Consider the following 56,083-nt stretch of genomic DNA (forward strand, 5'->3'; position numbering starts at 1 on the left):
TCTACCTCGATGCTCGAAAATGATCCTATCGAGTGTCCAAGTTGATTAGACCACCGCAACCCGTCCATGGGGGCTCGATGGCGCCATCCATGGCGCCAACGGTCCTGCAAAGGCCCACCCGTCCCGCCAGCCTGGTTTCCTGCGGGCGCGGACGGGTAGGGCGGAATCAAGGGCAAGGGCAAAAGCAAAAAAAAGGCAGCCATTGGCTGCCTTTTTCGTGGCTCTGACCCCATCGTGGAAAGCATCCACGCATGGCGTGGATCTACTGCCTTTGCTCACCCCTCCGCCGCGCGGAATGTTGGGTGGTCCGGGTGGGTGAGGCTGACCGGGACTGTCAGCGGCATGGATGCCGCTGCCAAGCCCCCATGGATGGGTTTACGGCGTGTCCCGGGCAGCCTCACCCACCCGGGCCCTTCAATACACCGACACGTCCGCCGGCAACGCCTTGAACCTTACAGCGCCTCGAAAATGCCCGCCGCGCCCATGCCGGTGCCGATGCACATCGTCACCATGCCGTACTTCTGCTGGCGACGACGCAGGCCGTGCAGCAGGGTCGCGGTACGGATCGCACCGGTCGCACCCAGCGGGTGGCCCAGGGCGATCGCGCCGCCCAGCGGGTTGACCTTGCTCGGGTCCAGGCCGCAATCGCGGATCACCGCCAGCGACTGTGCAGCGAAGGCTTCGTTGAGCTCGATCCAGTCCAGCTGGTCCTGGGTCAGGCCGGCCTGCTTCAGCGCCTTCGGAATCGCGGCGATCGGGCCGATGCCCATCACTTCCGGGCGCACGCCGGCCACCGAGAAGCTGACGAAACGGGCCAGCGGGGTCAGGCCGTAATCCTTGATCGCCTGTTCCGACGCCAGCAGCACCGCGCCGGCGCCATCGCTCATCTGCGAGGAGTTGCCGGCAGTGACGGTGCCGCCGAACTGGCCGTTGCGGAACACCGGGCGCAGCTTGGCCAGGCCTTCAGCGGAGGAATCCGGACGCGGGCCTTCGTCGGTGTCGGCAACCTTGTTGCGGGTGATGATGCGCTTGCCGTCGGCCAGGTCGGGCTGGTGCGAGATGATCTCGTACGGGGTGATCTCGTCCTTGAAGTCGCCGTTCTGGATGGCGGCCATGGCCTTCTGGTGCGAGGCGAGGGCGAACGCATCCTGGTCTTCGCGCGAGACCTTCCATTCTTCAGCGACCTTCTCGGCGGTGATGCCCATGCCGTAGGCGATGGCGACGTGGTCGTTGTCGAACACGCTCGGCGCCATCGCGATCTTGTTGCCCATCATCGGCACCATCGACATCGATTCGGTGCCGCCGGCCAGCATCAGGTCAGCATTGCCAAGGCGGATCGCGTCGGCCGCCTGCGCCACGGCCTGCAGGCCGGAGGAGCAGAAGCGGTTCACGGTCTGCGCGGCGATGGTGTTCGGCAGGCCGGCCAGCAGCACGCCGATGCGGGCGACGTTCATGCCCTGCTCGGCTTCCGGCATCGCACAGCCGATGATCGCGTCATCGATGCGGTTGACGTCCACGCCCGGCGCCTGTGCGACGACGCTGCGCAGCACGTGGGCGAGCATGTCGTCGGGGCGGGTGTTGCGGAACATGCCCTTGGGCGCCTTGCCAACCGGGGTACGGGTGGCGGCGACGATGTAGGCGTCCTGGATTTGCTTGGTCATTGCAGTGATCTCTCGAAGTTTTTTGCCGGTGTGCCCACCAAGGTGGGCACCTACCAGAGGCAGAGGGATGCCGACCCGAAGCCGGCACCCACCATCAATCAATTACGCAGCGGCTTGCCGGTCTTCAGCATGTGCGCGATGCGGGCCTGGGTCTTTTCCTGCTGGGCCAGTTCGACGAAGTGCTTGCGCTCCAGGGTAAGCAGCCACTCTTCGTCGACCAGGGTGCCGCGGTCGACCTTGCCGCCGCACAGTACGGTGGCGATGCGCTCGGCGATCTCGTAGTCGTACGGGCTGATGAAGCGGCCTTCCAGCATGTTGACCAGCATCATCTTGAAGGTCGCGATGCCGACGTCACCGGCCACCTGGATGCGGCGTGCCGGCAGCGGCGGACGGTAGCCTGCTTCGGCCAGCGCACGTGCTTCGGCCTTGGCGATGTACAGCGCTTCGTAGCTGTTGAACACCACCTTGTCGGTGCTGCGCAGCAGGCCCAGTTCCTGGGCGTTGACCGCCGAGTTGGACACCTTGGCCATCGCCACGGTCTCGAAGGTCTTCTTCAGTTCGGCGAACACGTCACCGCCCGGGCCTGCGGCCTGCGAGGCGCGCACGGCCAGTTCCTTCAGGCCGCCACCGGCCGGCAGCAGGCCGACGCCGGCCTCGACCAGGCCGATGTAGCTTTCCAGGAAGGCCACGGTCTTGGCGCTGTGCATCTGGAATTCGCAGCCGCCACCCAGGGCCAGGCCACGCACCGCAGCCACCACCGGCACCAGCGAGTACTTGATGCGCTGGCTGGTGCGCTGGAAGTTGTGCACCATTTCCTCGAACTGGTCGACCTTGCCGGCCTGCAGCAGGCCGAGCGCGCCGGCCAGGTCGGCACCGGCGGAGAAGGGCTCCTTCTGCTGCCAGATCACCAGGCCCTGGAAGTCCTTCTCGGCGCGCGTGACGCACTCCTGCAGGCCGTCCAGCACGTGGTCGGACACGGTGTTCATCTTGGTCTTGAAGCTGACCACGGCGATGCCATCACCGTCGTGCCACATGCGCAGGCCGTCGTTCTCGAACACGGTCTCGCCCGGTGCGAACTTCTCGCCCAGCAGCGGATCGGGGAAGCGCTGGCGCTGGTACACCGGCAGCGACGAGCGCGGCAGCTTGGCGTTGCGCGACGGGCTGTAGCTGCCCTCGGCGGCGTGCACACCGTCGCGGCCATCGAACACCCAGTCCGGCAGCGGGGCGTTGCTCATGCTCTTGCCGGCCACGATGTCATCGGCGATCCACTGTGCGACCTGCTTCCAGCCGGCGGCCTGCCAGGTTTCGAACGGGCCCAGCGACCAGCCGTAGCCCCAGCGGATGGCCAGGTCGACGTCGCGCGCGGTCTCGGCGATGTCGGCCAGATGGTAGGCGCTGTAGTGGAACAGGTCGCGGAAGGTCGCCCACAGGAACTGCGCCTGCGGATGCTGGCTCTCGCGCAGCTTGGCGAACTTCTCGGCCGGGTTCTTGATCTTCAGGATCTCGACCACTTCCGGTGCGGCGGCGCGGTCAGCCGGACGGTAGTCCTGCTTTTCCAGGTCCAGCACCACGATGTCCTTGCCGACCTTGCGGAAGATGCCGGCGCCGGTCTTCTGGCCCAGTGCACCCTTGGCAATCAGCGCATCCAGCCACTTCGGCGACTTGAAGAATTCATGCCACGGGTCATTCGGCAGGGTATCGCCCATGGTCTTGATGACGTGGGCCATGGTGTCCAGGCCGACCACGTCGGAGGTGCGGTAGGTGGCCGACTTCGGGCGGCCGACCAGCGGGCCGGTCAGGCCGTCCACTTCATCAAAGCCCAGGCCGAACTGCTGGGTGTGGTGGATGGTGGACAGGATCGAGAACACGCCGATGCGGTTGCCGATGAAGTTCGGGGTGTCCTTGGCGTACACCACGCCCTTGCCCAGGGTGGTGACCAGGAAGGCTTCCAGGCCTTCCAGCACGCTGGCGTCGGTGGTAGTGGCCGGAATCAGCTCGGCCAGGTGCATGTAGCGCGGCGGATTGAAGAAATGCACGCCGCAGAAGCGGTGGCGCAGCTGTTCCGGCAGCACGTCGGCCAGCTTGTTGATGCCCAGGCCCGAGGTGTTGGAGGCCAGCACCGCGTGGTCGGCCACGAACGGGGCGATCTTCTTGTACAGGTCCTGCTTCCAGTCCATGCGCTCGGCGATGGCCTCGATGATCAGGTCGCAGTCCTTCAGCTGTTCCAGCCCGGTCTCGTAGTTGGCCGGGGTGATGGCTTCGGCCAGCGACTTGCTGGCCAGCGGTGCCGGGCTCAGCTTGCCGAGGTTGGCGATCGACTTCAGCACGATGCCATCGGCCGGACCTTCCTTTGCGGGCAGGTCGAACAGCACGGTGTCGACGCCGGCATTGGTGAGGTGGGCGGCGATCTGGGCACCCATGACGCCGGCACCCAGCACGGCGGCGCGGCGGACTAGCAGGGAATTGGACATGGTGTAGGGCCTTTGTTGGTCAGCAGTTACTGGGTGGAATCAATGGAGGCGGGCAGGGCGCTGCCGCTGCGGGCGGCGGCGCGGAATCCGGCCTCGGCGAAATGGATCAGTTCATGCGCGGCATGGGCACGATGCGCCGTTTCGGTGACACCGGCGGGTCGCTTGATCAGCCCGAAATCGGCCATGGCATAGGTCAGCGAGCCGGCCAGAAAATCCAGGCGCCAATAGAGCTCCTCCTTGCTCAGGCCAGGCACGCAGGTGGCGATCGCCTTGCCGAACTCACGCAGCACGTGGCCGTAGTGGTCGGACAGGAACTTGCGCAGGTTGTCGTTCTTTTCAGCGTAGGCACGGGCGATCACGCGGACGAAGGCGCCGCCGTTCTGGCGGTCCTGGGCCAGCGCCAGGGCCGGCTCGACGAAGGCGGCCAGCACCGGCCGCAGTTGCCCAGGGTGTTCGTTGCGGGCGCGCTCGAGCTGGGCCAGGCGGGCACCGGTCATCTCGTCCATGCGGCGGCGGAACACCTCGTTGACCAGGTTTTCCTTGGAGCCGAAGTGGTAGTTCACCGCAGCGATGTTGACGTCGGCCTGGCTGGTGACCTGGCGCAGCGAGGTGCCGGCAAAGCCGTGCTGGGCGAACAGCTCCTCGGCGGCGCCGAGGATCCGGTCCTTGGTCGAGAAGTGGGCGGGCTTGGCCATCGGGCGGGCGGACCTTAATCAAACGATTGTTTGATACTAGAACCAGACGGTACCGTATGGCATTTTGCAGTGCAGCAAAAATGCTTGGCCCGGTCAGATTTCACTCAGGTGGGTGAATGGGCGGACCTGAACCTGTAGAGCCGAGCCCATGCTCGGCTGCTCTTCGGCCCAAAGGCCAGCCGAGCATGGGCTCGGCTCTACTGGAGGGCCGCACGGCCCTCTACCACGCGCGGGCTTTATCTTTTACAATCCGCACACGTTTATCAGGCTAAGCCCGCGTTTCGACGCGGCTTTTTTTTTGTTACCCTTCGGGCCATCAGCGGCCCGATTCCATTGGAGACATCCCATGGCGCTGGAGCGCACCCTTTCGATCATCAAGCCGGACGCCGTTGCCAAGAACGTCATCGGCGAAATCTACGCCCGCTTTGAAAAGGCTGGCCTGAAGGTCGTGGCCGCCAAGTACAAGCAGCTGTCGCGCCGTGAAGCCGAAGGCTTCTACGCCGTGCACCGCGAGCGTCCGTTCTTCAACGCACTGGTCGAGTTCATGATCTCCGGTCCGGTGATGATCCAGGCCCTGGAAGGCGAGAACGCCGTCCTGGCCCACCGCGACCTGCTGGGCGCCACCAACCCGAAGGAAGCCGCTGCGGGCACCATCCGCGCCGACTTCGCCGAATCCATCGATGCCAATGCCGCCCACGGCTCGGACTCGGTCGAGAATGCAGCGATTGAAATCGCCTACTTCTTCGCCGCCACCGAAGTCGTCTCGCGCTGAGAGTAATGCCGTGAACGAGGTCGTACAGAAAATCGCCATCCAGCCGCTGCCGAAGTCGGCACCCACGGCTGGCAAGCAGAACCTGCTCGACCTCGATCGCGCGGGCCTGGAGAAGTTTTTCGTCGAGGTTCTCGGCGAGAAGAAATTCCGCGCCCATCAGGTGATGAAGTGGATCCACCATCGCTACGTCACCGAGTTCGATGAGATGACCGACCTCGGCAAGGTCCTGCGCGCCAAGCTGCAGGAGCATGCCGAGGTCCTCGTCCCGAACATCATCTTCGACAAGCCTTCCGCCGACGGCACCCACAAGTGGCTGCTGGCGATGGGCGTGGATGGCAAGAACGCCATCGAGACCGTGTACATCCCCGACAAGACCCGCGGCACGCTGTGCGTGTCCTCGCAGGTCGGTTGCGGCCTGAACTGCACGTTCTGCTCCACCGCTACCCAGGGCTTCAACCGCAACCTGACCACCGCCGAGATCATCGGCCAGGTGTGGATTGCCGCGCGCCACCTGGGCAACGTGCCGCACCAGATGCGCCGCCTCACCAACGTGGTGATGATGGGCATGGGCGAGCCGCTGATGAATTTCGACAACGTCGTGCGCGCCATGAGCGTGATGCGCGACGATCTGGGCTACGGCCTGGCCAACAAGCGCGTGACCCTGTCGACCTCCGGCCTGGTGCCGCAGATCGACCGCCTGTCCACCGAAAGCGACGTGTCGCTGGCGGTGTCGCTGCATGCGCCGAACGACGAGCTGCGCGAGACCCTCGTGCCGCTCAACAAGAAGTACCCGATCGCCGAGCTGATGGCCTCCTGCGCACGCTACCTGCGCGCCAACAAGCGCCGTGAATCGGTCACCTTCGAATACACCCTGATGAAGGGCATCAACGACCAGCCCGAGCATGCCCGCCAGCTGGCGCGGCTGATGCACCAGTTCGACAACGCGGTGCAGGCCAGGGACTCGGGCAAGGTCAACCTGATCCCGTTCAACCCGTTCCCGGGCACCCGCTACGAGCGTTCCGAAGAAGCGCATATCCGCGCCTTCCAGAAGATTCTGCTCGACAGCAACGTGCTGACGATGGTGCGCCGTACCCGTGGCGACGATATCGACGCCGCCTGCGGCCAGCTCAAGGGCCAGGTCATGGACCGCACCCGCCGCCAGGCAGAGTTCAACAAGACACTGCAGGCAGGGAAGGGGAGCGATGCGGCGGCCTGATCGCCTGCCGGTGGCCCTGTTCGCAGGCGCGCTGGCACTGGCAGCGGGCGGTTGCACGACCACGAGTGAGATTCCGATCGGCCCGGGCGGGGTCGCGCCGATCCACAGCGTCCGCGATGCGCCGGGCGTACGCCAGAAGTTCCACTACGAGGATCTGCTGGCGCTGGCCGCCCGCGACATGCAGGTGGGCAATCTGGACGAGGCCGAGCGCAAGGTGCGCCGTGCGCTGAAGCTCCAGCCCAGCGAGGTGGATGCGGTGATGCTGCTGGCCGGAGTCGAAGACCGCAGGGGGCGCGAGCAGCAGGCGGGGGATGGTTTCCGTCGCGCTGCGGAGCTGGCGCCGAAACGCGGTGACGTGCTCAACAATTACGCGGCATGGTTGTGCCAGCACGGCCACTCGGCCGAATCGCTGGTCTGGTTCGATCGTGCCCTGGCTGCCCCGGACTACGCCACGCCCGCTGCTGCCCTGGCCAATGCCGGTGGTTGTGCGTTGGACGCTGGCCAGCTTGAACGCGCCGAGCGCGACCTGCGGGCCGCTCTGGCGCAGGTGCCGGACAACCCGGTCGCCCTGGAGGCGATGGCCCAGCTGAGCTACCGACACGGCCAGTTCATGGAGGCCCGGGCCTTCGCCGAACGTAGGATTGCGGCTGCACCGGCCACGCGTTCCGTGTTACAACTTGCGTCTGAAATCGAGGCGCGACTGGGTGATCAGGCGGCATCTGATCGCTATCTTCAGCGGATTCGACAGGAATTTCCGCAGGACGCGGGCTCCTAACTCCAGGGTTGATGCATTGTGATTGATGACCAGACTGTGAGCGATCTCGAGACTGTGGCCGGCTGCGGCACCCGCCTGCGCCAGGCCCGCGAGGCCGCCGGACTGACCCTCGAAGACGTCGGCCAGCGCCTGCGCATGCCGGTTCAAGTGGTGAAGTCGCTCGAGCACGAGCAGTGGCAGAAGCTGGGTGCGCCGGTGTTCGTGCGCGGCCAGCTGCGCAGCTATGCCCGCCTGCTCGGTGTCGATGTCAGCGAGCTGCTGGAACAGGCCCAGGTTGGCCCGGTGGTTCCGCCGACCCTGGTCAGCCACACCCACACCCCGCGTGCGCGCCGGATCGCCGAGAATCTCGGCCGCCGTGCGCTGTATGTCGGTATTACCGCCGTGCTGGCGGTCCCGGTCTGGTTCGCCACCCGTGGCCACTTCGATGGCACCGCGCCTTCGCCGAACACCGCCTCGCTGGACGTGATCCCGGCCGCCGTACCGGTTACCCCGGCCGGTCCCGGGTCCGCCGCTGCAGCGCCCGCCGAAGTGGCGGCCGCGCCCGTCATCAAGCCGACCGCTACCCCCTACGTCGCCTCGCTGGCCCCGGTGCCGCGGGCTGCGCCGGCGCCGGCCGCCAACCTGGACATGCAGTTCAGCGGCGACAGCTGGGTCGATATCGGTGGCCCCGATGGCGCCACCGTGGAGAAGGCGCTCATCAAGTCCGGTGAGAGCCGTAGCTTCACACCGGGCCAGGTTGCCCGCGTCACCTTGGGCAATGCTTCGGCGGTCCAGGTTCAGCAGAACGGCGCTATCGTCGATCTGACGCCCTATCAGCGAGCCAACGTGGCACGCTTTCAGGTATCCTCTGAAGGCTCCGTTGTCCCGGTTTCACACTGAGGCGCGGTTTCACCACCTTCGATAATCCCAATGGTCCCTCCCGACGGGCGGGGCGAGAGTACGCATGGCGATCGACGACCTGCTCGACGAGCACGAACAAAGTGAACGCGTCCGCAGCTGGCTGCGGAAGAATGGTGCCAGCATCCTCGGTGGCGTAGTCATCGCCATCGGTGCCATTGCCGGCTGGCAGTGGTACCAGAAGGACCAGGGCGGCAAGCTGGCCTCGGCCAATGTCGAGTACCAGAAGGCCCTGGTGGGCCTGCAGCAGAACAAGCTCGACGACGCGGCCAAGGCGGTCAAGGCGCTGGAGGCTGGCCCGTCCAGCATCTACGGCGACCTGGCGGCGCTGCAGCTGGCCAAGGCCCAGGTCGATGCGGGCAAGAATGAAGAAGCGCTGGCTACGCTGCGCGCGGTGAAGGTCGAAGGCGACCTGCAGCGCGTGGTCGACCAGCGCGTGGCGCGCCTGCTGGTGGCTACCGGCAAGGGCGATGAAGCGATCAAGCTGCTGGGCAGCGCCACCGACAGCAGCAGCCTGGAAATCCATGGCGATGCGCTGATGGCGCAGGGCAAGCGTGACGCGGCCCGCGAACAGTATGAGAAGGCGCTGAAGACGCTGGACGTGGCAGCGCCGCAGCGGCGACTGCTGGAAACCAAGGTTATGGACGCCGGCGGCACCGTCGCCGCCCCTGCGGAGTCGGTTTGATGAGTCAGAAGGTCATGATCACGCGCGTCGCCACCGTACTCCTGCTCGGTATGGCGCTGTCCGGTTGCAGCACCATGAAGGGCTGGTTCGCCGGCAAGGACGCAGCAGCGAAGAAGGCACAGGAGCCGGCGGAACTGGTGAAGTTCGAGCCGACCCTGAAGGTCAACAAGGCCTGGTCGGTCAACCTCGGCAAGGGCGAGCGCCGCATTGGCGTGCGCCAGGGCCCGGCAGTGGCCAACGGTCACGTGTTCGCCGCGGCGATCACCGGTGGCGTGCACGCCATCGACCTGCAGACCGGCAAGAAGGTCTGGACCTGGGAGCCGAAGAAGGAAAAGAAGAAGGCCAAGCTGCGGCTGTCCGGTGGTCCGGGCGTCGGCGAGAACCTGGTGGTCATCGGTACCCTCGATGGCCAGGTGATCGCGCTGGACATCAACGATGGCAGCGAGAAGTGGCGCGCACGCGTGCCGAACGAAGTCATCGCCGCGCCGGCCATTGCCCAGGGCATGGTCTTCGTGCGCAGCAATGATGGCCGCGTCACCGCGTTCGATGCCGGCAACGGCACCCAGAAGTGGTTCAACCCGAGCGAGCTGCCGGCGCTGACCGTGCGTGGCAACGCGGCGGTGGTGGCCGGTCCGGGCGTGCTGTTCATCGGCAAGGACGAGGGCAGCGTTGCTGCGCTGGCCATGCAGGACGGCCGCACGCTGTGGGACCAGAACGTCGGCACCGGCGAAGGCCGTACCGAGCTGGACCGCATGGCCGACGTTGATGGCGCCCCGGTGCTCGACGGCAATACGCTGTTCGTGAGCAGCTTCAAGAACCAGACCATGGCCATCGAAGGCCCGACCGGTCGCCCCCTCTGGGCGCGTGACCACGGCGGTGCCGGTGGTGTGGCGGTGTCTTCGGGCAATGTTTTCGTTACCGACAACAAGGGCGGCGTGTTCGGCCTGGACAAGGCCAGCGGCGCGGCGATGTGGTCGCAGACCGCACTGGCCCGGCGCTCGCTGACCGGTCCGGCGCTGCACGGCGACTACGTGGTGGTCGGTGACTACAAGGGATACCTGCATTGGCTGCAGGCCTCCGATGGCGCGATGGCGGCGCGGGCGAAAAGCGGCGGTGATGCGCTTCTGGCCCAGCCAATCGTCGTCGATGGGGTGCTGCTGGTGCAGAACGTTGATGGCAAGCTGACCGCATTCCGGTTGGCAAATTAATACGGAGTAATCGCGATGCTGCCTTTGGTCGCCCTGGTTGGACGGCCGAATGTCGGCAAGTCGACCATATTCAATGCACTGACCCGTACACGTGACGCCCTGGTCCATGACCAGCCCGGCGTCACCCGGGACCGCAACTATGGCGTCTGCCGGCTTGACGAGGACAACCATTTCCTCGTCGTCGATACCGGCGGCATCGCAGAGGAAGAAGAAGGCCTGGCTGGCGCTACCACGCGCCAGGCCCGCGCTGCCGCTGGCGAAGCTGACCTGATCCTGTTTGTCGTTGATGCCCGCGAGGGCACCTCGGCGATGGACGATGAGATCCTGGCCTGGCTGCGCAAGCTGTCACGCCCGACGCTGCTGCTGATCAACAAGATCGACGGCACCGACGAGGACACCGTGCGTTCGGAGTTTGCCCGCTACGGCTTCAGCGAGATGCTGACCGTGTCGGCGGCCCACCGCCAGGGCCTGGACGACCTGCTGGACGAAGTCATCCAGCGCCTGCCGGAAGAGGGCAGCGGCGAAGAACTGGACAACGATCCGAACCGCGTGCGCATCGCCTTCGTCGGCCGCCCGAACGTGGGCAAGTCGACCCTGGTCAATCGCATCCTCGGCGAAGAGCGGATGATCGCCTCGGACGTGCCGGGCACCACCCGCGATTCGATCTCGGTGGACCTGGAGCGTGACGGTCGTGAGTATCGCCTGATCGACACCGCCGGCCTGCGTCGCCGTTCGCGCGTGGACGAGGTCGTCGAGAAGTTCTCGGTGGTCAAGACCATGCAGTCGATCGAGCAGTGCCAGGTGGCCGTGCTGATGCTCGACGCCACCGAAGGCGTGACCGACCAGGACGCCACCGTGCTCGGCGCCGTGCTGGATGCCGGCCGCGCGCTGGTGATCGCGATCAACAAGTGGGACGGCCTGACCGACTATCAGCGTGAGCAGGCGGAAACGATGCTGTCGTTGCGCCTGGGCTTCGTGCCGTGGGCCGAATCGGTGCGCATCTCGGCCAAGCATGGTTCGGGCCTGCGCGAGCTGTTCCGTGCGGTGCACCGCGCGCACGAATCGGCGAACAAGACCTTCACCACCAGCGAAGTGAACAAGGCGCTGGAAGTGGCCTACGAGACCAACCCGCCGCCGACCATCCGCGGCCATGTCTCCAAGCTGCGTTATGTGCATCCGGCCGGCGCCAACCCGCCGACCTTCATCGTGCACGGCACCCGCCTGAAGGAACTACAGGAATCGTACAAGCGCTACCTGGAGAACTTCTTCCGCAAGCGCTTCAAGCTGATCGGTACGCCGGTGCAGTTCATCTTCCGCGAGGGTGCCAACCCGTACGAAGGCAAGAAGAACGTGCTGACCGAACGGCAGGTCAAGGCCAAGCGGCGCTTGATGAAGCACGTCAAGGGCAAGTGATCCACGAGAAGGCGGCCGCAGGGCCGCCTTTTTCGTTGTGGCGCGTTACGGCGCGCTTTCTCAGGCGCTGCCCCACGGCAGCAGCACCCCGCGGAACCTCATCCTGCCCGATGCCAGGCGGTCATAGGCCTCGGTCGCGTGGTCCAGGTCAAAGGTCTCGACCATCGGCTTTACCTTGCCGGTGGCGGCAAGCGCCAGCACTTCGCCAAGATAGTGCTGGCCACCATGGGTGGCGCCGATCACGCGCTGGCGCATCATGTGGAACGGTACGCCGTCGGACGAGATCGAGAAGGGCTGGCTGAAGTCCAGCCCGCACAGCACCACGCGTCCATCGACACGCAGGCCGGTCATGGCTTCTTCGGCCGAGCTGAATTCGTTGGTGGTCACCAGCAGCACGTCGGCGCCGCCGATCGCCTTCAGTTCCTTGCCACTGGCAACGACCTGGTCGGCGCCCAACTGCAGGGCAAGTGCATGCTTGTCCGCGGAATGCGTGATTGCGATGGTCTCGAAGCCACAGGCTCTGGACAGCTGCAGGGCGACGTGGCCAAGCCCGCCGATGCCAAGTACCGCGATCTTTTCCCGTGGCTGGGGTGCCGCATCGCGCAACCCGCTCCAGGTCGTGTAGCCGGCACACATCATCGGCGCCGCATCCACGTAGGAGAGTCCGTCAGGCAGCAGTACCGTGCCTTCGGCGGAGATCGCGATGTACTGGGCATGGCCACCCTGCGCGGCGAAGCCGGTGGTGCGAGGTGCATCGCAGTTCATTGCCGTCTGTCCGGACAAGGGACGGTTCTCGCGGCAGTAAGGGCAACGCCCGCAGGACGACTGGACCCACGTGCTGCCCACGCGATCGCCCACCCGGCGCGAGTGCACGCCGGCGCCCACCTCCACCACTTCTCCGACTACTTCGTGCCCCGGCGTCTGGGGATAGATGTCGCCACCGTAACCCTGGGTTGCCCATACATCGGTGTAGCACATGCCGGACGCGTGAACCTTGACCAGTATCTGGCCCGGTTCGATCGCGGGTACCGGGACGTCCTGTACCTGCCACGGCTTGTTCGGCCCGGTCATCACAACCGCCTTCATCATCTTCATCGTCTTGATCCTGTCTCGGTGGATGAGCGCCGAGGGCCTGCGCCCGCGACAGCGCTGAGCGTAGAATCCGCTGACTATCAAGACAATCGCTTCAATATCTGACGACATGGTGAATCTCATTCAGCAATCGGGTGGGGGTGATCTGGCCGCCTTCACCGCGTTCCTCGCAGTGGCAGCGCATCGCAGCTTCCGCAGTGCGGCCGCGGAGTTGAACATCACGCCGTCGGCGATCAGCCATGCCATCAAGACGCTGGAGCAGCGGCTGGGCGCACGCCTGTTCAATCGCACCACGCGCAGCGTCTCGCTGACCGACGCCGGCGAGCGCTTGGCGGAAAAGCTGCGGCCGGCAATGGCGTCCATCGAGGAGGCGCTGCAGTCGGTGGATACCGAAGCGGGCGCGCCGCGTGGCACCGTCCGCATCAATGCCAGCGAAGGGGCCATACGGCTCGTGCTGAAACCGGTGCTTGCACGGTTCCTCCGCCAGTACCCGCAGGTGCATCTGGACATCGTCAGTGACGGCAGATTGGGCGATATCGTTTCGGACGGTTTTGATGCGGGTATCCGCCTTGCCGAAGCCGTGCCGCGGGACATGGTGGCGGTAGCGGTGACGCCGCCCATGCGGTTCGCGGCGGTTGCCTCACCGGCGTACTTGGACGCGCGTGGACGGCCACTGCGGCCACTGGATCTGCATCAGCACGACTGCATCCGCTTCCGGTTCGAGAGCGGGGCGATCTATCGCTGGGAGTTCGAGCGCCAGGGCGTCACCGAGCGGGTCAACGTCTCCGGGCCGATCACGCTGACGGATCAGCCGTTGATGGTCGACGCCGCCGTTGACGGCATCGGTATTGCGTTCGTTCCCGAGCATCTGGTGCTGGAGCCGTTGGCCGATGGTCGCCTGCTTCGGTTGCTTGAGGACTGGTGTCCCGAGTTCCCCGGTCTTTCGCTGTACTACCCGGGCCATCGGCATGTTCCTCCCGGGCTGAAAGCGCTCATCGGTGTTCTTCAGCAGCAGGTTGGAAGCAGTCAGCCGGCATAGCGCCTGGCTACGCTTGTGGTGCACCTGTAGAGCCGAGCCCATGCTCGGCTGCTTTTCGCGCATTGCCGCGCGCCAGCCGAGCATAGGCTCGGCTCTACAGATCCTGGTCAAGGCGGGTCGATGCCACCTGCGCGATAATGCGGCCATGAGCATTCCAGAGCTTTCCCCCGAACAGGCGCGAGTGCGCGTGGCCCATGGCGCGGTGCTGATCGACGTGCGCGAGGCGCATGAGCGGGCCGGCGGCATGGCCGAAGGTGCGCGCGGCGTGGCCAAGGGTGAATTGCTGGCTGACGCGGTCGCGCACCTGCCGCTGCCGGACCAGGAAATCCTGCTGATCTGCCAGAGCGGCAAGCGCTCGGCCGATGCGGCGCAGGCGCTGCTGGATGCGGGCTACACCAACGTCGGCTCCGTCGCTGGCGGCACCGTGGCCTGGCGTGAGTTGTCGCTGCCGTTGGTGCAGCCGCTGACCAGTGCCGCCGACCGCGATTTCTACGACCGCTACTCGCGCCATCTGCTGCTGCCGCAGGTGGGCGAGGGCGGCCAGCGCCGGCTGCAGCAGTCGCGGGTGCTGGTGCTGGGCGCCGGTGGGCTGGGCGCACCGGCCGGCTTCTATCTGGCGGCCGCCGGGGTAGGGCACCTGCGTTTCGCCGACCACGACCGCGTGGAGCGTAGCAACCTGCATCGGCAGATCGTGCATACCGAGGCCAGCGTCGGCCAGCTGAAGGTCGATTCGGCGCGCGAGCGGCTGCTGGCATTGAACCCGTCCATCGAGGTCGAGGCGGTGCCCGAGCGGGTGACTTCGGAGAACGTGGACCGCCTGCTGCAGGATGTCGATGTGGTGCTGGACGGCTCGGACAACTTCCCGCTGCGCTACCTGCTCAACGACGCCTGCATCAAGCACGCCAAGCCGATGGTCTACGCCGCCATCGAGCGCTTCGACGGCCAGGTGAGCGTGTTCGACGCCGGCCGCCAGCGTGGCGTGGCGCCGTGCTACCGCTGCCTGTTCCCGGAGCCGCCGCCGCCGGAGTTCGCGCCCAACTGCTCCGAGGCAGGCGTGCTGGGCGTGCTGCCGGGCCTGGCCGGGGTGCTGCAGGCCACCGAAGTGCTGAAGCTGCTGCTGGGCATCGGCGAGCCGTTGGTGGGGCGCCTGCTGCGTTTCGATGCGCTGGGCATGCGCTTCCGCGAGACCGGCATCGGGCCGGACCCGCAGTGCCCGGTGTGTGCGCCGGGTGTGCCGTTCCCCGGGTATATCGATTACGCCGCGTTCTGTCGGGGCGGGTGAACCGGTCGGGGCGTCATCCACGCATGGCGTGGATCTACTAATGCGCCGGTAGATCCACGCCATGCGTGGATGGATGCGTCCGGTTTCGGGATGATGTTGGGGGTCATTCCGGGCATCGTTCCATCTCCAAGACAATAAAACGCAACACACGTGCTATTGCCGTCATCGGTGTTGCTCTATCGTTGAGGCCGATTTCGATTTCCGGGGAACCCACCGCATGGCGGTAGAAGCAGCGACCAGCGAGCTGGTCAAGGTCGTCGCCCTGTTGGGCGCAGCGGTGGTGATGGTGCCGCTGTTCCGTCGGCTCGGCCTGGGCTCGGTGCTGGGCTACTTCGCCGCCGGCCTGGCGATCGGCCCGTTCGGGCTGGGCTGGTTCTCCGACCCGCAGGCGATCCTGCATACCGCCGAACTCGGCGTGGTCATGTTCCTGTTTGTCATCGGCCTGGAAATGCGGCCCTCGCACCTGTGGAGCCTGCGCAAGGAAATCTTCGGCCTGGGCACGCTGCAGATCGTCACCTGCGCGCTGGTGCTGACCAGCATCGCCAAGCTGTTCGGGCTGCCGTGGCAGATCGCCTTCATCGGCGCAACCGGCTTCGTGCTGACCTCCACCGCAGTGGTGATGCAGCTGCTGGCCGAGCGCGGCGACATCGCGCTGCCGTCGGGGCAGAAGATCGTCTCGATCCTGTTGTTCGAAGACCTGCTGATCGTGCCGTTGCTGGCGCTTGTTGCGTGGATGGCACCAGCCGCCGGCAGCGCCGATGGCGAGGGCTCGCGCTGGATGTCGGTGGCGATCGGCGTGGGCGCCATCGTCGGCCTGGTGCTGGTCGGCCGCTTCCTGCTCAATCCGCTGTTCCGCGTACTGGCCGAATCGAAGGCGCGCGAAGTGATGACCGCCGCCGCACTGCTGGTGGTGCTGGGTGCGGCGCTGCTGATGCAGCTGTCCGGGTTGTCGATGGCGATGGGCGCGTTCCTGGCCGGCGTGCTGCTGAGCGAATCGACCTTCCGCCACCAGATCGAAGCGGACATCGAACCGTTCCGCGGCATCCTGCTGGGCCTGTTCTTCCTCAGCGTGGGCATGGCGCTGGACCTGGGCGTGGTGGCCGGCAACTGGCCGATGATCCTCGGCCTGGTGGTGGCGCTGATGGCGGCCAAGGCGCTGTGCATCTACGTGGTGGCGCGACTGATGGGCAGCGACCATGCGCAGGCGCTGGACCGTGGCGTGCTGATGGCGCAGGGCGGCGAGTTCGCCTTCGTGCTGTTCTCGGCGGCTGCCAGCGCCGGCGTGATCAGCTTGGACATCAATGCCAACTTCACCGCCGTGGTGGTGCTGTCGATGGCACTGACGCCGCTGGTGGTGCTGGTCTACAAGCGCGTGGCGCCAAAGCCGACCGTCAGCCTGGAAGGCGTGGATACCGCCGATGGCCTGTCCGGCAGCGTGCTGCTGATCGGCTTTGGCCGCTTCGGCCAGGTGGCCAGCCAGTCGCTGCTGGCCCGCGACGTGGACGTGACCATCATCGACAACGACGTGGAGATGATCCACAACGCCGAGCGCTTCGGTTTCAAGATCTATTACGGCGACGGTACCCGCTTGGACGTGCTGCATGCCTCCGGTGCGGGCAGTGCGCGGGCGGTGGCGGTGTGCGTGAACAATGCCGAGGATGCCGACCGCATCGTCGAACTGGTGGCCCATCAGTTCCCGCAGGCCAAGCTGCTGGTGCGCTCGTTCGACCGTGAGCATTCGCTGCGGCTGATCCATGCCGGCGTGGACTTCCAGATCCGCGAAACCTTCGAGTCGGCGCTGCTGTTCGGGCAGGCCGCGCTAGTGGAGCTGGGCGCCGAGGAAGACGACGCCCGCGAGATCGCCGAGCAGATCCGCGAGCGCGACGCCGAACGCTTCGAACTTGAAATGGCCGGCGGCAATCTGCGGGCCGGCGCGCATATGGTGTTCGGCAGCGCGCTGCCGGGTGTGCCGACGCCGACGCCGTTCACCGCGCCCAAGCGCAAGGCACGCACGCTCAATGCGGATGAAGTGCCGGAAGAAGAAGAGGAATGACCGTCACGCGCCGCGCTTCGCGCTCGCCGGGCATGGCCCGGCGCTACCGGGGTTCGCGCGATTCGTGGGTAGCGCCGGGCCATGCCCGGCGAGCGCAGCGGGCGATCGCGGCGGTGGGCGAGGGGCCGTGAATCGGGGACAATAGCGTCCCCGCCGCCCCACGCCTGCCCCCGATGACCGACTCCGCCTCCCAGCTTCCTGCCCGCATCCTCGATGGCCGCCGTATCGCCGAGGACCTGCTCGACAGCCTGAAGGTGCGGGTCGACGCCCGTGTTGCGGCTGGTGGCAGCCGCCCGGGCCTGGCCGTGGTGCTGGTGGGTGGCGACCCGGCCTCCACCGTGTACGTGCGCAACAAGCGCCGCGCGGCAGAGAAGGTCGGTATCGAAGCCTATGACTACGACCTGCCGGCCGGCACCACCGAGGCCGAGCTGCTCGACCTGATCGACCAGCTCAACGCCGACCCGAAGATCAACGGCATCCTGATCCAGCTGCCGCTGCCGGGCATTCCCGATGCGCGCCGGCTGATCCAGCGCATCGACCCGCGCAAGGACGTGGACGGTTTCCATCCGGAAAACGTCGGCCATCTGGCCCTGCGGGAGTTCGGCCTGCGCCCGTGCACCCCGCGCGGCATCACCACGCTGCTGGGCCACACCGACCAGCCCGTGCGCGGCCGCAACGCCACCATCGTCGGCGTCAGCAACCACGTTGGCCGGCCGATGGGCCTGGAGCTGCTGATTGCCGGCTGCACCGTGACCAGCTGCCACAAGTTCACCCCCAAGGACGTGCTGGAACAGGCCGTGCGCAATGCCGACATCCTGGTGGTGGCGGTGGGCCGCCCGGGCATCGTGCCGGGCGAGTGGGTGAAGCCGGGCGCGGTGGTGATCGACGTCGGCATCAACCGGTTGGACGACGGCCGGTTGGTGGGCGATGTCGGGTTCGAGGCCGCAGCGCAGCGGGCGAGCTGGATCACCCCGGTGCCGGGCGGCGTGGGCCCGATGACCGTGGCCACGTTGATGCAGAACACGTTGGAAGCGGCGGAAGCCGGGGCCTGACCGGGCTGGGGTGCTTGCGGTGGGGCTTGGTAGCGCCGGGCCATGCCCGGCGAGCGCAGCGGCGCCGCAACAATCCGCCGGGCATGGCCCGGCGCTACCGGGGTCGCGTCGATGCCCCGTAATTCCCGCCGGTCCGCATGACCCGCTCTTGGTAGATGCCAACCTTGGTTGGCACGAACATTCAGGCGCCAGGACCCCAGGTGGGGCAAAGGCCTCCCGGTTGTTTGCCAACCAAGGTTGGCAGCTACCAAGGGCGGTGCGCCGGCGTCTGAACCAATTGCCGCCCGCGCGACACTGCGTCGCATCTACCCCCTGCCACAGGCTGCCAAAACAAGGTAAAATGTCGCGCTTCCCCACATCTCGGGTATGCCGATGCTGCGCATCCAGGCTGAAGCTCTCACCTACGACGACGTCTCGCTCGTCCCCGCTCATTCGACCATCCTGCCCAAGGACGTCAACCTCGAAACGCGGTTGACCCGTGACCTGAAGCTCAAGCTTCCGATCCTGTCCGCAGCCATGGACACCGTCACCGAAGCACGCCTGGCCATCGCCATGGCACAGCTGGGCGGCATGGGCATCATCCACAAGAACCTGAGCGTGGAGCAGCAGGCCGCCGAAGTGGCCAAGGTCAAGAAGTTCGAGGCCGGCGTCATCCGCGACCCGATCACCGTCGGCCCGGAAACCACCATCCGCGACGTGCTGGCCCTGACCCAGGCGCACAACATCTCCGGCGTGCCGGTGGTGGGCAGCGACGGCCTGCTGGCCGGCATCGTGACCCATCGCGACATGCGCTTCGAGACCGAGCTGGACGATCCGGTCCGCCACATCATGACCAAGAAGGATCGCCTGATCACGGTCAAGGAAGGCGCCGCGTCTGATGAAGTGCTGCAGCTGCTGCACCGCAACCGCATCGAAAAGGTGCTGGTGGTCAACGATGATTTCGCCCTGCGTGGCCTGATCACCGTCAAGGACATCCAGAAGAACACCGACTTCCCGAACGCTGCCAAGGACATCGCCACCCGCCTGCTGGTCGGCGCCGCCGTCGGCGTGGGCGGCGATACCGATCGCCGCGTTGAAGCGCTGGTCGCCGCCGGCGTGGACGTGATCGTGGTCGATACCGCGCACGGCCATTCGCAGGGCGTGCTGGACCGCGTCAGCTGGGTCAAGAAGAATTTCCCGAACGTGCAGGTCATCGGCGGCAACATCTGCACCGGTGAAGCCGCGCTGGCGCTGCTGGACAGCGGCGCGGACGCAGTGAAGGTGGGCATCGGCCCGGGCTCGATCTGCACCACCCGCGTCGTGGCCGGCGTGGGCGTGCCGCAGATCACCGCGATCGACCTGGTGGCCGAAGCGCTGCAGGACCGCATCCCGCTGATCGCCGACGGTGGCATCCGCTACTCCGGCGACATCGGCAAGGCGCTGGCCGCCGGTGCCTCCACCATCATGATTGGTGGCCTGCTGGCCGGTACCGAGGAATCGCCGGGCGAAACCGAGCTGTTCCAGGGCCGTTCGTACAAGAGCTACCGCGGCATGGGCTCGCTGGCCGCAATGGAGAAGGGGTCCAAGGACCGTTACTTCCAGGACGCCGCTACCGCCGACAAGCTGGTGCCCGAAGGCATTGAAGGTCGCGTGCCGTACCGCGGCCCGGTGGGCGGCATCATCCACCAGCTGATGGGCGGCCTGCGCGCCACCATGGGCTACGTGGGCTGCGCCACCGTCGAGGACATGCGCAGCAAGCCCAAGTTCGTGAAGATCAGCGGCGCCGGCCAGCGCGAGAGCCACGTCCACGACGTGACGATCACCAAAGAGCCGCCGAACTACCGCTCCTGATGCGGGACGAGCAAAGAGGAACGAGGAAGCTGATTCCCGTTCCTCTTTCTCCATCTGCCGCTGAAAAATTCTGACTTTTTCGTTTTCCCTACTGCATTGCCGGGGCGCCATGACCAACATCCATAACGACAAGATCCTCATCCTCGATTTCGGCGCGCAGTACACGCAGCTGATTGCCCGCCGCATCCGCGAGCTGGGCGTCTACTGCGAAATCTGGGCGTGGGACCACAACCCGGCCGAGATCGCCGGCTTCGGCGCGAAGGGCATCATCCTGTCCGGTGGCCCGGAATCGACCACGCTGCCGGGCGCGCCCGCCGCGCCGCAGGAAGTGTTCGACAGCGGCCTGCCGATCTTCGGCATCTGCTACGGCATGCAGACCCTGGCCGCACAGCTGGGCGGTGCCACCGAAGCGGCTGACCAGCGCGAGTTCGGCCACGCCGAAGTGAACGTGATCAACCCGGATGCGCTGTTCAAGGGCCTGAGCGACCACGGCGGCGAGCCGAAGTTGAATGTCTGGATGAGCCACGGCGACCACGTCTCCGTTGCACCGCCGGGCTTCACCATCACCGCCACCACCGACCGCATTCCGGTGGCCGCCATGGCCAACGAAGAAAAGCGCTGGTACGGCGTGCAGTTCCACCCGGAAGTGACCCACACCCTGCAGGGCCAGGCGCTGCTGCGCCGCTTCGTGGTGGACGTGTGCGGCTGCCAGACCCTGTGGACCGCCGCCAACATCATCGACGACCAGATCGCCCGCGTAAGAGATCAAGTGGGCGATGACGAAGTGATCCTGGGCCTGTCCGGCGGCGTCGATTCGTCCGTGGTGGCTGCGCTGCTGCACAAGGCCATCGGCGAGAAGCTGACCTGCGTGTTCGTGGATACCGGCCTGCTGCGCTGGCAGGAAGGCGACCAGGTGATGGCGATGTTTGCCGAGCACATGGGCGTAAAGGTGGTGCGCGTGAACGCCGCCGACCGTTACTTCGCTGCGCTTGAAGGCGTGAGCGACCCGGAAGCCAAGCGCAAGATCATCGGCAACCTGTTCGTTGAGATCTTCGACGAAGAGTCGAACAAGCTGAAGAACGCCAAGTGGCTGGCGCAGGGCACCATCTACCCGGACGTGATCGAGTCGGCCGGCAGCAAGACCGGCAAGGCGCATGTGATCAAGAGCCACCACAACGTGGGCGGCCTGCCGGAGCACATGAAGCTGGGCCTGGTGGAGCCGCTGCGCGAGCTGTTCAAGGACGAAGTGCGCCGCCTGGGCGTTGAACTGGGCCTGCCGCGCACCATGGTCTACCGCCATCCGTTCCCGGGCCCGGGCCTGGGCGTGCGCATTCTGGGCGAAGTGAAGCGCGAATACGCCGAGCTGCTGGCCAAGGCCGATGCCATCTTCATTGATGAGCTGCGCAAGGCGGATCTGTATGACAAGACCAGCCAGGCGTTTGCCGTGTTCCTGCCAGTGAAGTCGGTGGGCGTGGTGGGCGATGCGCGTGCTTATGAGTGGGTGATTGCACTGCGGGCCGTGGAGACGATTGACTTCATGACCGCGCACTGGGCGCATCTGCCGTATGAGTTCCTGGGGACGGTGAGCAACCGGATCATCAATGAGTTGCGGGGGGTGTCGAGGGTGGTTTATGACATCTCGGGGAAACCGCCGGCTACTATTGAGTGGGAGTGAGTTGAGAGAACGAGGGCGCCGAGAGGCGCCCTTGTTGTTTGTGGTGTCCGCTAGTGCTAGGCCCGGTTCTATGCCGGCTTGTTAGCCGGACCCAGTCGCCCTAATATCGAGCTGTATCAGGGGGGAATCCACCGTACGGTGCTTTGTGGATACTTCGTATAACCGGACCAATGGGTCCGACTATTAGGTAGTTGGGGCGCACACCAATGGTCACGCGGTCCATGGATGAAGTCCGTAGTGAGTACATCTCCTCGATGGGACAAGAGCTTGGGGCGAGCTTCTATGAGCTGCACCGAAAGCTCGTGGAACTCCAAGTTCTTTGGCAACAGTACCGCCAGCTTTTCGGCGATGACCCTGACACGGTCCACCTGCTTAACCGGACCTCTGGCCTGTTCTTCAAAATCGTTCAAGACGAGCTGTGGGACAGTGTTCTATTGGGCGTCACTCGGATGACGGACCCGGCAACCACGGGCAAGAAGAAGAATCTTACGATCCAGTCTCTGCCTCCGCTAATCTCCGATACAGAGCTGCAGGGCGAGGTGCAGAGTCTCTGTGACAAAGCACTAGTTGCAGCGGAGTTCGCCCGTGAGCATCGCAACAAGCGCATCGCTCATCAGGATCATGACTACCTCAGCAATCGTAGTTCCGATCCACTGACCGGAATTAGCAGGAAATTGATAGAGGAGATGCTCACTGCACTAAGAGCCGTCTTGAACCGCTTAGATCTGCATTTTCGAGGCGGCACGGTCATGTATGAAGATTTCGTGGGCGAGAGTGGAGCAAGGCTCCTGGTTCATAAACTGAGAGAACTAGAGCGACTTCAAGGTGCGGTCACAAGAGCGCCCTAACAATTTATTATGACCGACGCCCCTTCGCCATACGGCTTAATTCAGATGTTGATCAATGTCTGCTCCTGGCCGGAAGCAGACATTTGGACGGCCTGGCGGCTGGCCCGGTGGTAACGTCCCCCTTCGACCCATACCGGCCATTGGTGCTGCCGCCGGGCTTAGCGTTAGCGTTGGGTACGGTTATACGCTGGATTGTTAGCCGGACCCAGTCGCCTTAAGATCGAGATGTATCAAGGGGAAAGCCCGCAATACGGCGCTTTGTGGGTAAGTCGTATAGCCGGACCTCTGGGCCCGTCTTTTAGGTGGTTAGGTAGACAGGAGAGTACATATGGACGTTAAAGTTATTTCAGTGCACGGACAGGGCGACTTTGATTCAGAGTATGTATTGCTTCAAGTCACCGCTGACTGTGACGTTGGCAAGTATCAGTTGTGTGACACCACATATACCGATGATGACAAGGTTTCAAACAAGCTCAGACATACATACTGGTTTCCGGACAAGGCTGTAAAGAAAGGAGATCTCGTTTCTTTATGGACAAAGAGTGGAAAGAACACGACGGCCAAAAACAATTCCGGAACCACAATCCACCGTTTTTATTGGGGCCTTGGGAAGGCGGTCTGGAACAATGATGGTGATTGCGCCGTCTTGCAACAATTGACGACCTGGCAGCTCTTCAAGGCCAACGGCTGACTGCCTAACAATTCATTCAAGCCGATCTCGCTGTGCGAGTCGGCTTCATTCCGGAGTCGCGACCGTCCGCTCCTGGCCGGAAGCGGACATGAGTCTCCCTAGCAGCTCGGTTCTCTGATGAGGAACATGTCGATGATCAGCAACCGGTGCAACATTTGCGGTCGAAAGCTTGACGTCTCTGCCGATCTGCTCTCTGTCGACTGCGGCGGAGATTGCTGGGGCTGCGTGGGGGCCATGGAGCTTGGTTGGCCAGAATCCACCAAGCAGGTCGCGAAGGAAATCCGAGCCGGGCTTCGAGAGCCTGATGGGGCGGCTAAGCCACCGTCCTAGAGCTAGCAGGACAACGTCCGCTTCTGGCCGAGAGCGGACGCGCCGACGCCAGAGAACCTCACCAAGAATGCTAGCGTCCGCTCTCGACCCAAAGCAGACATTGATGCGGCCGCTGAGCTCTAGCGCTGGGTCCGGCTATACGTTGGCTTGTGAGCTGGACGCAGACGCCCTAAGATCGAGCTGTATCATGGGGAGAGCCCACAATGCCGTGTTTTGTGGGTAATTGATATAACCGGACCGATGGGGCCACCCATTCTGTAGTTGGGTGCGACAGGGAGATTCATGACAATCCAACGAGAGGCCGCGTATCACGAGCGAGCGACGTACTTGTTCGAAAATCGCTTGGCAAGTCGCGGTCAGATCGTCGCCATCATCGATGGCCCCTAACAGTTCATTAAAGCCGACGCCACTTCACGGGGTGGCTTAACTCAGCCCTTAGCGGCTCATACCTAATTCAATAGCAATTGAGGCAAAGAGAGAGAAGGCCATGATTGAAGTTTACGCGTTTACAGACGATCAGAAGAAGTTCCTTGCACGCATTGTTGATGATCTTGGCGGGCCAACCTCCACAGGAAATCTTCTCCACGTAATCGAGAATCTGCTTTATGCCCTCAAGCCTGACTGGCAGCTAGCGACGTTTGGGGAAGACACAGATGTCAGGGCGGACCTTGAGGTGTGCATGGCTGCCTTGGGCTATTTGAAAGTACAGAACGTGGCCACAGCCAAGTGAGTCCTAGCAGTCCATTCAAGCCGATCCGGCTTCGCGGGTCGGCCAAATTCCAGAGGCTGCACTTCTAGGAAAGGGACATGGAGCTTGTTGTAAATCTTCTTGTTGGAATTGCGTGGCCTGCGGCCATCATCTGGGTCGCAATGCTCTTTCGGGATGAACTTCGCTCGGTCTTAAGACGCGTGTCGCAGCTGAAGTATAAGGATCTAGAGGCAAGTTTTGACGAAGGCTTGAACAAAGCCGAAGCAAAGGTCGCTGCAGCTGGCCCGGTACCCCTGGCACTGCCCCACAAGCCAGAACTTACGTCGCGCCTTGAGCAACTCCGCAGAATTGCAGAGGTTTCACCTCGCGCATCGATTCTTGAGGCTTGGGTATTGGTAGAAGAGGCCGCGGCCAAATCCGGCTTCGTCCAAGGCGCTGGCGTGCCACGCGTAAACCCTTCTCTCTTCGTGGAAGAATTGATTCGTTTGGGAAGACTCCCACCAGGCAGCGCTGCGCTGGTCCGGCAGCTGAGGAGGTTGCGAAACCAAGCAATACATCTTTCAGACGTAAGCATCACGCAAGACGAAGCGGACAGATACTTAGAGCTGGCAGCAACGGCCTCCGAGCTGATACTAAGTGTCGAGTAGTGCTAACAATTCGTCCAAGCCTACGCCGCTTCGCGACGCGGCTTAATTCAGGTGTTTCGAACATCCGCGACTGGCCGGAAGCAGACATTGGAATTGGGCCTACGAATGGAACAGGACCAACTGAAAATGCGCGCCCAAGGGGCCTTGGTTCAGTGGCAGTCCATCGTGCCCCCCTTTCAGCCTTAGACGTCGCGGGCACATCTTGATCAGCAGGTTAGACGATGCGGGTTTAGCCCTCCTCGCCCCTCTCTGACGAAACTTATTGCCCCCTCGCATTTCATTCAGGAGTAAGAGACTCTGGAGTCCTCCAGTCGCACGGTCGAGCGCGGCCCGCATGGCTATCAGGAAACTTCTGGAGTGACCCCGCTAAGTTGCGAGGCATGTCGAATGCTGTACTTGGCATTAGAATTGTCGATACACTGTGGTATCAATTCATTCACGGCTTTTGATGCATCATGAGAAATAATCAACAGTTCTTGCTTCAGAAGCTCGAAGGAATCCACCACTCTCTCATGCGCGCGCACGCTGACTCCGCGAACTATGCACCTAGCATTACAGGCGCAGAGCGAGAGATAGTCAACAAGCAGTTGCTAAGCCTGATTATTCCGCCAAGCTATCGCGTTGGAACAGGGACGATAATAGATCAGCACAAAGATGAGTCCGGACAGGTTGACATTGTAATAGAACAGCCATTTTCCCTGAGCTTCCCTGTCAGTAGCGACAGTAATCGCCTCTACTTGGCGCCATCAGTATGTGCGGCATTTGAGGTTAAGTCTGACTTGTCAAGACAAGGGGGCGAGGGGATGGAGAAGATCAAGAAGATCAAAGGGCTGCACCGGATTCCAGTTAAGGCTGGTGAGCATCACAACTACGATGATATTTCTATTCCAAGCTTCTTGATCGGCTTTAAAGGCCCGGATTCGGAAGAAGGTATTTTAGATATTTATGGATCATTTAACGATAAATTGATTCCGAATGGAATTCTATGCATCGAGAGCGGAATTTTTTACGGGCGAGAGATGTCTAGGAAGGAATGGTTGATAGCTACCGGCAAGGAGGCGTCCCTGTTCGCATTCTTGCAATGTGTAACGGATGCACTGCAATCATCCGGAATGAATAGATTTACATTGTCTGATTTCAGCTCCGTTCTTAAAACTCAGTCATGAGTTGAAGTGCACCATTCATTCGACGCCGAGAGAGATGTCCGCTTCTGGCCGAAAGCGGACGCTTAGCCGTAGTTGTGCAGGACCAAACGTTGATTTTCACAGAACTGCCGGCCGGATGCGGACATCGAGTCCCTAAATATGCCGCCGCGAGGAGCGAATTTGGCTTGAACGAATATGTTAGGCCTCTGTGCGCTGAATCGCTCTCAGCTTGGTCATTTGGTTGTCGCCATAGGGTGTTAGTGTCCAATATGTAGCCGTGTCTTTCACGCTGCGATTTTTACTGCTCTTGGTGATCAATCCTAGGGCCCGAAGTTGAATCTTCACGGTCTGGAAGTCGTTCCCACGCACAGTGAAATCAAAGAACTGGTAACCTTTGAAGGCCCTCTGTGAGGAGAGGTCTTCGTGTTCCTTCGCTCTCACAAGACTATTAAGAGCGCGCCGCAATCCAGACTCATCAGACTCGTCGATCATGAGTGGTGCAAGCGCGGAGAAAATTTCGTCCCAGGTGAGTACAGAGTCTCCCGTATAGGTGTCTCCATTGTGTTTGTAGTCTGTTGGAGAAGCTATGAACGTATAGGCGAGAGAGGCCTGATCACTGCCTTGCGCTAACGTACTAGCACCTTCCGGAGCTTCGGTTGCTACCGTCGAAAGTTTCCGCTCCAGCTCATCCACTGTCCTGCGAAGGGACAAGATCTCAGTTGTAGCACTCTCTGAAGGAACTTGATCACCTCGCACCCAGCCAATACTAGGATGTGTCTTGATCAGTTTGACGAGACTGCGACTGACTTGGCTTCCCAAGTCAGCTGGGGATTCCCAGAAGCGGCACATGCGCTTCTGAACAAACTCTCGGAACTCCCCAAGCTTCTCTCGCCCACTTTCCGACTGCTCCGATTTGCTCGTTGCGATCTGAGATGGGTCTTTGTGAACAAAGCCAAGAATTGGCTTTCCATTTTCCAGCGCGTATCGATATTCCATCTCTGTGTAGCTATGGCCATTAGGGCCAATACTTCCATAGCGTCCCCCTAGGATGACCATGTAATAGTCGCAGTCATCAATCACCTTTTTGATGAGCGTCCATTGATCTTCGTTGGCGGCTGGAAATAATTCCATGCCGGATGGAATGCAATCAAGTTCAAGCAGTGCCTGCATCACTTCCTGGCGCTCTTGCTGTAGGTCGGCGAAAGTTGAGCTGACAAAAACCTGGTATCTTTTTTCCACGCTGTACTACCTCCAGATACGTAAATCGCGAACTAAGTCGAGCAGTAATGCGGCTTCGGCGCGAGCGAATTGTTAAGCGCTACTGCGCCAGCCATTGATCGAACCTCATTTTCGACCAACCTCCGAGAGGCCGAAGTGGTTGAAGAGGCCTTAGCGGTTGAAGTGGGCGGAGGGGGTGCAACGGCCTGAGGGGCTTGAGTGCATTGAGTGGTTGCAGCGGCTTAAGAGAGCCGCTAGGCGCAGTGTTCTGAAGCCACGCTACCGGCTTGCCATTTGTGTCCAAGAGAGAGCCGTTATGGAACGGTCCAAGCCACGTGTTGTGGCTCGCTGAAAAAACATGGCCATTGGCAGCAAAGGCGACCCACTCCTGATTAAGGTCGAAGAAGTGATGCCCGTAGAACCAGGCTACGAGATGGGCTTCAGAATCAAAAATCGGTGTCATTGAATCTCCCCTGTTTTGCCCAATTACGCAATTGGCGGGTCCGTGAATCTGGCTATTCCGCGTGCCGGCCACCAGCTCAGTGAGTGCCATATCTGGGTCATAGCCAATCAGCCCGAGTGACCGCAGCACGTAGTATTCCTCAAAGAGAGCTTCGTCGGCTGCCTTGCCCTTCTTGATCATGGGGAAATCCGCCAAATGATTGATTGGCACTGTGTCAGGACTATGCCGCCTTCCCCCGAGTTTGGCAAAATGCTAAGCCCAGCCCATCTCAACAGCCGCGACGCCAGCCGTTGCGGGCGCTATTGCGGGAGCGCGGTTTGATCCCAAACCTCCTTCGCCTAGCCCACCACCCCGTCACCACCACCAGCATGTAAGCCAAGAGTTCGCCATACAGACAGCCGCTGCGCAACGGCTTGCCGTCGGAACCGGACAAGGATGCAGCGACGCAACCTAGTAAATATGTATGGGCGTCTCAGTCCTGTTTGAAATGACCCTTCTTAATCTTGGCCCGAGCCTTATTGAAGTGTCTTTCGGGCGGGGTGGGATTCGACGCGCGTGCGTCCTCAAGTCTCTCATAGAGTTCATCGAACGACGCCTTCATGGAGTCATATTGTTGGCCATCTGAGAAGCAAGCCAACTGCCGGAACCTACTTTCCAAATTCTTGAATCGATTCGCGCTGTCACCTACAAGTTTTACGCTGACGTCCCAGTCGAGCGCTTTGAAAATGGCCGGGAACAGACCTGCACCCAACGCGCATATTGCAATAAGCCAATCCCATGATGGCTCGCGCAGGAGCGGTCGAATGGTGGCGACGCCCCCTAGTATGATTGGGACCACGATAAAAGCGATACGCAGTGCTCGCGCTTCCCTTTCCCAGCTGAAGAGGGAAGTGGACGTGTAGAGGCATGACTCTTCAAGTCGCCGGCATTCTTTCTTGATTTCCTCAACGCTGGGCTCTAGATGGCTAGACATGGGATATCAGTTCCGAAAATTTTTTGCCACTCGTCGCCCGCAAGGTAATTCAAGTTGTCTCGTTCATAATCGCAAGCCTTCTCTGCAGCACCCAACGCAGATCTGGCTTTTGACTCCCATGCGTCGCCGACGTTAACCAGCTCGAATGTGCCTGGGCGGGAAACACTGCTGTTGGTCATTGTTGTAAGCCAAGCGAAGAAGTCTCGGCACATCCAGTCATAGAAAAAAAGTGACTGATGGCTGTACGCCCAGTCGCGTAGGAAGTTGGAGGCCAGCAATTCAAGATGGAATGATTTCATGGGGACATTGCAGTGGTACTGCCATGTTTTCATAATCTTTATTAGTGGTCGCAGGTTCCCGTTATGATTCGTGTCAATTGAGTCGATGGCAGATGCTTCAGCAAACGGAGTCGTCAACGTATAGGAGCCTCCGTTCTTAGTATTAGAGACAATGTAGGAATTCGACGCTGCATCCAATAGGAAGGCCGGTACAATCTCGACGTTGAAAGTCGTGAAGGCCGCCACCACTACCGGGCCGTCCCCCTTTATGTCGCTTCGACTGAAAGTCGTGAGTAGCTTGCCTTTGACTTCTTGTAGGAGGGCGCTTTGCTTGTTTCCAGCGTGGCGCTCAAATCGAGAATATACCGAGCTAGGAAGAACGAAGTACAGGTCTATATCTCTGGGGGGGCGCACTTGGGTGCCCTTACCCCAACTTCCAATCGCAAAGCTATTGTCGATTGCCGAGTCGGACCCCCAGTACTCCTGGTTGAGGCATTTCGTCACATTGGCAATTTTGGTGAAACCATCCGCTCGTTGAAATGCGGTGAGCTCGATTGCGTCGAGAAATGAGCTAAACCGACGTACCAGATATATCCACTGCGACATAGATCGTCCTCTGTTGATCTAAGGCAATCGGCCAATAGCCAGATCTTCCGTGAAGTCTACATTCGGGTAGTTGTCTTGCAATTCTAACAGTTGCGTCCGGAGTCAGGATAGCCTCAACTGCTTGCGTGTTGGGTGTCAAAGGGATGGTCGAGGTTATATATCTAATTGTTAAGCGAAAAAGCTCAGACCACAGTGCCGTCTGAGGGGGGCAGTGGTCATACGCGCTGATCTAGGCCCTCTTCGCCGAGACGCCGGGAGGCCTCATTCTAGAGATGTGTAGCTTACTGACGCGTATAGGATCGAATCAGTTGTCGGCGTTGCGCAATTGGGACGCCGAGTTTCTCGCGTATCAATGATATAGCTTGCTCAGAGACGATTCTTGGGAGGGCAGACGGCTAGAGGATCACCCGCGCCACTGATGCCGCTAGGACATCCGCTTTTGGCCGGAAGCGGACGTTGTTCGATGTGACGCTCGACGAAGTCTGCCGTAGGTATGCTCCGGGAAGCAGGTCACTCCGGCCTAACCTCCCGACAAGCCCACTCAGCCAACGCCCGGCAAGCCAGAAACAACCCATCCACAACCCCCTCATCCAAATGCCGCTCCGGCTCCGTTGCCACCCGGCAGCGGTCGGCCGAGTGCAGCACCTCGAGCACCGTAAGTAGCCCCACCAACGCGCGCTCGGTTCTCGCCAAGCTCACGCGGCGGCCGGGTGATGCGTCGTTCTCCGGCCAGGGCAGCCCATCAGCCCCCTCGCATCCGCGCATCCGCTTGAGAATGCCCAAGAAGGTGCTCAGGTCCGGCAGTGGGGTTTCGCCGTTGATGGGCTCAACAGCGTCGTACGAGGAGAAGGTCTCGGATTCGCTCATGGCGTCGGTTTCCTTGGCTGTGCTTAACAGCGCCACCGCGCGAGCGGGTGGCGGACGGTGCGGGTTGCAAACCGGGACGCAGAGAAGTGACCGGCGGGCCCGAAGGCCCCCACGCACCGCCCGCCATATAGGCCGACGGATTGCCAGCCGGCACCGCCTCAAGGACGGTGCCGACTGGCAAGCGTTTTCACTCTACGTCTCGGGTTTGCACGCCCGGCCACCCGTTTTCGGTGGCGCGTCATGGTGTTTACACCGCCGCTCCGAACGGCAATAGAAAATGGCGAATAAGAAGTGGAATTCGAGAGCAAAGATCTATTGTGGCACGCACCATTCGTGCAGCACGCGACACCGCCAGACGCATTCGCGCAGCTGCTCTGTCAATTGCGATTCCAAATGACGCAATCGCCAGCGCCACAAGCGAATAGCGCGACGGCGTTCTTTACAACAGTTCTTAGTCTGCCTCGGCAGACAGCGGCGACCGATCAGCCGCACACCCCAACAATCGGTTCAAACACGACATCGCCAACGAGCTTCGCAGCCTCAACCAACGCTGTCCTCAACCACCGCCACATTCCCCACCAGCACCTCAATCATCGCCCGCGCCGCCGACGACTGACGCCGATGCGGCGCATAGATCACCGAAAACGGGCGCGACCGCCCCCTTAGCTGCGGCAGCACTTCCACCAACTGCCCACGCTGCAACCGCTCCCGCACGATGAATTCATAGCTCTGGCAGATGCCGATGCCCTGTTCGGCCAGCGATACCACACCCAGCACATCGTCGGAGGTCTCGATGGACGAACGCGGCAGCCAGTCCACGTCGCGCCCGCCGTCGCGGAATACCCACGGCGCCAGCCGCCCAGTACGCGGCATCACGAAGGGCAGGCACAGGTGCTGCTGTAGATTGTCCAGCGTTTGTGGCGTGCCGCGGCGCTGCAGGTAGTCCGGTGCGGCCACCAGCAGCAATGGCGCATCCTCCAGCTTCCGCCCCACCAGCCCGCTGTCCGGCAGCTGGCCCAGGCGAATGGCCAGGTCGAAGCCTTCGGCCACCAGGTCCACGTTGCGGTTGGTGATGTTCAGTTCCACCTGCACCTGCGGGTACTGCTGCGCAAAGCGCGCCAGCACGGGCGGCAGCCGGTAGTGGCCATAGGTGGTGGGCACGCTCAGGCGCACGCGGCCGGCCAGCGCACCGTCCTGGGCCAGTACGTCGCGCTCGGCGTCGTCCAGCAAGCCGAAGGCGGTGCGCACCTGTTCCAGATAGAGCCGCCCGGCGTCGGTCAGGCCCACGCGGCGGGTGGTCCGCTGCAGCAGCTGCCGGCCCAGCCGCGCTTCCAGACGGGTGACCGCGCGGCTCAACACCGAGGGCGTGGTGGACAGCGCCACCGCGCCGGCCGTGAACGAGCCGTGCTCGACCACCGCCAGGAACACCTCCACATCGCCCAGGTAGTCGAACTTGCGGCTCATTTGGCTCTCCGGGGAACAGATGTTTTGCGATGGGGCCAATTTATCGCCGCTGGGGCGATGAATAAAGTGGCGGCCATTCCCCGATAGGAGCTCCCCATGAACCTGATGACCCGACTGGCCGCAGCGCTGGCCCTGACCCTGGCCGCCAGCGGCGCACATGCCGCCAACGTGCTGGTGGTGCTGTCCGACGAAAACCATCTGGACCTGAAGAACGGCAAGGTGCTGTCCACCGGCTTCTATCTCAACGAGCTGATGCAGCCGGTCAAGCTGCTGCTGGATGCGGGCCACGAGGTGACCTTCGCCACGCCGCAGGGGCGGGCGCCGACGGTGGATGCGTCCTCGGTGACGGCGGCGTACTTCGGCAACGATGCCCCGCAGCTGATGCTGCACAAGGACCTGCTGGAGAAACTGGCGTTGACCTCGCCGACCGCCTCGCCGGTGGTCAGCCTGGCGCGCGTCGAGCAGCAGGGTTACGCGCGTTTCGATGCGGTCTACATACCCGGTGGCCACGCGCCGATGCAAGACCTGCTGAAGAGCCCGGCGCTGGGCCGGCTGCTGGCCGACTTCCACCAGCGCAACAAGACCACCGCGCTGGTCTGCCACGGGCCGATCGCGCTGCTGTCCACGTTGCCGGATGCGGATGGTTTCGTGGCGAAGCTGGAAGCGGGTGCGATGCCGGCTACGCCGAAGTGGATCTACAGCGGCTACCAGATGACGGTGATCAGCAACCAGGAAGAAGAGCAGGCCAAGCCGCTGCTGGGTGGCGGTGAGATGAAGTTCTACCCGCAGACGGCGTTGCAGCGGGCGGGGGCGAAGTTCAGCAGCAATGCCACGCCGTGGACGGGGCATGTGGTGGTGGATCGTGAGTTGATTACCGGGCAGAACCCGGCTTCGGCGCTGGAGGTGGGGCAGCGGTTGGTAGAGCGGTTGAAGTAAGTCGGTTTTTTCATCGCCTGCTGCGTCATGGCACCATGGTGGACTGGCTTCGCTCCTTTGGGCGGGGCCGGTTATCCAGGGAATCCATTCAACACGACATGCGTACGTCCGTCCTCTTCATTCTCTCCGCCCTGTGCTTGACCCTGCTGTCTGGCTGCGCCATTGGGCCGGACTACCACCATTCCAATCGCGAGATCACCGGCGCGTTCGTGGCCGACGACGGCAAGCTGTACCTGTTGCCGGTCTATGACGAGCCGATGCGCTTCGACGCGGCGCCGTTCCGTGATTACCGTGCGCTGATGGACAGCCCGCTGCGCGAGGCCGTGGTCTGCGCGCAGCTGTATTTCCGTGAGGACTGGCGCGTACCGGCCGACAGGAGCAAGGTGCATGGCAGCTACGCGCTGCTGCTGCGGCCGGAGCAGGTGACGCCGGAACAGGCCGCGCAGTTCAAGCTGGAGCGGTTGGAGATCAGCCCGCGTGTGGCCAAGGCCATCGATGGATTGACGCGCCGGCCGTACATTCTTGAAGCACGGACCCGCTACGAGCTGGCGGCCAACCCGGACTGCAATCTTTCCAGGCAGGGCGGCAGCTATTACAGCGCGCTGTTCGAGAGTGATGGCGAGCGGGTGAAGTTGCCGGACGCTGCGGCGCTGGCCGAGGAGGCGAAGCTGGCGCAGCCGATTACCGCGCGGGCTGAGCGGATCCGGCCGGACGATACGGACAAGCCGGGGGTGGGGACGACGGCCGGGAAGGTGCTGGGCGCGGCGTTGGTGCCTGTGGCCGTTCCGGTGTTTGTGTTGAGCCTGCCGTTTTTGGGGCCGGATCATTGGAAGTGATGGGGTGTTGAAGCCAGAGCATCCACGCGTGGCGTGGATCTACTTGGGCGTCGCCAATGCCTGAAAGTTCATCGTGGAGATCTGTGTGGCAAGCGCATTGGAAGGTGTTTTGAAGACCGTGGGCTTCATTGTCCTTGCGGCGCTTCCGTTGGTGATCCTTTGGTTCATCCTTCGGCGAATGTCAGCGACTGCCCGTTCTACTGTGAAAACGGGGCTGCGTTTGCATCCCCCTCGCCGGATTTCCGGTACGTCCATGACCTTGGTGATGGTGGATGGGAAAGAGGATCGGGAGCACTACTTCTTTGATGCGGAGTCCTTCTACCTGCGGCGTGACCCGGTGCCCACGGCCGTTCCGCTCTCGCAGATCACCTCCGTCACCCGAACCTCCGATGTCATCTACGGGCGCTATGTCTGGCAGGTGTGCTTCAGTAAAGCATCGGGAAGAAAGTGCGTGACGTTCACCAACAATCTGACGCTGTTCAACCGCGATTTTCTGCTCTTCCTGGAGGCGGTGCGGAAGGCCAATCCGCTCGCGACCGTTGATCGAGCGAGCGTCATCTTCTAACCGTGGGCCGACATCGGCCGTTCCATTCAAAAGGGGGTTGGCCCGTGGAGCTACACTGGCGGCCTACGCCCAATGGAAGCTCGCCCATGTTCAACGGAAAAGTCGCGGTAGTTACCGGCTCCACCAGCGGTATCGGTCTTGGCATTGCCACTGCGTTGGCGCGGCAGGGAGCCGACATCGTGTTGAATGGATTTGGCGATGCGCAGGATATCGAACGCATCCGCTCCGGCCTGGAAGCCGAGTTCGGCGTACGGGTGGCGCATGATGGCGCCGACCTCTCCCGTGGCGATGCGGTGCGCGAGATGATCACGCAGGCCGTTGCCAAGATGGGGCGCATCGACATCCTGGTGAACAACGCGGGCATCCAGCACACCGCGTCGATCGAGGAATTTCCCGTAGCGAAGTGGGATGCGATCCTCGCGCTGAATCTCTCGGCGGTGTTCCACTCAACGGCGGCGGCCTTGCCTTACATGAAGCAGCAGGGTGCCGGCCGCATCATCAACATCGCGTCGGTGCATGGGCTCGTTGGGTCGGTGAACAAGTCGGCCTATGTGGCGGCGAAGCACGGCGTGGTGGGGTTCACCAAGGTAACGGCGTTGGAGAACGCGGGTACCGGCATCACCGCCAACGCCATCTGCCCGGGGTGGGTGCGAACGGCGCTGGTCGAGCAGCAGATCACGGCATTGGCCGAGAAGGACGGCACGGATCAGGAATCCGCGGCGCGCGCGCTGCTGGCTGAAAAGCAGCCTTCGTTGCAGTTCGTGACGCCTGAGCAGCTGGGGGAGATGGTGGTGTTCCTGGCCTCGGACGCGGCGGCACAGATCACCGGCACGGCGCTGCCGGTGGATGGCGGCTGGACGGCGCGGTAGCTGGCCGGCTGCCCGCCGGGCATGGCCCGGCGCTACCGGGAGATCGGTGTGGGGTCCGGTGTTATCGGGAGGTTGGCGCGGTCGTTCGGCGTTATCGAAGCCGCGTTGGATCAATCAGGGGAATCTCGCCGAGCGCGCCCAGCGTGACGTGATGGCTGCAGAACTTGAACGTGATATCCGTGGCGGGCTGCACCTTGTGGCGTGGCACGCTTTCGATGTCCCGCACCTCGTCGACGGCCAGAGCCAGGGTCTCCGGGCCGGCATGCATCAGCAGCATGGCTGGGCAGCCGTGGGCGAACGCGCTCAAGCCGATGGCCTGACGCAGATCGACCACCGGCAGGGCGTGGCCGCGCACGGTGAGGTGCGGGCGCGTGCCACTGCCGGGGCGATCAAAGGTTTCCGGCCCGCGGATTTCAATCGCGGCGTCGACATCGATGGCAAACAGGTGGGTACCGGCCCGCACAACAACAACTTCAATGAAGGCCGGCGACGACGGGGCCGGTTCACCGGCCGAAGGGGAAGAGGGCTGCAAGAGGAACCTGTGGAAGGGTATTTAGACTGCGTCGCAATGATGCCGTGTTGACGTGATGTAACGCGTGCTTGACGGGTGAGCGGCCAATACGCGTTGCATGCGTCGTTCAGCAGAATCAAGGCGCCTTCACGGGTTGGCTTGGGCCGGGGGATTGCCAGCCATGGGCTGGCACTACTGGGGTTTGGCGAAGACGTCCAGGCCTTTGCCGGTTTCCAGCAACGACTTCAGGCTCGACAGCACGATCGGCCAGCCCTGGCGGATGCCGGTATCCATGCCGCTGCCCGGTTCCAGCTCGTCATGGGTCACCGTCAGCTTGACCATGTCCTCATACGGCACGATCTCGAACGTCACCCGGCTGTAGGCCTTCGGATTGTCTGCCTGCGAGGCGGCCGCCCAGGTGATCACCAGCCGCGAGGGTGGGGTGTTTTCCACCACGTCGCCTACCAATTCGACCTTGCGTTCGTCATTGGCGCGCACATGCTGCCAGCGCGAACCGGGTGTCCAGTCCGATACGTTTTCATGGCCCCAGTAGGTGCGGGCAATCTCCGGCCGGGTGATGGCCTCGAACACCTTCTGTGGCGTGGAGGCGATATAGATCACGTGGATGAAACGGGTGGATTCAGCGCTCATCGTCATTCTCCTTCCAGTTCCTGTTTGAGGTCATGCAGCAGGCTCAGGCGCTGCTGCTCGAACTTGCTTACCCAGCGCGTGTAGACGTCGTGCAGCGGCACCGGGTTGATGAAGTGCAGCTTCTCGCGGCCGCGCCTGACGGTGCTGATCAGGTTGGCGTCTTCCAGCAGGCCAAGGTGCTGGGTGACCGATTGCCGGGCCATCTGCAGGTGCTCGCAGAGCTGCCCGAGCGTCTGCCCGTTGCGCTCGCACAACAGGTCCAGCAGCGTACGGCGGGTGGGGTCGGCCAGTGCCTTGAACACCTTGTCTGCATCCATGGGGGCCTTCAGTTCCAGTTGTCGATCTTGATGTCGTGCGGGCTGGGCTGGCCGTGGCCGGTTTCCAGCAGGGATTTCAGGCTCATCAGGAAGATGGCCCACTTGGTGCTGCAGTGGTGCATGAACTCCACGCGTTTCTTCCAGCCTTCGTGAGTGAACAGCACGATGCAGTAGTCGCCGTCCTGGTGCAGGGCGAAGCGCGCGGTGGTGCCGATCCATTCCGGCGGGCCGTAGATGAATTCCCACAGCACCCGCTCGCTTGGCTGCAGCTGCAGCAGCTTCATCTGCATGGCGCCGATTTCCTGGCCTTTGGCGGTGAAGCGGGCGGTGACGGTGCCGCCGGGATGGCGGTCGCCGGTGGTGTCTTCGGCCCACCAGGCGGCGATGCCTTCGGGGGTTGCCAGGGCCTGGTAGACCTGGGCCGATGGGGCGTTGATGCCGACTCTGTGCGCGATATCCACCATGACTGCAGCTCCACGGTGGGCGGCGGGGTGCCGTCCGTGGGATCACAATAGGCAGGTAAATGCCTGCATGTCAACTCCGCCGCCGTGAAGCCTTGGCCGTGGTAGTGCCGGCCGCTGACCGGCAACCAGGGGAAGGTGGGTGATTGCAGTTGCCGGCCAGCGGCGCGCAATGGACTTTTGGCCGTGGTGATGGCGGCTGCGCGGCGGCATTCTGGGCGGAGCTGGGCGATTGCAGTCGTTCGGGTTTGTTGAATGAAAGGAGCACTACGCGTGAGTGATGCAGGAAAAGAGGCGCTGACGATGCGTCGCGCCAGCGTGGCCGATGCGCCTGCGGTGCTGGGCTTGTTCGATGAGGTGATTGCGTGGTTCGTGGCCATCGGCAATCCGCAGCAGTGGGGCACCGAGCCGTGGTCGTCCATTCCGCGCCGTATCACCCAGGTGACCGATGCCTGCGCACTGCCCGGTGCGTGGGTGGCGGAAACCGCGCAGGGCGAGGTGCGTGCGTTCCTGGCGTTGGGCGAGGCCATGCCGTATGTGCCTGCGGCGACCGAACCCGAGCTGTACGTGCGCGTGCTGATTGCTTCGCGCGATGCGCGGGTGCGTGGTATCGGCCGTCGCTTGATGGCGTTCGCGGACGAGCAGGCACGCGCGGCGGGCTTGGATTACCTGCGCGTGGATTGCTATGGCGGTGGCAATGGCGAGCTGGTGCGCTTCTACGAATCGTGCGGTTACGAGCGGCTGTCGACCTTCAATGTGGATGGCTGGCCGGGGCAAGTGTTGGGTCGCCGCCTGTGATCTAGCGGCGTCTCAGTTCTCTGCGTCCTGCAGCGCCGCATGCAGTTTGTCGGTGATTTGCTGCAGCGCGGCCAGATCGTCGGCTGAGAGGTGGTCGAGGAAATTCCGGCGCACGCTGGTGACATGGACCGGCCGTGCTGCGCCAAGCTGGGTGCGGCCTTCTGCGGTCATGCGGATCACCACCACGTTGTCGCTGTCGGTGTCGCGCTCGATCAGCCCACGCCCGGCCATGCGGGTGAGCTGGTGCGAGAGCCGCGTCTTGTCCCATTCCAGGTAGTCCAGCAGTTCGCGCTGGCGGCGACAGCGGTCCTTGGCCTTGCTCAGTTCCATCAGCACGACGAAGTCGGCACTGGAGAGCCCGGTGCTGCGGGTGATGTCGTGGACGATGCGGCCGGAGGTGATCTCGGCCATGCGCCGGAAGCCGCGCCAGGCGGCCCACTCGTCGGGAGTGATGGTGGGTGAGGTCATGAGCCCACGTTGCCCGTATGCGGTTGACGTGTCAACCCGAACGCTCTACGGTTGATATGTCAACCACTATGTAGGCCATCTCATGCCGCACCCTCCACGTATCGCCATCATCGGCGGAGGCCCCGCCGGCCTGACCGCTGCCCTCATCCTGCATCGCGGCGGCCAGCGCGTGTGCGTGTACGAGGGCGAGTCGTCGGGGCAGCAGCGCACCCAGGGCGGCACGCTGGATCTGCACGAGGATTCCGGTCAGGTGGCGCTGCAGCGCGCCGGTCTGCTGGAGGCGTTCCGCGCGGTGGCACGCCACGAGGGACAGGAACAGCGGACGGGCGATCCGTGGACCGGAGAGATTGTCGCCGGCGGATTCGGGCCGGAGGGAAGCATGGACAAGCCGGAGATCGACCGCGGCGACCTGCGCCAGCTGCTGCTGGATGCGCTGCCGGCCGATACGGTGCAGTGGGGCCATGGCCTGACCGAGCTGGTGCTTGCACAGGCAGGCCACCACAGCCTGCGCTTCGCCAATGGTGTGCAGGCCGAGGCGGACATCGTGATCGGTGCCGATGGTGCGTGGTCGAAAGTGCGGGCAGCGCTGAGTGCCTGCCAGCCGTTGCCGACCGGTATTACCTTCTTCGAAGGCTGGATCGCACAGCCTGCGGCGGATATCGCGGCCATGGTGGGGCAGGGCAGCCTGTTCTGCTTTGGCGGCGAGGAGGCGCTGTTCGTGCAGCGCAACAGCGGTGATCGGTTCTGCGTGTATGCGGCGCTGAAGCGGCCTTCTGATTGGCTTGATGCGCAGATCGCGCAGAAGGGCATGCGCGCGCTGGTGACAGGCAGCTATACGGGTTGGGCCCCGAACCTGCGAAGGCTGCTGGACGCGTGCACCGACTTCGTGCGACGGCCGATCTACAGCCTGCCGGCGGATTTCCGTTGGGCACCGCGCAAGGGCGTGACGCTGCTCGGCGATGCTGCCCATCTGATGCCGCCGGTGGGCGTGGGCGTGAACCTGGCGATGCTGGACGCGTCGGATGTGGCGATTGCGTTGTGCGCGCAGCCGGACGCAGTGAGTGCCATCCGTCAGGCCGAAGCGGTGGTCTGCGAGCGCGCCAGTGCGCTGATGCCGGACGCCATCGACGGGTTCCAGCGCTGGTTCACTACCGAGGCGAATGCTGACGGCGGTTGAGGCCGCTTGCATCAGGGCATGCGTCACTGCGTCGCAGTCTCTCTGCAGGATGCGGTACATCGGTTCAGCGCTAGAGTGGGCTCACCCCATCCAGGAAGGAGACGCGCATGTACTACAGCAGTGGCAACTACGAGGCCTTCGCACGCCCGCGCAAGCCGGCGGGCGTGGACAACAAGACGGCCTGGTTCGTCGGCTCGGGCCTGGCTTCGCTGGCCGGTGCGGCGTTCCTGGTGCGCGATGGGCGCATGCCCGGCGAGCGCATCACCATCCTGGAACAGCAGCAGATTGCTGGTGGCGCGCTCGATGGCCTGAAGGTGCCGGAGAAGGGTTTCGTGATCCGCGGCGGCCGCGAGATGGAAGACCACTTCGAGTGCCTGTGGGATCTGTTCCGCTCGATTCCGTCGCTGGAGATCGACGATGCCAGTGTGCTGGACGAGTTCTACTGGCTGAACAAGGATGACCCGAACTATTCGCTGCAGCGTGCCACGATCAACCGGGGCGAGGACGCGCATACCGATGGCCTGTTCACCCTGAGCGAGCAGGCGCAGAAGGACATCATCGCGCTGTTCCTGGCCACCCGGCAGGAGATGGAAAACAAGCGCATCAACGAGGTGCTGGGCCGCGATTTCCTGGACAGCAATTTCTGGCTGTACTGGCGCACGATGTTCGCGTTCGAGGAATGGCACTCGGCGCTGGAGATGAAGCTGTACCTGCATCGCTTCATTCACCACATCGGCGGGCTACCGGATTTCTCTGCGCTGAAGTTCACCAAGTACAACCAGTACGAATCGCTGGTGCTGCCACTGGTGAAGTGGCTGCAGGAACACGGCGTGCAGTTCCAGTACGGCACCGAGGTGACCGATGTGGACTTCGCGCTGCAGGAAGGGCGCAAGCAGGCCACGCGCATCCACTGGACGCGGGATGGCCAGGCCGGTGGCGTCGATCTGGGCGCGGACGATCTGCTGTTCATGACGATCGGCTCGCTCACCGAGAATTCCGACAACGGCGACCACCACACTGCTGCGCGCTTGAATGAAGGCCCGGCACCGGCGTGGGACCTGTGGCGGCGCATCGCGGCCAAGGATGCGGCGTTCGGGCGCCCGGACGTGTTCGGTGCGCATATAGCGGAAACCAAGTGGGAATCGGCAACGGTGACCACGCTGGACGCGCGCATTCCGGCGTACATCGAGAAGATCGCCAAGCGCGATCCGTTCAGTGGCAGGGTGGTGACCGGCGGCATCGTGAGCGTGCGCGATTCACGCTGGCTGATGAGCTGGACGGTGAACCGCCAGCCGCACTTCAAGAACCAGCCGAAGGACCAGATCGTGGTGTGGGTGTATTCGCTGTTCGTGGATACGCCGGGCGATTACGTGAACAAGCCGATGCAGGATTGCACGGGCGAGGAGATCACCCGCGAGTGGCTGTATCACCTGGGCGTGCCGGTGGAGGAGATCGACGAACTGGCGGCGACCGGGGCGAAGACGGTGCCGGTGATGATGCCGTACATCACCGCGTTCTTCATGCCGCGCCAGGCCGGTGACCGCCCGGACGTGGTGCCGGAGGGCGCGGTGAATTTCGCCTTCATCGGCCAGTTTGCCGAATCGAAACAGCGCGACTGCATCTTCACCACCGAGTATTCGGTGCGCACGCCGATGGAAGCGGTATACACGCTGCTGGGCATCGAGCGCGGCGTGCCGGAGGTGTTCAATTCCACCTACGACGTGCGCACGCTGCTGGCGGCGACCGGTCGTCTGCGCGATGGCAAGGAGCTGGACATTCCGGGACCGGCGCTCCTGCGCAACCTGCTGATGAACAAGCTGGACAAGACCCAGATCGGCGGGTTGTTGCGAGAGTTCAAGCTGGTGCAGGACGACTGAGCGAGCGGGGTGTAGGTAGCGCCGGGCCATGCCCGGCGGCTTCTTTCGGCACCGCTTCGCTCGCCGGGCATGGCCCGGCGCTACCGCAACGCTGCGCCATCGGTTGAGCGGCTGAGGTATTCCCAGGTATCGATGCTGTCAGCCATCGATGCCAGCTTGCCGCGTACCAGTTGCAGGGCATCGCTGCCCAGCAGCAGGTGCGTCGGTGGGTTGGGCGTGTCGATCACCTGCAGCATGGCCTGCGCGGCCTTGATCGGGTCGCCCAGCTGATGGCCGCTCTTTTCCTCGCGTGCGCGGCGGATCGGGTCGAACAGTGCGTCGTAGTCGCCGATGCTGCGCGAGGCCCGCACCATCGAACGACCGGCCCAATCGGTGCGGAACGAACCTGGCGCGATAGCGGTCACGTGGATGCCGAACGGCGCGACTTCCTTGCCCAGCACTTCGCTGATGCCTTCCAGCGCGAACTTGCTGCCGCAGTACCAGGCGATGCCGGGCAGGGTGATGAAGCCGCCCATGGAGGTGATGTTGAGGATGTGGCCGCGACGGCGCGCGCGCATGTGCGGCAGCACGGCCTTGATCAGCGCGGCGGGGCCGAACACGTTCACTTCGAACTGATGGCGCAGCTCGTCCAGCGTGGATTCTTCGAGGATGCCTTCGTGGCCGTAGCCGGCGTTGTTGACCAGCACGTCGATGGCGCCGATGCCGGCTTCGACGCTGGCCACCAATGCGTCGATGGCGGCGGCATCGGTGACGTCCAGCAGGCGGCCGAAGGCGCGACCCGACGCGAGGGCTTCGAAATCCTGACGGGCGGTTTTGCTGCGCACGGTGCCGACCACGCGATGGCCGGCCAGCAGCGCCTGCTGGGCCAAGGCGCGGCCGAAACCGCTGCTGACGCCGGTGATGAGGAGGAGGCGGGATACGGTCATGGACGAGGACTCGTGGCTGGGGTCTTGCACGTTAGTGGTTGAGTGCGAGGCAGCCCAGGCCTAAGATTCTGTCATTCTTGCCTATTCCTATGGGGCGCCCGATGCAATTGACCGATGATCCGCTGCAGCATCCCGCACAGGCGCGCATGGTCGGTCTGTTGCAGGCGCTGGCGGTGGACGAGGGCTACACGCTGACGGCAGTGCCCGGTGTGCGACTGCTGCGCTCGAACCGGCCACTGGCGCGCACGCCGGTGCTGTACGACCCGGGCATCGTGATCGTCTGCCAGGGCGTGAAGCGCGGTTATCTGGGCGGGCAGGTCTACCAGTACGACGCGCAGCACTACCTGGCGGTGTCGGTGCCGGTGCCGTTCACGATGGAGACCGAGGCCTCAGCGCAGGCGCCGCTGCTGGCGATCTACCTGCATCTGGACCTGCAGCTGGCGGCGGATCTGCTGATTGAACTGGGCGAGCGCGCCGCCAGCACCGAAGTGCCCGCACAGAGCATGATGTCCAGCCCGATGCAGGGCGCGATGCAGGCCACGGTGCTGCGCTTGCTGGAAGCGCTGGCTGATCCGTTGGAGGCAGACGTGCTGGGCGCCTCGCTGGTGCGCGAGCTGTATTTCAGGGTGCTGACCGGTGCACAGGGTGGGGCGATGCGCGAGGCGCTGGCCATGCGCGGGCGCTTCGGCCGCATCAGCAACGTACTGCGGCATATCCATGCGGCCTATTCGACGGCACTGGATGTTGATGCACTGGCAGTGCAGGCGGAGATGAGCGTGGCCACGTTCCATGATCACTTCCGCAGCATTACCGGCACCTCGCCGATGCAGTACGTGAAGTCCACGCGGCTGCACCAGGCGCGGCTGCTGATGTTGCGGCAGGGCATGACGGCCGAGGCGGCATCGTTGGCGGTGGGGTACGCCAGCCCGTCGCAGTTCAATCGGGAGTTCAAGCGCTTGTTCGGGTTGCCGCCGGCGGCCGAGGTGGCGCGCATGCGGCGAAGTTTTGCGTTGCCGCCGGCGCCGGCCGATGCGGTGTATGTGTCTTCGCATTGATTGCGGCATTCGCCGGGCATGGCCTGGCGCTACCAGGGAAGCCCGTGTCAGGTAGCGCCGGGCCATGCCCGGCGAACGAGGCGGTTGACAGGATGTCTACCTACTAGTAGGTTTGCACTCATGAAAGAGTCACTCTCCCCCAAGGCCCACGAGATCCTGGCCCAGGCCCGTTCGCTGCTGGAAGCCGGTGGTTACAACGGTTTCAGCTATGCCGACGTGTCCGCGCGGGTGAACATCAGCAAGGCCAGCATCCACCACCATTTCCCCAGCAAGGCCGACCTGGTGCGTACGGTGGTGGAGCTGTACCGGGCGGAGGCACGCGAGGGCCTGGCGCTGCTGGACCGGCAGCTGGGCGACCCGTTGCAGGAGCTCAATGCGTACGTGGACTACTGGTCGACCTGCATTGCCGGTGGCACGGCGTCGTTCTGCATCTGCGCGATGCTGGCTGCCGAGATGCCGATGATTCCGCTGGAAGTTGCCGACGAAGTGCGCGGGCACTTCGAGGATCTGACCAGCTGGCTGACCGAGACGCTGGAGAAGGGCGTGGCCCGCGGCCAGCTGCGCCTGCAGGGCACGCCTGCCGACGAGGCCAAGGCCTTCATGGCGTCGGTGCACGGCGCGATGCTGGCGGCGCGCGGTTTTGGTGATGCAGCGACGTTCGCAGCGCTGGCACGGTTGTCGATTGCCCGGGTGAGCGCGGCGGTCTGAGTGATTCCTGGAAGGCCTGCGCGAAGCCGGTCTTCTTTTTGTCCATCGAGCCTACCTACTAGTAGGTTCATAACTCCAGCAGAGGTTGCCATGAGTCATCCGCTTTCTCCCTTGGGCGTCGTACACACCGCGATCAGCCTGATTCCCATCGTCGCCGGCGTTTACGGATTCATCCGCTACCGCGCCATTGATCCGGCTACGCGCCCGGGCAAGCTTTATCTGCTGGGATTGGTGCTGTCGGTGGTCACGTCGTTCACCGTCTCCAGCACCGGGGGCCTCAATCCAGGCCATGCGTTTGGCGTGGTGATCCTGCTGATTGCATTCGGTGGCGTGCTGGCGGTGCGGCTGCGGTTCCTCGGCCGGTTGGCGCCTTATCTGTCGACGTTCGCGCTGTCTTTCAGCTTCCTGCTGTCGCTGGTGCCGGGCGTGAATGAAACGCTGACGCGGTTGCCGTTGGCGCATCCGATTGCGGCTGCGCCGTTGGCGCCGGTGATCCTGCAGACGCTGCTGGGATGTGCGGTGGTGTTTGCGATCGGCTTCGTGGCGCAGTGCTGGCGGATACATGCGTGCAACACACGCGCACGCGGCTGACGCTGCGCGGGACCGTCCGGGTGATCAGTCTGCCAGCGGTGCTGGTGCGTGTTCGCCGTAAGTGGCGTTGGCGCTGCCGCAGGTCGCGTACGCCGCCGCGTTGGCAGGCAGGCCGGTGGCTTTGACGCCACGCCGCGAATCGCCCGCGAGCACTTCCACGTAGCGCTCTGCTGCCAGCGTGTCGTCGGGCAGAACGTAAAGCAGCACGCGCTGCAGGGTGGATTGGCCGTCCAATGGCTGTGGCTGGCGGAATGCAGGAACCTGCACGCGCGCGCTGTGCCATTCCTGCGGTGCGGCGGTAGTCTGCCAGCGAACCCGCAACGGCTGCTCGAGATTCAACAGCGCGACACCGGTGGTGTGGTTGGACGCCGTGCACGCAGCGGGGGGCGCAGCAATGGGCAAGATGGCGTCGTCGCCGATGTCCAGCGTCGCGCCGTTGATTTCCAGGCGCACGATCGGTGCGGCGCCGTAGTTGTGCGTCCTGAACTGCACCAGCCCTTCCACGCGGCTGCGCTCGAGCTCGTATTCGGTAGCGCCGGCCAGACGCGCCAGCGCGGGGGCAACCTCGACGTGGTCGGCATAGTGGTAGTAGAGGTGGACGATGTCTGGCCCCCCCGATGTGCCCCACACGGGGGTGAGCGCTGTGGTATCCGGATAGGACTGGCGATGCAGTGGCAGGCGGGTGCCGGTGCCCCCGGGCGGGGCGCCGTAATGGTAGTGCTCGATGCCTGGTTTCAGTCGTGCGTTGTCGTAGGGGAAGGCGCTGTCTGCATCGGACTGTGCGTTCGGGTAGCGGTGGAAGGCAACGAAGCGCTCGGGACTATCGCCTTGCATCGGCAGGTCGGGCCCGGCACCGGAGTAGGTGGAGGCATAGGGTGAGGTGTCCAGCCACAGTGCATTGCCACTGAGGTTGATGTGCGTTTCTGCGATGGCTGCGCGTGAGCCGCCGGTGGTGGTGTCCACGGTACTGTGCAGCGCGTGCCCCAGCGGAACGATGAGCAGGGCGAGGACAGTGGGCAGGAACATCAGGGCATGCACGCCGCCCGGCACGTGTCCGCGCTCGCGCACCATGTAACGGATCCAGGCCAGCAGGAGCACCAGCAGCAGCGGCACGCCAACCCACAGCGCGAGGGTGACCAACGCCACTACGCCCCAGCCGAGATTCGGGGTGCAGACTGCGATCAGGCCGAGCGCTGCGAGGAAACTGGCCAGTACCAGCGAAACGCCGATACCGAAGCGGTAGTTCCTGTACGGGGTAGCAGTCATCACCGTTCCATCGGCAGGCCGGGGCGTGCCTGCATCTTGCCGGGCGGATGGCTGCGTGGAAAGACCGGGCGGCTGTCAGCAGCCCACCAGCCGGTCGGCGCTGATGCCACTGCGATGCTGGTTGCGGTATTCGATGGGGCTGGCGTCGACCATGCCGCGGAAGTGCCGACGGAACGATTCCTGCGAACCAAAGCCCGCCTGTTCGGCCACCCATTGCAGTGGCCTGTCGGTGGTTTCCAGCAGTTCGCGCGCGTAGGCCACGCGCTCGCGGATCAGCCAGTCGATGGGCGACAGGCCGGTGGCTTCGAGGAACTGGCGCTGCAGGGTGCGCTGGCTCAGCGCGGCCTGTTCGGCGAGGCTGCCCAGCGAATGCGGTTCGCGCAGATTGCGCCGCATCCATTCCATCAGTTTCGCCAGCCGCGTGGGCTCGCCCAGCGGGATCGCGCGGCTGACGCGCTGGCTGCGTTCGGCATCGCGCCACGGCGCCAGCACCAGCCGCTCCGCTACGAGGTTGGCCACGCGTGCACCGTAATCCTTGCGCACCATGTGCAGCATCATGTCCATGCCGGTGGCCGACCCGGCCGAGGTGATGATGCTGCCGGCGTCCACATACAGCACGTCGTCGCGTACGTGGATGCGTGGGAATTCGCGGGCCAGCGTTTCGGTGAGCCGCCAGTGGGTGGTGGCCTGGCGGCCATCGAGCAGGCCGGCCCAGGCGAGCACGAACGCGCCTGAGCAGATGGAGGTGATGCGGGCGCCGCGCGCATGGGCGCGGGTGAGGGCATCGAGCAGGGCCTGCGGTGGGCGCTCGCTGGGTTCACGCCAGCCGGGAATGACGATGATGTCGGCGTCGTCGACCGCACTCAGATCGTAGGGCAGCTGTACCTGTGCGCTGCCGAGCATGCGCAGTGCACCGGGCTCGCCAGCGCAGAGCTGGGTGCGGTACCAGGCCACGCCCAGTTCGGGGCGGATGGGCGCGAACAGGCCGACCGCGCAGCCGAATTCGAACAGGCCCTGGCCGTGGCAGGCCACGATGGCGACGGTGGGCGCGTTCGGTTCGGCAGGCAGGGTGGGCATGGCTTGATGCTACCGACGAAGGTGCCTGCGCCAGCATGTCGTGGCGGCATGAGGTGATACCAGTGCAGCATATGGCCGGTGGCGGGTTTGCGTTGCCGCCGGACGCGCGCGCGTTGCTGCGTAAGGTCATTACCAGCGGTCATGTGGCTGGCGCGATGTGACGGTCACATGACGCGATATCCGCTGTTGCGCGTTGGGCGCGGGCCCTTGAATGGAGGTGTGTCTCCGGCCCACCCCCACGAGCCCCCATGCCTGCTGCCCATATTCCTGCGCTGTCCACGCTCTCCCTTCTGATTGCGGCCGCCCTGGCCGCTGCCCCGGCGTATGCGGCTGATGCCGATGCGCCGTCGGCGACCACTGCCACTTCTGCGAACCTTGCCGCGTCCACGCTGGATGCGGTGGTGGTGACCGGCTCGCGTACCAGTACGCGCACGGTGAAGAACAGCTCGACACCGATCGACGTGATTTCCGCCGAGGACCTGGCGGCTACCGGCCAGGCCAACCTGCTCGAAGCCCTGCAGCGCAGCCTACCGTCGCTGAGCCAGATTGGCGGTTACCAGAGCGACCAGGAAAGCCTGATCCGCGGCTACCAACTGCGCAACCTGTCGCCGGGTTACACGCTGGTGCTGGTGAACGGCAAGCGCCGCAACGCCAGTGCGTACGTCAGTGGCGCCAATGGCGGTGGCTATCCGGGCCACGCCTGGGCCGATCTGGCGCTGATTCCGGTATCGGCCATCGACCACGTAGAGGTGCTGCGTGATGGCGCATCGGCCATCTACGGTTCGGACGCGATCACCGGGGTGATCAACGTGATCCTGAAATCGCAGGCGCACGGTGGCGATGTGTCGGTGGAGAGCGGGCAGAGCACCGATGGCGACGGCAGCCGCACCAGCGTTCGCGCCAACATCGGTCTGCCATGGGGCGAGGATGGCTTCATCAACCTGTCCGGTGAGAGCACGCGACAGCACCATGCGATCCGCACGCGTCGCTACATCGATGGCTACCTGAGCTATCCGGCGGTGGATGGCAACGGCAACCTGGTGGCGCTGCGGCCGAACAACCGGCTGCCGGCCGGGGCGTCGCCGAACCCGGCCGAGGCCGGACGCGATGCGGAGGCCAACATCATCCTCAGCTCGCCGTCGTATGCGTTGAAGGCCTTCGCGGTGAACGTGGGCCATGGGTTGGGCGAGAACGCGCAGTTCTACGCCAATGCGACGGCCAGTGACCGTACCGCGCAGGCGATCCAGAATTTCCGGCTGCCGGCGACGATCTTCACCACCTACCGGGCGCCGGGCGTGCTGAGCGTGTTTCCCGACGGCTTCCTGCCGGTGCTGGAAACCAAGGAGAAACAGTACACCGGCACGGCCGGGGTGAAGGGCCAGGTTGCGGGCTGGGACTACGACGTCAGCCTGACCGGCAACCGCAACACGGTGCGTACCTACACCCGCAATTCGGTGAACTATTCGCTGCCATATCCCGGCTCGCCCACCGACTTCTACGACGGCAAGCTGGACTACCAGCAGGGCATCGCCAACCTCGACCTGCGCCGTGGCTTCGAGGTGGCCGCCTTCGCATCGCCGCTGGAAGTAAGTGCGGGTGCCGAGTACCAGCACGAGCAGTACGAACGCGGGGCAGGGCAGTGGGAGTCCTACACCGGCTTCGGTGCCGCTGCGTTCGTGGGCTATTCGACCGCCGATGCGGTGAAGGCCACCCGCAACAGCAAGGCGGTATACGCAGGTGCGGCGACCAACATCACCTCGCGCTGGTACCTGGATGCGGCCGCGCGCTGGGAAGACCATTCCGACTTCGGCACGGTGTCGACCGGTCGGTTGACCACGCGCTTCGACTTCACCGATGCACTGGGCGTGCGGGCCACGGTCAGCAACGGCTTCCACGCGCCGAGCCTGGGCGCCCAGTTCTACCAGGCCACCGGCAGCTGCCCGTGCGGTACCACCCTGGTGGCGCAGGTCGCTTCGCCGGCAGCGGTGGCGCTGGGCGCTACGCCGCTGAAGCCGGAGAAGGCCACCAACTACAGCCTCGGCGTGACCTGGGACCCGAGCCCGGCCTTCCATCTGGCGGTGGATGCGTACCAGATCGACATCCGCGGCCAGCTCGGCCAGTCCAGCCAGATCGGCTACAACGCGCAGGACCCGGCGCGGGTGACCGACAACAGCGGCACCGTGCTGACCGCCGCGCAGAAAAATACGATTGATGCGCTGCTGGGTACGGCCGGCATCAGCATCCTGCCCGGTGATGCGTTCTACGCCAGCTATTTCACCAACGTGGGCGACACCCGCACGCGCGGTGTGGAGCTGACCCTGGAAGCGAACCAGGAAACACAGTGGGGCAAGCTGCGCTGGACCTACGCGGCCAACGTGGGCCGCACCACCATCCAGAAGGTGAGCGCGATTCCGCAGGCGCTGCAGGGGCTGCCGAACATCAACCTGCTGACCAAGTCGAGTGAGTACGCGCTGCGCTTCCGCACGCCGTCGTACACGCAGGTGGCGGGGCTGGGCTGGCAGAACGGGCGCTGGCGCTCGAACGTGGACTTCACCTACTACGGCCCGATCAAGCGCCTGAACAACGGCGTGGAGTACAAGCAGCCGCCGGTGCTGGTGACCAACCTGTCCGGCGGGGTGGAGCTGGGTGCGGGCTGGAGCGCGGCACTGGGCATCAACAACGTGTTCGACAAGCGCACCCGCAAGGTGCCCGCGTACGCACGCAGCGCCACCGATGTGGCCAGCATCGAAACCACCTGGGACAGCGGTGATGTGCTGAGCAACGTCGGGACGTTCTGGTACGGGCGCGTCAACTATCGGTTCTGAGGTTCATGCCACACGCAGCCGAGCGTGGCTCGGCGCTACATGGGAGCGTTTCATGTCATCTGCATTGAATGTGGTTGCGTTGATTGGTTCGCCGACGGCATCGGCCAACTCGCGCACGTTGCTGCTGGTGCGGCATCTGCTGGAAGAGCTGCGCGAGCGGGTCAACATCAGCGTGGAGCTGGTCGAGCTGGCGCCGATCGCGCGCTCGCTGGGGCAGGCGCTGCAGCGTAGTGAAGTGGAGCCGCAGGTGGAGCGCGCGCTGGCCACGATTGAAGCGGCGCAGCTCCTGGTAGCGGCCACGCCGGTGTATCGCGGTTCCTATCCGGGCCTGTTCAAGCACCTGATCGACTTCATTGAACTGGACGCGCTGGTGGATACGCCGGTGCTGCTGGCCGCCACCGGTGGCAGCGAGCGCCACGCGCTGGTGATCGACCATCAGCTGCGGCCGCTCTTCAGTTTCCTGCAGGCGCATACGCTGCCAATCGGGGTGTATGCCACGCCGGCCGACTTCGACGGCGACCGCATCAACAGTGCTGCACTGCAGGCGCGCATCCAACTGGCGGCCGAGCGTGCAGCTGGGCACCTGGCGCCACTGGCGGCGGCGCTGCCGGCGCCGCTGCGCAGGATCGCCTAGGACGTGGCGGTGCAGCTGCGGCACCTGGCGTTCCTCACGCCCGGGAGCTATCTGCCGGAACAACCCCGCGCGGGCCTGGACGCGACGCTGGCGCTGATCGCGTTTGCCGAACAGCTGGGCTATGACGGCGCATGGGTACGCCACCGCCACCTGGAACCGGGCATCAGCTCGGCAGCGGTGTTCCTGGCGGCGGCCAGCCAGCACACCACACGCATCGAGCTGGGCAGTGCAGTGATCCAGCTGGGCTATGAAACACCTTTCCGCCTGGCCGAGGATCTGTCGTTGCTGGATGCGCTGGCCGGTGGCCGGCTGCAGGTGGGCGTCAGTACCGGCGCGCCGCCACACGGGGAACTGGTTGGGTCCTTGCTGTACGACAGCGACCCCGCGCACATCGACTTTTCCCATGGCCGGGTGGCGCGGTTGCTGGAAGCGCTGCGGGGCGAGCCGTTGGGTGATGCGGATGCCGAGGTCGGCAATGCCGCCACGCGCTATCGTCCGCGACTGCAGCCGCAGGCGCCGGGGCTGGTGGACCGGGTCTGGTATGGCGCTGGCTCTCTGCAGTCGGCGCGTTCGGCGGGGGAGCAGGGCCTGCATCTGCTGCTGGGCAACGTCAACCGCGCCGAGCTGAGTGATGACTTCTTCGGTGCCCAGCTGCAGCACCTGCAGGCCTATCGCGCGGCATTGCCGTTGGACAGCCCGCGCCGCGTGGCGGTGGGGCGGGTGCTGGTGCCCACCGATGGTGTGGATGCGGCCACGCGGCAGAGGATCGAGACCTTCAGTGCGCAACGGCATGGGCGCACTCTGGCCCCGCAAGGGCCACGCCGCACCATGTTCGCGCCCGACGTGGTCGGCAGCACGGCGCAGATCATCGCGCGGTTGCAGGCCGATCCGCTGCTGCAGCAGGTGGACGAGCTGCGGGTTGAGCTGCCCTATGAGCTGCCCGAGCAGGACTACCGGCGCATCCTCACCACGGTGATCGAGGACATCGCGCCGGCACTGGGCTGGCGCGCGCCTGCACAGGCGGCCTGACGCCGCGAGCGTCCATAACGGCCGGCAGTCTGCTTATTGCCAACCTGCATCTGCATGGCCGGATCCGACCGTGGATTGTCGAGTTCTGGCGCTGGTATCCGGCCTTCCTTCTCTAGCATCGATGTCGAAGCGGCAGTGCATTGCCGGCCCCTACGAGGACGATTCCGTGGCTGTAGACGCAACCGACAAACCCATCCTGTTCCTGCTGGACCGCGAGTTCGAGGACGGCCAGTTGCCCGGACAACGCTTCTTCTGCCGGCACAGCCTGCTGCTGGAGGGTGCGCTGTCGAGCATCGACGGCCTGGACGCGCAGCTGGACGTGCGCCGCATCGGCTTCAGCCGGCCGCGCCGCGAGGTGATCGCCGAGATCGGCGAGCAGGACCAGTCGCTGCCGAAGCTGGTGCTGCCGCAGGGCGTGGTCAATGAGTACGCCAGTGGTGAGTACCAGCAGCGCCAGTACATCTCCGGTGCCGAACCGATCCTGGCGGCACTGAACGGCCTGCTGGGCATTCCCGTGGCCCATCCCTGAGCGAGGACGTGACGATGAGCTACCTCACCAGCGTGTTGGACAAGAGCCCAGTGGCCGACGGCAGCACGCCGGAACAGGCGCTGCGCAACAGCCTGCAACTGGCGCAGCGTGCCGAGCAGCTGGGCTATCACCGTTACTGGTTTGCCGAGCACCACGCGGCGCCGACGCTGGCCAGCCCGGCACCGGAAGTACTGGCGGCGTGGGTGCTGGCGCAGACCCGGCGCATCCGCATCGGCAGTGGCGGGGTGATGCTGCGCCACTACGCACCGTACAAGGTGGCCGAGAACTTCAACCTGCTGGCGGCACTGGCGCCGGGGCGCGTGGATCTGGGCGTGGGCAAGGCACCGGGCGGTCTGCCGGCATCGACTGCCGCATTGGCCGCCGGTCGCCCGGCATTCGCCGATTTCGACCAGCAGCTGCGCGACCTGGAAGGATATCTGTCCGATGCGCAGGCGGATGCGCAGGCGCGGCCGATTCCACAGACGTCGCCGGAGCGCTTCCTGCTTGGCGCTAGCCCGCAGAGCGCGCGGCAGGCGGCCGAACTGGGCTGGCGCTTCGTGTATGCCGCGCATTTCGACGGTGACCCGAAGCACATCGAGGCCGCCTTCGAGGCGTATCGCACGGTGTCCGCGCACGCCCCGTTGCTGGCAACGGTGGCCTTGGCCGCGCCCACCAGCGAGGCCGCTGCGCGCCATATCGGCGCGCTGCGGGTCTACAAGCTGCACCTGGGCCCCGGACAGACGGTGAACCTGCCCAGCCCCGAGGCCGCTGCCGAGTACGCACGGCAGGTGGGTGTCACTGATTTCCGCGTCGAAGAAACACGCCCCAGCGTGCTCTCTGGCGACGCGCAGCACGTACGCAGCGAGCTGGATGCGCTGCATCGACGCTTCGGCGTGGGTGAATTCATCCTCGACGTGCCGGTGGCCGACCTCGACGCACGCCTGACGTCCCTTGAACTGCTGTCGCCCGCTCCCCGGGCGGCGGTGGCCTGACTTCTGGAGCGACCCCATGAGCACGACCCCGCGTCCCATCCCGTTCGGCATCATGCTGCAGGGCCCCGGCAGCCACATGCATGCCTGGAAGCATCCGTCCAACGCGCCCGATGCCAGCGTCAACCTGGGCTATTACATTGATATCGCGCGTACCGCCGAGGACAACGGCATCGCCTTCGGCTTCGTTGCTGACGGCCTGTACATCAACGAGAAGTCGATCCCGCATTTCCTCAACCGTTTCGAGCCGATCTCGCTGCTGTCGGCACTGGCGACGGCAACGAAGAAGATCGGCCTGGCCGGCACGCTTTCCACCTCGTACAGCGATCCGTTCACCGTAGCCCGCCAGTTCGCCTCGCTGGACCTGCTCAGCGGTGGCCGCGCCGGCTGGAACGTGGTGACCTCGCCGCTGGAAGGTTCGGGCCGCAACTACGGCCGCCCGCATCCGGAACACGCGCTGCGCTACCAGATTGCCGATGAGTACCTTGAGGTGGTGCAGGGCCTGTGGGATTCGTGGGATGACGATGCGTTCGTTCGCGACCGCGACAGCGGCACGTTCTTCGCACCGGAGAAGTTCCGTCGCCTCGACCACAAGGGCCGCTTCTTCCAGGTTGAAGGCCCGCTCAACATCCAGCGCTCGCCGCAGGGGCAGCCGGTGATCTTCCAGGCCGGTTCGTCCGACGATGGCATTGCGCTGGCAGGCAAGTATGCCGATGCGGTGTTCACCCACGCGCCGTCGCTGGAGGAGACCCGTGCATTCACCCAGAAGGTGAAGAACTCGGCGATCGCCCATGGCCGCAGTGCCGGTGACGTCAAGATCTTCCCCGGCATCGGCCCGATCGTCGGACGTACGGCGGAAGAAGCCGAAGCCAAGTACCAGGCAATTGCTGCACTGGCCGGGCTGGACGATGCATTGGCGTATCTCGGCCGTTTCTTCGACCACCACGACTTCAGCCAGTACGACCCGGATGCGCCGTTCCCGGAGCTGGGCGATATCGGTGCCAATTCCTTCCGCTCCACCACCGACCGCATCAAGCAGGACGCGCGCGAGCAGGGCCTGAGCCTGCGCCAGGTGGCACTGCAGGCGGTGAGCCCGCGGCCGAACTTCATCGGCACGCCGGAACATGTGGCCGACGAACTGATCCGCTGGTTCGACGCCGGTGCCAGCGATGGCTTCATCCTCGGCTTCGCCGCGCAGCGCGAAGGCCTGGATGATTTCGTGACCCTTGTGCTGCCCTTGCTGGAAGCGCGCGGCTACCACCGCAGTGAGCTCGAAGGAGAGACTCTGCGCGACCACCTGGGCCTGCCACGCAAGGCGAGCCGTTATGCGACCGACGCCGAGCCGGCGCGGAAGGTGGGATAAGGCAATGAGCGGAGATATTTCGGTAGCGCCCGGCCATGCCCGGCGGAATGTGCCGGCAACGGGCGTACTGCCCGAAATCGCGGCACGTGCCGACGAGGCCATCGCGATCCGCCATGACCTGCACCAGCACCCGGAACTGGCCTTCGAAGAGCACCGCACCAGTGCCCGCGTGGCCGAGCTGCTGCAGCAATGGGGTTACGCGGTCAGCACAGGCGTGGGTGGCACCGGCGTGGTCGGTACGCTGCAGCGCGGGCAGGGCAGTCGCCGGTTGGGCCTGCGCGCCGACATCGATGCGCTACCCATCCATGAAGAATCCGGGCTGGCCTATGCCAGCCAGCGCGAAGGCCTGATGCACGCCTGCGGCCACGATGGCCATACCGCCATCCTGCTCTCGGCCGCCCACTACCTGGCGCATCACGGGCGATTCGATGGCACGTTGCAGTTGGTGTTCCAGCCGGCCGAGGAAACCGGTTCGGGTGCTTCGAAGATGATCGCCGATGGCCTGTTCGAACGCTTCCCGGTCGATGCCATCTATGGCCTGCACAACTGGCCGGGCGTTCCAGTAGGGCACTTCGGCTTCGTCGACGGACCGGCGATGGCGTCGGTGGACTGGGCGCGGCTGCGGGTGATCGGCAAGGGCGGCCACGGCGCCGAGCCGCAGGGCAGCGTCGACCCGATCCTGGCCGCTGCACACATCATCACCGCGCTGCAGAGCGTGGTGTCGCGCAATGTCGATCCGCGGCAGATGGGCGTGGTCACCGTCGGTTCGATCCATGGTGGGCAGGCCGCCAACGTGATTCCCGATGTGGTCGAGCTGAAGTTGACCGTGCGTGCGTACCTGCCGGAGGTGCGCGATACCCTGCGCCGACGGGTCACCGACATTGCCGAGCAGACCGCCGCTGCGTTTGGCGCGCGTGCCGAGATCGAATTCCCGCGCGGCTTCCCCAGCGTAATCAATCATCCGGAGCAGACGGCGTACATCCGCGAGGTGGCGGTACAGGGCTTCGGCGCCGGGCAGGTGGTGGAGGCCTTCGCACCGCGTACCGCCAGCGAAGACTTCGCCTTCCTGCTGCAGGCGCGGCCGGGCAGTTTCGTATTCGTCGGCAACGGCGACAGCGCGCCGCTGCACAGCCCGCGCTATGTGTTCAACGATGCGGCCATCGCCCCCGCGGCCAGCCTGTGGGCGCGCCTGGCCGAGCACTACCTGGTGGAGGACGTGGCATGAGCGTGCGGTACGACAACGATCGCTTCCTGTACACCGCGGTGGATGACCCGTTGGCGCGGCCGCTGTTTGACGGCCTGGAACAGGAATATGACAACCGCTACGCGGACGTGCGCCGTCGGATTGGTGGCAGCGCCCGCGAAGAGCTGCAGCGCTATCCTGCGGAGGCCTTCGCGGCCCCGGTGGGTGCGTTCGTGCTGCTGCTGCGCGACGGCGTGGCAATCTCCGGCGGCGCGTTCATGCCGCATCGCGATGAGGACACCGCCGAGTTCAAACGCATCTGGACGCTGCCTGGTCTGCGCCGGCAAGGCATCGCCCGTCGCGTGCTGCAGGAACTGGAAGACCAGG

Annotated in this window: 54 protein-coding genes (1 of these 54 cut by a window edge); 36 read left to right on the forward strand and 18 right to left on the reverse strand. The window is 64.1% G+C overall.

All coding sequences use genetic code 11. The annotated features are described in order from the left end of the window. Positions 1–452: 452 nt before the first annotated feature. The 3 genes from HFK18_RS14805 to HFK18_RS14815 form a co-directional block, all read right to left on the reverse strand. Entirely contained in the window at positions 453–1,661 is a 1,209-nt protein-coding gene (locus tag HFK18_RS14805) for an acetyl-CoA C-acyltransferase (protein WP_180166842.1), read from the reverse strand. Positions 1,662–1,759: 98 nt separating this feature from the next. Continuing rightward, a complete protein-coding gene (locus tag HFK18_RS14810) occupies positions 1,760–4,132 on the reverse strand; it encodes a 3-hydroxyacyl-CoA dehydrogenase/enoyl-CoA hydratase family protein (RefSeq protein WP_089240532.1) in 2,373 nt (790 codons plus the stop codon). Positions 4,133–4,158: 26 nt separating this feature from the next. Then, positions 4,159–4,827 carry a TetR family transcriptional regulator gene (locus HFK18_RS14815; RefSeq protein ID WP_025875011.1) on the reverse strand — a complete coding sequence of 223 codons (669 nt, stop codon included), beginning with the start codon at positions 4,825–4,827 and terminating at the stop codon, positions 4,159–4,161. 346 nt (positions 4,828–5,173) lie between these two features. Here HFK18_RS14815 and ndk point away from each other — a divergent pair, with 346 nt between their 5' ends. From ndk to der, 7 genes are all read left to right on the forward strand, one after another. Then, on the forward strand, positions 5,174–5,599 hold the full coding sequence (ndk, locus tag HFK18_RS14820; RefSeq protein WP_008265389.1) for a nucleoside-diphosphate kinase: 426 nt from the start codon (positions 5,174–5,176) through the stop codon (positions 5,597–5,599). A 10-nt stretch (positions 5,600–5,609) separates the two neighbouring features. Further along, positions 5,610–6,815: a 23S rRNA (adenine(2503)-C(2))-methyltransferase RlmN gene (gene rlmN, locus HFK18_RS14825; RefSeq protein ID WP_032977561.1), complete on the forward strand. Its 1,206-nt coding sequence runs from the start codon at positions 5,610–5,612 to the stop codon at positions 6,813–6,815. Continuing rightward, positions 6,802–7,590 carry a type IV pilus biogenesis/stability protein PilW gene (gene pilW, locus HFK18_RS14830; RefSeq protein WP_180166843.1) on the forward strand — a complete coding sequence of 263 codons (789 nt, stop codon included), beginning with the start codon at positions 6,802–6,804 and terminating at the stop codon, positions 7,588–7,590. Before rlmN ends, pilW begins: the two co-directional genes overlap by 14 nt. 18 nt (positions 7,591–7,608) lie before the next feature. After that, a complete protein-coding gene (locus tag HFK18_RS14835; RefSeq protein WP_180166844.1) occupies positions 7,609–8,469 on the forward strand; it encodes a RodZ domain-containing protein in 861 nt (286 codons plus the stop codon). 64 nt (positions 8,470–8,533) lie between these two features. Next, positions 8,534–9,172 carry a tetratricopeptide repeat protein gene (locus HFK18_RS14840; protein WP_025874997.1) on the forward strand — a complete coding sequence of 213 codons (639 nt, stop codon included), beginning with the start codon at positions 8,534–8,536 and terminating at the stop codon, positions 9,170–9,172. Continuing rightward, positions 9,172–10,380 carry an outer membrane protein assembly factor BamB gene (bamB, locus tag HFK18_RS14845; protein ID WP_140227102.1) on the forward strand — a complete coding sequence of 403 codons (1,209 nt, stop codon included), beginning with the start codon at positions 9,172–9,174 and terminating at the stop codon, positions 10,378–10,380. The genes HFK18_RS14840 and bamB overlap by 1 nt, the downstream gene beginning before the upstream one ends. A gap of 15 nt (positions 10,381–10,395) precedes the next feature. Beyond that, positions 10,396–11,793, forward strand: a complete 1,398-nt coding sequence (gene der / locus HFK18_RS14850; protein ID WP_025874993.1) for a ribosome biogenesis GTPase Der — start codon at positions 10,396–10,398, stop codon at positions 11,791–11,793. A gap of 60 nt (positions 11,794–11,853) precedes the next feature. Here the strand turns inward: der and HFK18_RS14855 are convergent, their stop codons facing one another. Continuing rightward, complete coding sequence (locus HFK18_RS14855) at positions 11,854–12,888, reverse strand: alcohol dehydrogenase catalytic domain-containing protein (RefSeq protein ID WP_180166845.1); 1,035 nt, start codon at positions 12,886–12,888, stop codon at positions 11,854–11,856. A 106-nt stretch (positions 12,889–12,994) separates the two neighbouring features. On the opposite strand from HFK18_RS14855, the gene HFK18_RS14860 reads away from it, so the two are divergent. The 11 genes from HFK18_RS14860 to HFK18_RS14910 all read left to right on the forward strand — a co-directional run bounded on the left by HFK18_RS14860 (position 12,995) and on the right by HFK18_RS14910 (position 26,207). After that, complete coding sequence (locus tag HFK18_RS14860; RefSeq protein ID WP_180166846.1) at positions 12,995–13,924, forward strand: LysR family transcriptional regulator; 930 nt, start codon at positions 12,995–12,997, stop codon at positions 13,922–13,924. A 145-nt stretch (positions 13,925–14,069) separates the two neighbouring features. Further along, the gene (moeB, locus tag HFK18_RS14865; protein ID WP_180166847.1) at positions 14,070–15,206 is read left to right on the forward strand and encodes a molybdopterin-synthase adenylyltransferase MoeB; all 1,137 of its coding nucleotides are present in this window, start codon (positions 14,070–14,072) and stop codon (positions 15,204–15,206) included. 217 nt (positions 15,207–15,423) lie between these two features. After that, positions 15,424–17,259, forward strand: coding sequence for a monovalent cation:proton antiporter-2 (CPA2) family protein (locus tag HFK18_RS14870; protein ID WP_180166848.1), 1,836 nt, complete (start codon positions 15,424–15,426; stop codon positions 17,257–17,259). Positions 17,260–17,432: 173 nt separating this feature from the next. Continuing rightward, positions 17,433–18,311 carry a bifunctional methylenetetrahydrofolate dehydrogenase/methenyltetrahydrofolate cyclohydrolase FolD gene (gene folD / locus HFK18_RS14875; RefSeq protein ID WP_180166849.1) on the forward strand — a complete coding sequence of 293 codons (879 nt, stop codon included), beginning with the start codon at positions 17,433–17,435 and terminating at the stop codon, positions 18,309–18,311. 372 nt (positions 18,312–18,683) lie between these two features. Beyond that, positions 18,684–20,141, forward strand: a complete 1,458-nt coding sequence (gene guaB / locus HFK18_RS14880; RefSeq protein ID WP_032976170.1) for an IMP dehydrogenase — start codon at positions 18,684–18,686, stop codon at positions 20,139–20,141. A gap of 109 nt (positions 20,142–20,250) precedes the next feature. Next, complete coding sequence (gene guaA / locus HFK18_RS14885) at positions 20,251–21,816, forward strand: glutamine-hydrolyzing GMP synthase (protein WP_154263286.1); 1,566 nt, start codon at positions 20,251–20,253, stop codon at positions 21,814–21,816. Between the two features lie 206 nt (positions 21,817–22,022). Next, positions 22,023–22,664 carry a hypothetical protein gene (locus HFK18_RS14890; protein WP_180166850.1) on the forward strand — a complete coding sequence of 214 codons (642 nt, stop codon included), beginning with the start codon at positions 22,023–22,025 and terminating at the stop codon, positions 22,662–22,664. 328 nt (positions 22,665–22,992) lie between these two features. Beyond that, the gene (locus HFK18_RS14895) at positions 22,993–23,355 is read left to right on the forward strand and encodes a hypothetical protein (protein ID WP_180166851.1); all 363 of its coding nucleotides are present in this window, start codon (positions 22,993–22,995) and stop codon (positions 23,353–23,355) included. Between the two features lie 817 nt (positions 23,356–24,172). After that, the gene (locus HFK18_RS14900) at positions 24,173–24,415 is read left to right on the forward strand and encodes a hypothetical protein (RefSeq protein WP_180166852.1); all 243 of its coding nucleotides are present in this window, start codon (positions 24,173–24,175) and stop codon (positions 24,413–24,415) included. A 77-nt stretch (positions 24,416–24,492) separates the two neighbouring features. Continuing rightward, complete coding sequence (locus HFK18_RS21710; protein WP_218946773.1) at positions 24,493–25,041, forward strand: hypothetical protein; 549 nt, start codon at positions 24,493–24,495, stop codon at positions 25,039–25,041. A gap of 455 nt (positions 25,042–25,496) precedes the next feature. Beyond that, the gene (locus HFK18_RS14910; protein WP_180166853.1) at positions 25,497–26,207 is read left to right on the forward strand and encodes a DUF6602 domain-containing protein; all 711 of its coding nucleotides are present in this window, start codon (positions 25,497–25,499) and stop codon (positions 26,205–26,207) included. Positions 26,208–26,384: 177 nt separating this feature from the next. Here HFK18_RS14910 and HFK18_RS14915 read toward each other — a convergent pair whose 3' ends face one another. From HFK18_RS14915 to HFK18_RS14940, 6 genes are all read right to left on the reverse strand, one after another. Next, positions 26,385–27,425 carry a DUF4062 domain-containing protein gene (locus HFK18_RS14915; protein WP_180166854.1) on the reverse strand — a complete coding sequence of 347 codons (1,041 nt, stop codon included), beginning with the start codon at positions 27,423–27,425 and terminating at the stop codon, positions 26,385–26,387. A gap of 79 nt (positions 27,426–27,504) precedes the next feature. Further along, positions 27,505–28,047, reverse strand: coding sequence for a 4-fold beta flower protein (locus HFK18_RS14920; protein WP_218946774.1), 543 nt, complete (start codon positions 28,045–28,047; stop codon positions 27,505–27,507). A gap of 292 nt (positions 28,048–28,339) precedes the next feature. Beyond that, a complete protein-coding gene (locus HFK18_RS14925) occupies positions 28,340–28,840 on the reverse strand; it encodes a hypothetical protein (protein WP_180166855.1) in 501 nt (166 codons plus the stop codon). After that, positions 28,825–29,724, reverse strand: coding sequence for a nucleotidyltransferase (locus tag HFK18_RS14930; RefSeq protein WP_180166856.1), 900 nt, complete (start codon positions 29,722–29,724; stop codon positions 28,825–28,827). The genes HFK18_RS14925 and HFK18_RS14930 overlap by 16 nt, the downstream gene beginning before the upstream one ends. Before the next feature lie 510 nt (positions 29,725–30,234). Then, the gene (locus HFK18_RS14935) at positions 30,235–30,591 is read right to left on the reverse strand and encodes a hypothetical protein (RefSeq protein WP_180166857.1); all 357 of its coding nucleotides are present in this window, start codon (positions 30,589–30,591) and stop codon (positions 30,235–30,237) included. 540 nt (positions 30,592–31,131) lie between these two features. Beyond that, positions 31,132–32,055, reverse strand: coding sequence for a LysR family transcriptional regulator (locus tag HFK18_RS14940; RefSeq protein WP_180166858.1), 924 nt, complete (start codon positions 32,053–32,055; stop codon positions 31,132–31,134). A gap of 96 nt (positions 32,056–32,151) precedes the next feature. Between HFK18_RS14940 and HFK18_RS14945 the strand changes: the two genes are divergently transcribed. The 4 genes from HFK18_RS14945 (at position 32,152) to HFK18_RS14960 (ending at position 35,261) form a co-directional block, all read left to right on the forward strand. Further along, on the forward strand, positions 32,152–32,991 hold the full coding sequence (locus HFK18_RS14945; RefSeq protein ID WP_180166859.1) for a type 1 glutamine amidotransferase domain-containing protein: 840 nt from the start codon (positions 32,152–32,154) through the stop codon (positions 32,989–32,991). 98 nt (positions 32,992–33,089) lie between these two features. Next, positions 33,090–33,827 carry a hypothetical protein gene (locus HFK18_RS14950; RefSeq protein ID WP_180167433.1) on the forward strand — a complete coding sequence of 246 codons (738 nt, stop codon included), beginning with the start codon at positions 33,090–33,092 and terminating at the stop codon, positions 33,825–33,827. An 85-nt stretch (positions 33,828–33,912) separates the two neighbouring features. Next, positions 33,913–34,392 carry a hypothetical protein gene (locus tag HFK18_RS14955; RefSeq protein ID WP_343202967.1) on the forward strand — a complete coding sequence of 160 codons (480 nt, stop codon included), beginning with the start codon at positions 33,913–33,915 and terminating at the stop codon, positions 34,390–34,392. Positions 34,393–34,478: 86 nt separating this feature from the next. Further along, entirely contained in the window at positions 34,479–35,261 is a 783-nt protein-coding gene (locus HFK18_RS14960; protein ID WP_180166860.1) for a 3-hydroxybutyrate dehydrogenase, read from the forward strand. Between the two features lie 91 nt (positions 35,262–35,352). Here the strand turns inward: HFK18_RS14960 and HFK18_RS14965 are convergent, their stop codons facing one another. The 4 genes from HFK18_RS14965 to HFK18_RS14980 form a co-directional block, all read right to left on the reverse strand. Then, positions 35,353–35,793: a chemotaxis protein CheW gene (locus tag HFK18_RS14965; RefSeq protein WP_218946775.1), complete on the reverse strand. Its 441-nt coding sequence runs from the start codon at positions 35,791–35,793 to the stop codon at positions 35,353–35,355. Positions 35,794–35,964: 171 nt separating this feature from the next. Continuing rightward, positions 35,965–36,423 carry an SRPBCC family protein gene (locus HFK18_RS14970; RefSeq protein ID WP_165376935.1) on the reverse strand — a complete coding sequence of 153 codons (459 nt, stop codon included), beginning with the start codon at positions 36,421–36,423 and terminating at the stop codon, positions 35,965–35,967. A gap of 2 nt (positions 36,424–36,425) precedes the next feature. Continuing rightward, positions 36,426–36,740, reverse strand: a complete 315-nt coding sequence (locus HFK18_RS14975) for a metalloregulator ArsR/SmtB family transcription factor (RefSeq protein ID WP_100436164.1) — start codon at positions 36,738–36,740, stop codon at positions 36,426–36,428. 8 nt (positions 36,741–36,748) lie between these two features. Further along, positions 36,749–37,204, reverse strand: a complete 456-nt coding sequence (locus HFK18_RS14980; RefSeq protein ID WP_180166861.1) for an SRPBCC domain-containing protein — start codon at positions 37,202–37,204, stop codon at positions 36,749–36,751. Positions 37,205–37,474: 270 nt separating this feature from the next. On the opposite strand from HFK18_RS14980, the gene HFK18_RS14985 reads away from it, so the two are divergent. Next, on the forward strand, positions 37,475–37,999 hold the full coding sequence (locus HFK18_RS14985; RefSeq protein WP_180166862.1) for a GNAT family N-acetyltransferase: 525 nt from the start codon (positions 37,475–37,477) through the stop codon (positions 37,997–37,999). Between the two features lie 12 nt (positions 38,000–38,011). On the opposite strand, the gene HFK18_RS14990 is transcribed toward HFK18_RS14985, so the two are convergent. After that, positions 38,012–38,467: a MarR family winged helix-turn-helix transcriptional regulator gene (locus HFK18_RS14990; RefSeq protein ID WP_099821289.1), complete on the reverse strand. Its 456-nt coding sequence runs from the start codon at positions 38,465–38,467 to the stop codon at positions 38,012–38,014. Positions 38,468–38,549: 82 nt separating this feature from the next. Between HFK18_RS14990 and HFK18_RS14995 the strand changes: the two genes are divergently transcribed. Continuing rightward, positions 38,550–39,644, forward strand: a complete 1,095-nt coding sequence (locus HFK18_RS14995; protein WP_180166863.1) for an NAD(P)/FAD-dependent oxidoreductase — start codon at positions 38,550–38,552, stop codon at positions 39,642–39,644. 107 nt (positions 39,645–39,751) lie between these two features. Beyond that, positions 39,752–41,521: an oleate hydratase gene (locus HFK18_RS15000; protein WP_180166864.1), complete on the forward strand. Its 1,770-nt coding sequence runs from the start codon at positions 39,752–39,754 to the stop codon at positions 41,519–41,521. An 80-nt stretch (positions 41,522–41,601) separates the two neighbouring features. On the opposite strand, the gene HFK18_RS15005 is transcribed toward HFK18_RS15000, so the two are convergent. Then, positions 41,602–42,447, reverse strand: a complete 846-nt coding sequence (locus HFK18_RS15005) for an oxidoreductase (RefSeq protein ID WP_180166865.1) — start codon at positions 42,445–42,447, stop codon at positions 41,602–41,604. Positions 42,448–42,548: 101 nt separating this feature from the next. On the opposite strand from HFK18_RS15005, the gene HFK18_RS15010 reads away from it, so the two are divergent. From HFK18_RS15010 to HFK18_RS15020, 3 genes are all read left to right on the forward strand, one after another. Continuing rightward, on the forward strand, positions 42,549–43,502 hold the full coding sequence (locus HFK18_RS15010; RefSeq protein WP_218946777.1) for an AraC family transcriptional regulator: 954 nt from the start codon (positions 42,549–42,551) through the stop codon (positions 43,500–43,502). 120 nt (positions 43,503–43,622) lie between these two features. Next, positions 43,623–44,210: a TetR/AcrR family transcriptional regulator gene (locus HFK18_RS15015; RefSeq protein WP_180166866.1), complete on the forward strand. Its 588-nt coding sequence runs from the start codon at positions 43,623–43,625 to the stop codon at positions 44,208–44,210. 90 nt (positions 44,211–44,300) lie between these two features. Continuing rightward, complete coding sequence (locus HFK18_RS15020) at positions 44,301–44,801, forward strand: hypothetical protein (RefSeq protein ID WP_180166867.1); 501 nt, start codon at positions 44,301–44,303, stop codon at positions 44,799–44,801. Positions 44,802–44,825: 24 nt separating this feature from the next. Here the strand turns inward: HFK18_RS15020 and HFK18_RS15025 are convergent, their stop codons facing one another. Continuing rightward, positions 44,826–46,067 (reverse strand): hypothetical protein, encoded by a 1,242-nt coding sequence (locus HFK18_RS15025; protein ID WP_180166868.1) that lies wholly within the window; start codon positions 46,065–46,067, stop codon positions 44,826–44,828. Positions 46,068–46,142: 75 nt separating this feature from the next. Beyond that, the gene (ftrA, locus tag HFK18_RS15030) at positions 46,143–47,144 is read right to left on the reverse strand and encodes a transcriptional regulator FtrA (RefSeq protein ID WP_100552342.1); all 1,002 of its coding nucleotides are present in this window, start codon (positions 47,142–47,144) and stop codon (positions 46,143–46,145) included. Positions 47,145–47,392: 248 nt separating this feature from the next. Between ftrA and HFK18_RS15035 the strand changes: the two genes are divergently transcribed. The 8 genes from HFK18_RS15035 to HFK18_RS15070 all read left to right on the forward strand — a co-directional run. After that, the gene (locus tag HFK18_RS15035) at positions 47,393–49,969 is read left to right on the forward strand and encodes a TonB-dependent receptor (RefSeq protein ID WP_180166869.1); all 2,577 of its coding nucleotides are present in this window, start codon (positions 47,393–47,395) and stop codon (positions 49,967–49,969) included. 52 nt (positions 49,970–50,021) lie between these two features. Next, entirely contained in the window at positions 50,022–50,603 is a 582-nt protein-coding gene (msuE, locus tag HFK18_RS15040; protein WP_180166870.1) for an FMN reductase, read from the forward strand. A 3-nt stretch (positions 50,604–50,606) separates the two neighbouring features. Then, positions 50,607–51,632 carry an LLM class flavin-dependent oxidoreductase gene (locus tag HFK18_RS15045; protein ID WP_218946778.1) on the forward strand — a complete coding sequence of 342 codons (1,026 nt, stop codon included), beginning with the start codon at positions 50,607–50,609 and terminating at the stop codon, positions 51,630–51,632. Between the two features lie 166 nt (positions 51,633–51,798). Next, positions 51,799–52,161 carry a DUF3088 family protein gene (locus tag HFK18_RS15050; protein ID WP_180166871.1) on the forward strand — a complete coding sequence of 121 codons (363 nt, stop codon included), beginning with the start codon at positions 51,799–51,801 and terminating at the stop codon, positions 52,159–52,161. A 14-nt stretch (positions 52,162–52,175) separates the two neighbouring features. Further along, positions 52,176–53,153: an LLM class flavin-dependent oxidoreductase gene (locus tag HFK18_RS15055; RefSeq protein WP_180166872.1), complete on the forward strand. Its 978-nt coding sequence runs from the start codon at positions 52,176–52,178 to the stop codon at positions 53,151–53,153. A gap of 16 nt (positions 53,154–53,169) precedes the next feature. Continuing rightward, positions 53,170–54,513 carry an LLM class flavin-dependent oxidoreductase gene (locus HFK18_RS15060; RefSeq protein WP_180166873.1) on the forward strand — a complete coding sequence of 448 codons (1,344 nt, stop codon included), beginning with the start codon at positions 53,170–53,172 and terminating at the stop codon, positions 54,511–54,513. A 4-nt stretch (positions 54,514–54,517) separates the two neighbouring features. Then, the gene (locus HFK18_RS15065) at positions 54,518–55,738 is read left to right on the forward strand and encodes a M20 aminoacylase family protein (RefSeq protein ID WP_180166874.1); all 1,221 of its coding nucleotides are present in this window, start codon (positions 54,518–54,520) and stop codon (positions 55,736–55,738) included. Continuing rightward, a protein-coding gene (locus HFK18_RS15070; RefSeq protein ID WP_180166875.1) for a GNAT family N-acetyltransferase crosses the window boundary here: on the forward strand, positions 55,735–56,083 show its 5' portion. Its footprint extends 212 nt past the window's final position; only the first 349 of its 561 coding nucleotides appear in the window; the start codon lies at positions 55,735–55,737; its stop codon lies beyond the right edge, outside the window. The genes HFK18_RS15065 and HFK18_RS15070 overlap by 4 nt, the downstream gene beginning before the upstream one ends.

The organism is Stenotrophomonas sp. SbOxS2 (assembly GCF_013416715.1).
Lineage (GTDB): Bacteria > Pseudomonadota > Gammaproteobacteria > Xanthomonadales > Xanthomonadaceae > Stenotrophomonas > Stenotrophomonas lactitubi.

What these genes read in the sequence shown, in the direction of transcription:
- HFK18_RS14805 (WP_180166842.1), bottom strand. Translation starts at nt 1,661, where the DNA reads ATGACCAAGCAAATCCAGGACGCCTACATCGTCGCCGCCACCCGTACC.
- HFK18_RS14810 (WP_089240532.1), bottom strand. Translation starts at nt 4,132, where the DNA reads ATGTCCAATTCCCTGCTAGTCCGCCGCGCCGCCGTGCTGGGTGCCGGC.
- HFK18_RS14815 (WP_025875011.1), bottom strand. Translation starts at nt 4,827, where the DNA reads ATGGCCAAGCCCGCCCACTTCTCGACCAAGGACCGGATCCTCGGCGCC.
- ndk (WP_008265389.1), top strand. Translation starts at nt 5,174, where the DNA reads ATGGCGCTGGAGCGCACCCTTTCGATCATCAAGCCGGACGCCGTTGCC.
- pilW (WP_180166843.1), top strand. Translation starts at nt 6,802, where the DNA reads ATGCGGCGGCCTGATCGCCTGCCGGTGGCCCTGTTCGCAGGCGCGCTG.
- HFK18_RS14840 (WP_025874997.1), top strand. Translation starts at nt 8,534, where the DNA reads ATGGCGATCGACGACCTGCTCGACGAGCACGAACAAAGTGAACGCGTC.
- bamB (WP_140227102.1), top strand. Translation starts at nt 9,172, where the DNA reads ATGAGTCAGAAGGTCATGATCACGCGCGTCGCCACCGTACTCCTGCTC.
- der (WP_025874993.1), top strand. Translation starts at nt 10,396, where the DNA reads ATGCTGCCTTTGGTCGCCCTGGTTGGACGGCCGAATGTCGGCAAGTCG.
- HFK18_RS14855 (WP_180166845.1), bottom strand. Translation starts at nt 12,888, where the DNA reads ATGAAGATGATGAAGGCGGTTGTGATGACCGGGCCGAACAAGCCGTGG.
- HFK18_RS14860 (WP_180166846.1), top strand. Translation starts at nt 12,995, where the DNA reads ATGGTGAATCTCATTCAGCAATCGGGTGGGGGTGATCTGGCCGCCTTC.
- moeB (WP_180166847.1), top strand. Translation starts at nt 14,070, where the DNA reads ATGAGCATTCCAGAGCTTTCCCCCGAACAGGCGCGAGTGCGCGTGGCC.
- HFK18_RS14870 (WP_180166848.1), top strand. Translation starts at nt 15,424, where the DNA reads ATGGCGGTAGAAGCAGCGACCAGCGAGCTGGTCAAGGTCGTCGCCCTG.
- folD (WP_180166849.1), top strand. Translation starts at nt 17,433, where the DNA reads ATGACCGACTCCGCCTCCCAGCTTCCTGCCCGCATCCTCGATGGCCGC.
- guaB (WP_032976170.1), top strand. Translation starts at nt 18,684, where the DNA reads ATGCTGCGCATCCAGGCTGAAGCTCTCACCTACGACGACGTCTCGCTC.
- guaA (WP_154263286.1), top strand. Translation starts at nt 20,251, where the DNA reads ATGACCAACATCCATAACGACAAGATCCTCATCCTCGATTTCGGCGCG.
- HFK18_RS14890 (WP_180166850.1), top strand. Translation starts at nt 22,023, where the DNA reads ATGGTCACGCGGTCCATGGATGAAGTCCGTAGTGAGTACATCTCCTCG.
- HFK18_RS14895 (WP_180166851.1), top strand. Translation starts at nt 22,993, where the DNA reads ATGGACGTTAAAGTTATTTCAGTGCACGGACAGGGCGACTTTGATTCA.
- HFK18_RS14900 (WP_180166852.1), top strand. Translation starts at nt 24,173, where the DNA reads ATGATTGAAGTTTACGCGTTTACAGACGATCAGAAGAAGTTCCTTGCA.
- HFK18_RS21710 (WP_218946773.1), top strand. Translation starts at nt 24,493, where the DNA reads ATGGAGCTTGTTGTAAATCTTCTTGTTGGAATTGCGTGGCCTGCGGCC.
- HFK18_RS14910 (WP_180166853.1), top strand. Translation starts at nt 25,497, where the DNA reads ATGAGAAATAATCAACAGTTCTTGCTTCAGAAGCTCGAAGGAATCCAC.
- HFK18_RS14920 (WP_218946774.1), bottom strand. Translation starts at nt 28,047, where the DNA reads ATGATCAAGAAGGGCAAGGCAGCCGACGAAGCTCTCTTTGAGGAATAC.
- HFK18_RS14925 (WP_180166855.1), bottom strand. Translation starts at nt 28,840, where the DNA reads ATGTCTAGCCATCTAGAGCCCAGCGTTGAGGAAATCAAGAAAGAATGC.
- HFK18_RS14930 (WP_180166856.1), bottom strand. Translation starts at nt 29,724, where the DNA reads ATGTCGCAGTGGATATATCTGGTACGTCGGTTTAGCTCATTTCTCGAC.
- HFK18_RS14935 (WP_180166857.1), bottom strand. Translation starts at nt 30,591, where the DNA reads ATGAGCGAATCCGAGACCTTCTCCTCGTACGACGCTGTTGAGCCCATC.
- HFK18_RS14940 (WP_180166858.1), bottom strand. Translation starts at nt 32,055, where the DNA reads ATGAGCCGCAAGTTCGACTACCTGGGCGATGTGGAGGTGTTCCTGGCG.
- HFK18_RS14945 (WP_180166859.1), top strand. Translation starts at nt 32,152, where the DNA reads ATGAACCTGATGACCCGACTGGCCGCAGCGCTGGCCCTGACCCTGGCC.
- HFK18_RS14950 (WP_180167433.1), top strand. Translation starts at nt 33,090, where the DNA reads ATGCGTACGTCCGTCCTCTTCATTCTCTCCGCCCTGTGCTTGACCCTG.
- HFK18_RS14960 (WP_180166860.1), top strand. Translation starts at nt 34,479, where the DNA reads ATGTTCAACGGAAAAGTCGCGGTAGTTACCGGCTCCACCAGCGGTATC.
- HFK18_RS14970 (WP_165376935.1), bottom strand. Translation starts at nt 36,423, where the DNA reads ATGAGCGCTGAATCCACCCGTTTCATCCACGTGATCTATATCGCCTCC.
- HFK18_RS14975 (WP_100436164.1), bottom strand. Translation starts at nt 36,740, where the DNA reads ATGGATGCAGACAAGGTGTTCAAGGCACTGGCCGACCCCACCCGCCGT.
- HFK18_RS14980 (WP_180166861.1), bottom strand. Translation starts at nt 37,204, where the DNA reads ATGGTGGATATCGCGCACAGAGTCGGCATCAACGCCCCATCGGCCCAG.
- HFK18_RS14990 (WP_099821289.1), bottom strand. Translation starts at nt 38,467, where the DNA reads ATGACCTCACCCACCATCACTCCCGACGAGTGGGCCGCCTGGCGCGGC.
- HFK18_RS14995 (WP_180166863.1), top strand. Translation starts at nt 38,550, where the DNA reads ATGCCGCACCCTCCACGTATCGCCATCATCGGCGGAGGCCCCGCCGGC.
- HFK18_RS15000 (WP_180166864.1), top strand. Translation starts at nt 39,752, where the DNA reads ATGTACTACAGCAGTGGCAACTACGAGGCCTTCGCACGCCCGCGCAAG.
- HFK18_RS15005 (WP_180166865.1), bottom strand. Translation starts at nt 42,447, where the DNA reads ATGACCGTATCCCGCCTCCTCCTCATCACCGGCGTCAGCAGCGGTTTC.
- HFK18_RS15010 (WP_218946777.1), top strand. Translation starts at nt 42,549, where the DNA reads ATGCAATTGACCGATGATCCGCTGCAGCATCCCGCACAGGCGCGCATG.
- HFK18_RS15015 (WP_180166866.1), top strand. Translation starts at nt 43,623, where the DNA reads ATGAAAGAGTCACTCTCCCCCAAGGCCCACGAGATCCTGGCCCAGGCC.
- HFK18_RS15020 (WP_180166867.1), top strand. Translation starts at nt 44,301, where the DNA reads ATGAGTCATCCGCTTTCTCCCTTGGGCGTCGTACACACCGCGATCAGC.
- HFK18_RS15025 (WP_180166868.1), bottom strand. Translation starts at nt 46,067, where the DNA reads ATGACTGCTACCCCGTACAGGAACTACCGCTTCGGTATCGGCGTTTCG.
- ftrA (WP_100552342.1), bottom strand. Translation starts at nt 47,144, where the DNA reads ATGCCCACCCTGCCTGCCGAACCGAACGCGCCCACCGTCGCCATCGTG.
- HFK18_RS15035 (WP_180166869.1), top strand. Translation starts at nt 47,393, where the DNA reads ATGCCTGCTGCCCATATTCCTGCGCTGTCCACGCTCTCCCTTCTGATT.
- msuE (WP_180166870.1), top strand. Translation starts at nt 50,022, where the DNA reads ATGTCATCTGCATTGAATGTGGTTGCGTTGATTGGTTCGCCGACGGCA.
- HFK18_RS15055 (WP_180166872.1), top strand. Translation starts at nt 52,176, where the DNA reads ATGAGCTACCTCACCAGCGTGTTGGACAAGAGCCCAGTGGCCGACGGC.
- HFK18_RS15060 (WP_180166873.1), top strand. Translation starts at nt 53,170, where the DNA reads ATGAGCACGACCCCGCGTCCCATCCCGTTCGGCATCATGCTGCAGGGC.
- HFK18_RS15065 (WP_180166874.1), top strand. Translation starts at nt 54,518, where the DNA reads ATGAGCGGAGATATTTCGGTAGCGCCCGGCCATGCCCGGCGGAATGTG.